This is a genomic window from Mesorhizobium delmotii (assembly GCF_900149755.1).
In the GTDB taxonomy this organism is placed as follows: domain Bacteria; phylum Pseudomonadota; class Alphaproteobacteria; order Rhizobiales; family Rhizobiaceae; genus Mesorhizobium; species Mesorhizobium delmotii.
In genome coordinates, this window is the sequence record NZ_FUIG01000013.1 from 140,130 (window position 1) to 197,654 (window position 57,525).

Genomic DNA, 57,525 nt, shown 5'->3' on the forward strand with positions numbered 1-57,525 from the left:
GTCACGACGGGTGCAGAGACTATGAGGGCGGCAGGACAGAGGGGGGCGCGAAGGATCACTACAGATCAGCATTTATCCTGGGCCGTAGCATTCTTCGGCTGGCGTAACGGCATGGATCCCAGGGTCTGCGCCGCGTCGCTTCGCTCCTTGCTTCGCCCTAGGATGACGAAGTGGAGGGATGGTTCGGCTAAATTTCCATGGTCGCCTCAGCCGACAAACGCGCGCTCGACGACGAAGCTCGCCGGATGATGCAGCGAGCCTTCCTGGAAGCCGAGGCTTTCGGCCAGTTCCTTGACATCCCGCAGCATATGCATCGAGCCGCAGATCATAATGCGGTCGGTCTCCGGGTCGAGCTTGTCGATGCCGAGATCGCTGTAGAATTTTCCCGAGCCGATCAGCGCGGTGATGCGGCCCATGCGCTCGGAGCCTTCGCGCGTCGTCGAATTGTAGAGGGTGACGCGGCCGCCGGTCAGCTCGCCGATCAGCGGGTCGTTCTCCAGCTCTGCAACCAGCTCCTGGCCGTAGGTGAGTTCGGCATTGTCGCGGCAGGTATGGGTCAGCACGACCTGGTCGAACTTCTCATAGGTGTCGGGGTCGCGCAGCAGGCTGGCGAAAGGCGCGATGCCGGTGCCGGTCGAGATCATGAACAGGCGCTTGGCCGGGGTCAGCGCGTCGACAACCAGCGTGCCGGTCGACTTCTGCCGCATGATGACGGTGTCGCCGATCTCGATTTTCTGCAGCTGCGAGGTCAACGGGCCGTCCGGCACCTTGATCGAGAAGAATTCCAGCTCGTCGTCCCAGGCAGGGCTGGCGATCGAATAAGCGCGGAACACCGGCTTCTCGGCGTTGGGCAGGCCGATCATGACGAATTCGCCGGAGCGGAAGCGCAGCGACTGCGGCCGGGTGATGCGGAACGAAAACAGCCGGTCGGTATAGTGCTTCACCGAGACCACGGTTTCGGCATAGACATTGGCCGGTATCGGGAACTGCAGCGGCCGGGCGCCGGCGGTGTTGAGCGTTGATATGGTGTTCATCAAACCTAACCTTCTGGCCAACCCGAGGGCGCTGACGCCAAACCTTCTCCTGCGCGCCCCAACCGATCAGGTTCCGGCGTGCCGTTTGCACACTGCCAAGCGGTAAGCTCTTGTGTCCGGAATTTATTAGTATACAAATGATATTTGCGTCAAGACGCCAGCGTGAAACACCTTTCCAAACTGAGACATATCTGTAGTCCTGACATTTCGGGTTTCGACAATGGAAGAGAATTTTTCGGCGCAGGCGCTGGATTCCCTGGGCAGCGTCGTCGCCGGCATCGATGTCGGCGGAACCTTTACCGACCTGCTTCTGATCGACGGCCGGGACGGTGGCAAGGTGCATATCGCCAAGACCCCGACCACTATCGACAACCAGGCCTTCGGCGTCGTTTCGGCGCTTGGCGCCACCGGCTTCCCGGTCGACGGCATCGACCTCATCGTGCACGGCACGACCACCACCACCAACGCAGTGCTTGAACGCCGGCTGGCCAAGACCGGCATGATCACCACCCGCGGCTTTCGCGACGTCATCGAGCTTGGCCGGCGGACACGGCCGCAGCCCTATGGCATGACCGGCAGCTTCGTCCCGATCATTCCGCGCAACCTTCGGCTCGAAGTGTCGGAGCGCGTTGAAGCCTCGGGCGCGGTGCGCATCCCGCTCGACGAGGCGGGGATGCGCGCGGCGGTTTCAGAATTGATCGAGGCCGGCTGCGAATCCCTCGTCATCCATTTCCTGCATTCCTATGCCAATCCGGCGCATGAGCGGCGCGCCGCCGAGATCGCCGCCGAGCTTTGGCCGAACGGCCACATCACGACAGGCCATGCATTGCTGTCGGAAGCGCGCGAATTCGAGCGCGGCGTCACCGCTTCGGTCAACGCCTCGGTGCAGCCGATCCTCGAGCGCTATGTCGAACGGCTGCGCAAGGAATTGGGGTCAAAAGGCTACGCCCGCGATTTCCTGATCATGAACGGCAATGGCGGCATGATCTCGGCCCGCTTTGTCACACGTGAATCGGCCAAGACCGTCATGTCCGGCCCGGCCTCCGGCGTCATCGCCGCCGCCTATACGGGAAAACGCGCCGGCTTCGAAAACCTGGTCACCTACGACATGGGCGGCACCTCGACCGACGTGGCGCTGATCCGCAATGCCGAACCGGCGGTGTCGAACGAGATCGAGATCGAATATGCGATGCCGATCCACGTGCCGATGGTGGCGGTGCATACGGTCGGCGCCGGCGGCGGCTCGATCGCCCGCGTCGATGCGGCCGGCCTGATCCAGATCGGCCCGGAAAGTGCCGGCGCCAATCCCGGCCCGATCTGCTACGGGCGCGGCGGCGTTGAACCGACCATCACCGATGCCAATCTGGTGCTCGGCCGGCTGGCGCCGAAGAAGCTGCTCGCGGTCGAGAATCCCGTCACCGTCGAACACGTCACCGGCATATTCGAGGACAGGATCGGCCGCCCCACCGGCCTGTCCGGCGTCGAGGCGGCTGGCGCGGTGCTGCGGCTCGGCAACATCAAGATGGCTGGCGCCATCCGCATGGTCTCGGTGTCGCGCGGCCACGATCCTCGCGATTTCGCGCTGTTCGCCTTCGGCGGCGCCGGGCCGCTGCATGCGACCGCACTGGCGCGCGAGCTCGGCCTGCCAAAAGTGCTGGTGCCGGCGCGGCCAGGCATCACCAATGCGCTCGGCTGCGTCGTCGCCGATCTCAGGCACGATTTCGTTAACACGGTCAACCAGCCGGTGGCGCGGCTCGATGAAGCCAAGCTCCACGCCGTATTGGAACGGCACCGAAACAAAGGCGAAGAGCTGATCGGCAAGGAAGCGGTGAAGCCGGAGACGATCCGCGTCACGCATTCCGCCGACATGCAGTTCGTCGGCCAGACCCACATCATCAACGTGCCGCTGCCGTCGTCTTCGGTGACGCGCGCGGTGCTGCAGCAGCTGTTCGAAAAGGCCTATTTCGCCCGCTTCAAGGTCGAGCTGCCGGAGATCCGCGCCAATCTGGTCAACCTCAACACCTCGGTGACCGGCGTGCGGCCGGCGATCGATCTGTCCCGGCTGATCGACCCGGCTGGCCGCGCCAGAACGCTTGATGAGGCGCGCCGCGAAATCCGGCCGGTCTGGTATGGCGGACGCTGGCATGACACGCCGGTCTACGTCAGGGAAAAGCTGCCGCTCGACGCCGTCATCGAAGGGCCGGCGATCCTCGAGCAGATGGACGCGACCACCGTGCTCGAGCCCGGCGACCGGGCGCGCTCGGATGGCGACGGCAACATCATCATCGACATTGGTGAGGCCTGAGATGGAAAAGCTCGACACTATTACGCTTTCGGTCATCCAGGCGGCGCTGCAGCAGGTCTGCGACGAGATGGACCTGACCTTTTCGCGCGCCGCCTTCTCGCCTGTCATCGCCGAGGCCAATGACCGCTCCGACGGCATCTATTCGGCCGTCGACGGCTCACTGATCGCACAGGGCAGCCAGGGCCTGCCGGTGTTCGTCGGCGTCATGCAGTACTCGACCAAAACGGTGATCGAAATGATCGCCGACGGCCGCTGCCTGCCGCCCGAACCTGGCGACATCTACATCGTCAACGACCCCTATCTCGGCGGCACCCATCTGATGGACGTGCGCTTCGCCATGCCGGTCTACAGGGATGGCAAGATCTTCTGCTGGCTGTCGAACACCGGCCACTGGCCGGATATCGGCGGCTCGGTGCCGGGCGGTTTTTCTGCCTCGGCAACGGCGGTCGAGCAGGAAGGCTTGCGGCTGCCGCCGGTGAAACTGTTCAAGAAGGGCGTGCTCGATCCGGAGATCTACGCCATCATCTGCTCCAACATCAGGGTTGCCGACCAGCGCATCGGCGACATCCGCGCGCAAGCGGCCGCACTGCTGATCGGCCAGGATCGGCTCTTTGGGATCCTCGATCGTTACGGTGACGAAACCGTTGTCGAGGCGATCGCCGAACTGCGCCGCCGCGCTGCCGAACAGATGCGCGCCAACATATCAGCCATTCCTGACGGCATCTATCGCTCGCAGGCCTTCGTTGATTCCGACGGGGTGGTGAACGAGCCGCTGACCATCGCGCTGACGGTGGAGAAACAGGGCGACACGCTCAGCTTCGATTTTTCAGGCTCGTCAAAACCCTGTGCCGGGCCGATGAACAGCGTGCTGGCGACGACCTTGTCCTCGGTCTACCTCGCTATGCGCCATATTTTCCCTGACGTGCCGATCAGCGCCGGCGCGTTCGAGCCGCTGATCGTCAAGCGGCCGGAAGGCACTTTTCTCGACGCCAAATATCCGCGCCCGGTGTCGGGCTGCGCGGCCGAGGTTTCGCAGCGCATCGCCGAAGCGGTGTTCGCGGCCATGGTGCAGGCGCTGCCGGACAAGGTGACGGCGGCTCCTGCCGGCTCCAGCGGCAATTTCGCGCTCGGCGGCAACGATCCGGCGCGCGGCCGCGACTACGTCATGTACCAGATTTCGGGCGGCGGCTATGGCGGCAATGCCGGTCATGACGGCCTGACCAATGGCTGCTCGACCATCGGCATTTCAAAATCGCCGCCGGTCGAGATCATGGAGCAGGCTTTTCCGGTGCTCTACCGCCACTATGCCTTGCGTGAAGGCTCGGGCGGCGCCGGCAAGCATCGCGGCGGCTTCGGCCTCGCCTACGAAGTCGAGATCCTGCGCGGCGACGCCCGCGCCTCCTTCGTCATGGACCACGGCCGTTTCGGCCCGCAAGGCGCGCTCGGCGGCAAGGACGGCGCGGTCAACACGGTGACCGTGTTCCGCGACGGCAAGGAACATGTGCCGCCACACCTCTCCAAGGAGCAGGACATCGCGCTGAAAGCCGGCGACCGCGTGCGCGTCGGCACGCCGGGCGGCGGCGGCTATGGCGATCCCCTGGCGCGCGATCCGGAACTGGTGCTGAGGGATGTCAGGCTGGGGTACTATACGCCCGAACAGGCCGGCGAGAAATTTGGCGTCTCCCTGTCGAAGGATGGGCTGGCGATCGACCGGGCGGCGACGGACGAGAAACGCGCCCACCGCTGAGATAGGACGAATTCTCGGCGAGGCCCCTTCGCGCAACCAGACGCAACGCGGTCGCTTTCCCCGCTCTCACTTTCCCGCTTGACTGACCCGCCGTACCGAATACGCTAATGGGGAAAATACCGGCTCTGACCGCCGGGCGGCAAAAATGCCTCGTATGCCTCGCCTTCCGCGGCGGCGGCTGCGGGGCATTGTTATTTGGGGATTTGCTTTGGGACGGCGTATCGAAATCGGCATCCTTTACTCGCGGTCGGGCAACTACCGCCTGCTGTCCGAATCCTGCCGTTCCGGTGCGATGACGGCCATCGCCGACATCAACGCCGATCCCGCCATCCCGGTCGAATTCGTTCCGGTGGAGCGCGACCCGCAAGGCAACATCGATGGCTACGCGACGGGCTGCGCCGACATTCTCGCCAACAGCGGTGCGCGCCACATCATTGGCTGCATCACGTCATGGAGCCGCAAGGAGGTCATCCCGATCCTCGAGCGCGCCGGCGGCACGCTCTGGTATGCCTGTCCCTATGAGGGCTTCGAAGCGAACGAGCATGTCGTCTACATGCACGCTTGCCCGAACCAGCACCTCGTCCCGCTGCTGGCCCATGTCGTGCCGCGCTTCGGTGCCAACGGCTTCCTGCTCGGTTCGAACTATATCTGGGGCTGGGAGACCAACCGTGTCGCCCGCGACCTGATCGCCGACGCCGGCGGCAAGGTTTTGGGCGAGCGCTACCTGCCGCTCGGCGAGGTCGATGTCTCCAGGCTGATCGCCGAGATCCAGGCGACCCGGCCGGAGTTCATCTTGAACAACCTGATCGGCTCCTCGTCCTATGCCTTCATCGCGGCCTATGCCGAACTTGCCGAACGCGACCCGCATTTTAGGCCGGAGCGCTGCCCGATCCTGTCCTGCAATCTGACCGAATGCGAGTTGCCGGCGCTCAACGAGGCGGGCAATGGCCACCTTTCCGTCGGGCCGTACTTTCACGATATCTCGGCAGCGGATCGCCAGGGCGATTCGGCGCCCTCCATCATGCCTGCCTCGTCCTTCGAGGCGGCGGCCTATGCCTCGGTGCGGACGCTTGCCGAGATTCTCGCCCGCAATCCCGGCGCACAATGGCCGGACCTTCCCCAGGCCTTTGCCGGAACCTCGTTTCGAACCCCGCTCGGCGACATCTCCATCGATCCGCAAACCCAGCACGCCACCTTGCCGGTGCAGATCGGGCGCATTGAGGGGACCGCGTTCAGGACCGTCACGCTGACCAAGGGTGTCGCGCCCGACCCCTATCTGTCCCGCTATGACCGGACCGAGACGTTCGGCCGCCCACGCCTGAGGGTGGTGTCGTGAGCAAGGTCCCGCGCATCCCGAACCTCGGCGGCGCCAGGGCCTTTGTCTTGCATCGTCCGCATCCGACGGTGCAGGCGATAACGCGGCAATTGTCGGCCATCGGCCTCGAGACGGTCGGCTGCTGGCCGGAACTGCCGGCCGAGGCGCTCGTGGCGGACTTCGTCTTCTTCGATGCCGATCTCGGCTTCGACGAACAATTCCCATGGGCGCCGGGCGAGGCGCCGATGCCGCTGGTGGCGCTGATCGGCTCCGAAGCGCCAGGCCGCATCGAGTGGGCGCTGTCGCACAAGGCCGACGCCCAGTTGCTGAAGCCGGTCGGCAATGCCGGCGTCTACAGCGCCCTGTTGATCGCGCGGCAGAGTTTCGAGGCGCGCAAGCTTTTGGCAAGCGAGATATCGTCGCTTCGCCTGCGCGTCGCGGAGCGCCAGACCATCGTGCGCGCAGTGGAGGCCTTGTCGAAAGGCGCCGAGGACGGCCGCGCCTATGCGCAGCTCCGGTCGCTGGCGATGAGCTGGCAGATCAGTGTCGAGGAGGCCGCGCGCCGGATCGTGGCGATGACGGAAGAAGGCGGCGATGACCAGTCCCATCGCGCCTGATCTCCCGGCAACCGGGCGTGTGCCGGCCAGGCCACGGGCCGGTGTCTGGCGGCGCCTGGTCAAGCGTCCCCTGGCACTGATCGGCCTGGGGATCGTTGCCGTCGTCGTGGCTGGCGCCATCCTGGCGCCGTGGCTAACGGGCTACGATCCGAACGAGCAGATGTTTGACGGGCTGACGCTTGAAGGTGCGCCCTTGCCGCCGAATGCCAGCTTCTGGCTGGGCACGGATCTGCTCGGCCGCGATCTGCTGACCCGCATCCTTTTCGGCGCACGCACCTCGCTGATCATCGGCATCGTCGCCAACGGCGTGGCGCTTCTGATCGGCACGCTGGTCGGCGTCACCGCGGGCTATTTCCGCGGCTGGATCGGCGGCGCGCTGATGCGCTTCACCGATCTGATGATGGCCTTCCCGGCGCTGCTGCTCGCCATCTGCCTGGCGGCGGTGCTCCAGCCGAGCCTGTGGATCGTTGCCATGGTGATCGCACTGGTGAACTGGGTGCAGACCGCGCGGGTCATCTACACCGAGACCAGCTCGCTCGCCGAGCGCGAGTTCATCGACGCCGAGCGTACGATCGGGGCCAGCGCATCACGCATCCTGTTTCGCCATATCCTGCCGCATCTGCTGCCGACGATCATCGTCTGGGGCACGCTCGGCATCTCGACCACGGTGCTGCTCGAAGCAACGCTCAGTTATCTCGGCATCGGCGTGCAGCCGCCGACCGCATCCTGGGGCAACATCATTTTCGAGAACCAGACCTATTTCCAGGCAGCACCCTGGCTGGTCTTCTTTCCGGGTGCGGCGATCCTGGCGCTGGCGCTGGCCTTCAACCTCATCGGCGATGCGCTGCGCGACATCCTCGATCCGACGCAAAGGGGCCGGGCATGATCGCCTATCTCGGCCGCCGCGTCATTCAATCGCTGCTCATCCTGCTCGGCGTCTCGCTGATCACCTTTGCGTTGCTCTACCTGCTGCCCGCCGATCCCGTCCAACAGATCGCCGGCCGTAGCGCCACGCCCGAGACGGTCGAGAACATCCGCCGGCAACTCGGCCTCGATCAGCCCTTCTTCATCCAGTACTGGCACTATCTGACCAGCCTGCTCAGCGGCGATCTCGGCCGCTCCTACATCCAGCGTTCCGAGGTCACGGAGCTCATCATCTCGCGGCTGCCGGCAAGCCTGCTGCTGATGGTCGGCGCCATCCTTTGCGAGCTGGCGATCGGCCTGACGATGGGCCTGCTTGCCGCCGTCAGGCGCGGCACCGCCACCGACCAGACGCTGATGGTCGCGTCCTTTGTCGGCGTCTCGGCGCCGCAATTCGTCGTCGGCCTGCTGCTCCTTTATGTATTCGCCGTGCGGCTCGGCTGGTTTCCGATCGGCGGCTACGGCACCTGGCGCCATTTGGTGCTGCCCTCGCTGACCATGGGGATCCTCGGCGCCGGCTGGTACGCCCGCATGATGCGCTCGTCGATGATCGACGTGCTGCGCCAGGACTATATGCGGACCGCCCGCGCCAAGGGCCTTGCGCGCGGCGCCATCATCTTCCGCCATGCGCTGCCCAACGCCATCCTGCCGGTCATCGCCATGATCGGCATCGACATCGGCATCTTCATGGGCGGCATCGTGGTGGTCGAAAGCGTGTTCGGCTGGCCCGGCATCGGCCAGCTTGCCTGGCAGGCCATCCAGCGCGTCGACATTCCGATCATCATGGGTGTCACCCTGGTTTCGGCCTTCGCCATCGTGCTCGGCAATCTCCTGGCCGACACCGTCGCTCCGTTTATCGATCCGCGCATCAAGCTCAGATGAAAACCAAAAAAAGACCGGTAACAACCAGAGAAAGGGAACATGAGATGAAGAAATTCTTGACCTCCACCGTGGCCGTGTCGGCGCTCGCGCTGATGCTCGGCATGGCAAGCGTACGGGCCGAAGACGCCGTCGATCCGAACGCCAAGCCGGGCGGCGCGATCACCATCACCTACAAGGACGACGTCGCCACGCTCGATCCGGCCATCGGCTACGACTGGCAGAACTGGTCGATGATCAAGAGCCTGTTCGACGGGCTGATGGACTACGAGCCGGGCACCACCAACCTGCGGCCCGACCTCGCCGAGAGCTACGAGATCGCGCCCGACGGCAAGACCTTCACCTTCAAGCTGCGCCAAGGGGTGAAGTTCCACAATGGCCGCGAGATGACTGCCGACGACGTGAAATATTCGCTCGATCGCGTCACCAATCCGAAGACGCAGAGCCCGGGCGCCGGCTTCTTCGGGTCGATCAAGGGCCATGAGGATGTCGCTGCAGGCAAGGCGGAAAGCCTGGCGGGCGTCACCGTCGTCGACCCCTACACGATCAAGTTCGAGCTGACCCGGCCCGACGCCACCTTCCTGCATGTCATGGCCATCAACTTCTCGCATGTCGTGCCGAAGGAGGAGGTCGAGAAATACGGCGCGGACTTCGGCAAGCATCCGGTCGGCACCGGGGCTTTCAAGTTCGCCGAATGGACGCTCGGCCAGCGCGTCGTCTTCGAGCGCAACCCGGATTACTGGCACAAGGGCCTGCCGTATCTCGACAAGGTCAGCTTCGAGATCGGGCAGGAGCCGATCGTGGCGCTGCTGCGGCTGCAGAAGGGCGAGATCGACATTCCCGGCGATGGCATTCCGCCGGCCAAGTTCCAGGAGGTAATGGCCGATCCCGAGCAGAAGGCCCGTGTCGTCGAGGGCGGCCAGTTGCACACCGGCTACATCACCATGAACACCACCATGGCGCCCTTCGATAATGTGAAGGTGCGGCAAGCGGTCAACATGGCGATCAACAAGGACCGTGTCGTCCAGCTGATCAACAACCGTGCGGTGCCGGCCAACCAGCCGCTGCCGCCATCGATGCCCGGCTATGACAAGGAATTCAAGGGCTATCCCTATGACGTGGCCAAGGCCAAGGCTTTGCTTGCCGAGGCCGGTCATCCCGATGGTTTCGACACCCAGCTGTTCTCCATGAACACCGATCCCAACCCGCGCATCGCCCAGGCGATCCAGCAGGATCTGGCGGCGATCGGCATCAAGGCCAGCGTCCAGTCGCTCGCGCAGGCCAATGTCATCGCCGCCGGCGGCGACAAGGCCGGCGCGCCGATGATCTGGTCCGGCGGCATGGCCTGGATCGCCGATTTCCCCGATCCGTCGAATTTTTACGGACCGATCCTCGGCTGTGCCGGCGCGGTTCCGGGCGGCTGGAACTGGTCGTGGTACTGCAACAAGGATCTCGACGCCAAGGCGGCGGAGGCCGACTCGATCGTCGATCCGGCCAAATCAGGCGAACGTGCCAAGATGTGGAGCGCGATCTACCGCAAGATCATGGAAGACGCGCCCTGGGCGCCGGTCTTCAACGAGCAGCGCTTCACGATGAAATCCCCCCGGATGGGCGGCGCCGACAATCTCTATGTCGACCCCGTCCATATCCCGATCAACTACGACAATGTGTATGTGACCGATGTGCAATAACTGCGACTACACCATCCACGGGCGCCATCACCATTTCGGCTGGGACAATTCCTTTGTCCCGACTGAGCGGGTGGCGCCCGGTTCGACGATCGAGTTCCAGTGCCTCGATGCGTCGGGTGGCCAGCTTCAGGCCGACAGCACCGTTGCCGACGTCGCTTTGCTCGACTTCGCCAAGGTGAACCCCGTCACCGGGCCCATCTATGTTGACGGGGCTGAGCCGGGCGACGCGCTGAAGATCACAATTGAGGCGTTCAAGCCGTCCGGCTTCGGCTGGACGGCGAACATTCCGGGGTTCGGCCTGCTCGCCGACGACTTCCCGCAACCGGCACTGAACATCTGGACATACGACGCCACCTCGTTGGAACCAGCGCTGTTCGGCAGACAAGCCCGCGTGCCGCTGAAACCCTTTGCCGGCACCATCGGCAACGCGCTGGCTGAAATGGGCCTTCACTCGGTGGTGCCGCCAAGGCGCGTCGGCGGCAATCTCGACATCCGCGATCTCGCGGCCGGCACCACGCTCTATCTGCCGGTGGAGGTGGCGGGTGCGCTGTTTTCGGTCGGCGACACGCATGCCGCGCAGGGCGACGGCGAAGTGTGCGGCACGGCGATCGAAAGCCCGATGGATGTCGTGCTCAAGCTCGACCTGGTCAAGGATATCAGGCTGAAGACGCCACGCTTCACCACGCCGGGACCGGTGACGCGCCATCTCGATGCCAAGGGCTACGAGGTGACGACCGGCATCGGACCGGACCTGATGACGGGCGCCAGGGAAGCGGTCTCCCAGATGATCGACCTGCTTGCCGGCCGCTACGGAATGGACCCGGTCGAGGCCTACATGCTGGTTTCGGTCTGCGGCGATCTCCGGATCAGCGAGATCGTCGACATGCCGAACTGGGTGGTGTCGTTCTACTTCCCGCGCTGCGTTTTCGAATGAGCAAAGGCGCAGGCAATAAGCGGACCGGGGTTTTTGCCCCGGCCGTTTCGGTCACGGCCGGACCGGTGCTGGAAGTCTCCGGCCTGACCGTCAGTGTGCGTGGCGAGGATGGTGAGCGGGAAGTTGTCTCCAATTTGTCGCTGACGCTCGCGCGCGGCGAGACGCTTTGCATTGCCGGCGAATCCGGCTCCGGCAAATCGATGACCGCGCTGGCGATCATGCAATTGCTGCCACAGCCCGCCGCCCGGATAGAATCCGGCACGATCCGGCTTCGTGCCAGAGATCAGGATGACACAGATCGAGGTCACATCGATCTGGCGGGGCTCGATGAGCGCCGGATGCGCCGCATTCGCGGCGACCGCATCGCGATGATCTTCCAGGAGCCGATGACATCGCTCAATCCGGTGCTGTCGATCGGCCGGCAGCTGGTCGAGTCCATCGAGGCCCATACCGGCCTGTCCCGCGCCGAGGCGCGCCGGCGCGCCATCGAGGCGCTGAAGGCTGTCCGCATCCCGGAAGCCGAAAGCCGGCTAAAACAGTTTCCGCACGAACTGTCCGGCGGCATGCGCCAGCGCGTGATGATCGCCATGGCGCTGGCGCTGAAACCGGATGTGCTGATCGCCGACGAGCCGACGACGGCGCTCGACGTCACCGTTCAAGGCGAGGTGCTGGAACTGCTGCGCGATCTGCAGCGCGAACACGGCACCAGCGTCATCCTCATCACCCACGACATGGGCGTGGTTGCCGAAATGGCCGATCGCGTCGTCATCATGCGGCACGGCCGCATGGTCGAGGAGGGAACAGCCGCCGATATCTTTGCCCGCCCGCAAGCCGACTATACGCGTGAACTGCTCGCCGCCGTGCCGCGCATTGGTACTGGCGTCGGCCGCCAAAAATCCGCCGAACAAAAATCCGTCGAAGCGGAAATGCCCGGAAGCGTGGCGGTGGTCAACGATCTGCATGTCCATTTCGACCTGCGCGGTGGCTTCTTCGGCCAAGTGAACCGCCGTGTCCACGCCGTCGAAGGCATCAGCTTTTCGATCGCGCCGCACGAGACGCTGGCGCTGGTCGGCGAATCCGGCTGCGGCAAGTCGACCACAGCCAAGGCGCTGGCCGGGCTTGTGCCCTACCACGGCGATATCGTGATCGGCGGGCGCAATCTGGCAGGCCTTGGCCGTGACCAGCGCAAGGCGGTTCGCCGCGACGTGCAGATGATTTTCCAGGATCCCTATGCCTCGCTTGACCCGCGCATGCGCGTCGGCGACCTCGTTGCCGAGCCGCTGTTGATCCATGGCATCGCCTCGAAGGAAGAGCGCAGCCAGCTTGTGGCGGGATTGTTCGAGCGCGTCGGCCTGTCGGCCGACCAGATGGAGCTCTATCCACACGAATTCTCGGGCGGCCAGCGCCAGCGCATCTGCATCGCCCGCGCTCTGGCGCTCAGGCCCAAACTCATCATCGCCGACGAGAGCGTTTCGGCGCTCGACGTGTCGGTGCAGGCCCGCGTGCTCGACCTGCTGAAGGAACTGCAGCGCGAATTCGGCATCGCCTATCTGTTCATCTCGCACGACATGGCGGTGGTCGAGAACATTTCCGATCGTGTCGCCGTCATGTATCTCGGCCAGATCGTCGAAATGGGCACCCGCGACCAAGTCTTTTCGAACCCGCGCCATCCCTACACGAAGCGCTTGATCGAGGCCGTGCCGGTGCCCGATCCGGCAAAGCGCCGGCCGCGTTTCGCGCGTCTCGATCAGGAGATCCCGAGCCCGACTCGAAAAATCGGCGAACAGCCGCCGAAACTGGCCCTGAAGGATCTTGGCAACGGTCATCTCGTTGCTGTTTCCTAGAGCATTTTGCAGCCAAACGTCTTCGTTTGGCGTCCGACAAAATGCGTTAAAACAAAAAGTTAGGGCGCCGTTTTGGTTCCACCAAAACGCAAAGCGCTCTGACGCCAGCGAGGACTGTCACCTCAAACCTGATCCGCGATCAGCCGGTATTGGTCGGGCCGGCGATATCTGGCGAAGTCGAAATTCACCTTGCGGCAGACGGCGATCAGGTCGAGATCGGCGCGATGGACGATCACCTCATCGTCGAGCGACATCGCCTGCGCTGCGATTTCGCCGGTCGGGGCGATGATGCAGGAGCCGCCGATCAGGGCCTGGCCGTCCTCGACGCCGGCCTTGGCCGCTGCCGCGACCCAGACCGTGTTCTGATAGGCGCCGGCCTGCATCGGCAGGTGATTGTGGAACATGCGCAGATGCGCCAGCGCCGGCGCCTCATCGAGCAGCAGCGGCGTGTTGTAGCCGATCAGGACAATTTCGGCGCCGTTGAGACAGAGCATGCGGTAGGTCTCCGGCCAGCGCCGGTCGTTGCAGATCGCCATGCCGACGCGCACGCCGCGATAGACGAAGACCGGAAAACCGAGATTGCCCGGCTCGAAATAACGCCGCTCGAGATGGACGGTCGTGCCCGGTTCCGCCTCACTCGATCCCGGCACATGGATTTTGCGATAGCGCCCGACAAGCTTGCCGTCCTGCCCGACCAGATCCATCGTGTTGAAGCGGCCCCCGTCGACGCGCGCCAGCTCGGCATAGCCGAGCGCGAAGCCTATCTTGAGCCGCGCCGCGGCGTCGTAAAGGCGCTGCGTCTGCGGGCCCGGCATATCAGGCTCGAAGAACGCCTCGATCTCGGCCTGGTCGTCGATCCGCCAGCGCGGAAAGAAGGTCGTCAGCGCCAGTTCGGGAAACACCGCGATTTCGGCGCCGGCGGCAGCCGCCCTTTCCAGAAGCGCGATGAGCCGGTCCACCGTTTCGGCGCGTTGCGCGCTTTTCTGTATCGGGCCGGTCTGGCAGACCGCGATGGTCAGGTCTCGAGCCATGGCGTCGTCTCTCCAATAGATCGCAGTTCATGCTGCCGCGGTCACCATGATCTCGACGCGGTAGCCGTCGCCGGCGAGCCAGCCTCGACCGTTGCGCACCGGCATGGCGCCGATGCCGTTCTTCGATCCTGACGGGGTCAGGCTGAGGGCCTAGTTTAGCGGCCAAGCTTCATCATTCGTTTTGGTCACAGACATTCGCGATTGACCGAAGCCTTCCTCAACTTCGTCATCCCTGGGCGAAGCAGGAGCGAAGCGACGTCGCGGAGACCCTGGGATCCATGCCGTAACCTTAGCCGAAGTGTGCAGCGGAGCAGAATTCTGCACCGCATCAGCGCTCTGAGGTCACGGCATGGATCCTGGGGTCTGCGCCGCGTCGCTTCGCTCCTTGCTCCGCCCCAGGATGACGAAGCGATAGGCGTTTCCGCCAATCGCCAAGGTATACAACGCACGCACACATGTAACCTGCGCCGGCCGTCGCCGAGGCGCCTTGATCGACAAAAGCGTCCCAGGCGGCGTTCAATATCGCGCAGCCATACCGTGGCGCTCAGGATCCTGGACTTGTTGCTGCCGGCCTTCGCCAGATAGGTGTCGATCTTGGCGAGCACGTCGCGCGTCTGCTGCGTGGTGTCGCCCGACAGATCATCGGCCGTCATCCCGGCCAGATAGACAATGTCATTGTGGCTGAGCACGCGGCAGAAGCGTGGGCCATTCTCGAAGCGTTCGATTGTCATGCGGTCATCCTTCCTCACGATGCTTTTTCCTCCGGCGCGGATGTCGCCCTGATCCGGCCAGGCGCAAGATCGCCCGGCTCGATGCCTTGGCGCAACAGTTCATCCGGCAAGCGTCCGGTGCCGATCAGATCGCGACATGCCTTGGCCAGCGCCGGCGATGTCTTGATGCCGTAGCCGCCCTGGCCCGCCAGCCAGAAAAAACCCTCGGCCTTGTCGTCGAAGCCGACCACCGGCGAGGCGTCGCGCACAAAGCTGCGCAGGCCCGCCCATTGGTATTCTATCCGGCGCACGTCGATCGTCGTCGCCAGCTGCAGGCGATCGACCCCTACGGCGACGTCGAAATCGTCGGGATAGACGTCCATCGGTTCGCTCGGGGTCGCATCCGCCGGCGAGACGAAAATCCGGCCGGCGTCCGGCTTGAAATAGAATTCCTCGCCGACATCGTTGACCAGCGGCCACCCGGCAATGGAGACGCCATCCGGTGCCGCGACATGGAATGCGGTGCGTCGCTTCGGCACCAGGCCGATCGGGGCAACGCCAGCCAACGCAGCGATCCTGTCGGCCCAGGCGCCGGCCGCATTGACGACGATCGGCGCGGCGAACAGTCCCTGGCTCGTCTGCAGGATCCAGCGACCCTTGTGCCGCTCGATCGCGTCGACGCCTGCATTGATGACGATCCGGCCGCCACGCTTGCGCGCATTGCGCAGGAAACCCTGATGAAGCTCGTTGACGTCGATCTCGCGACAGCCCGGTTCGACGATCGCACCGGCGACATAATCGGCTCGCAGCACCGGCACGCGCGCCAACGCCTCTTCGCGACTGACCCGGTGGATCGACGGCACGAATTGCCTGGCCTTTTCGAGTTCCTCTTCAAGCCGGCCCAGCTGATCCTGGCGCGCGATGGTCAGCATGCCACGTGGAAGCATCAAGGGATGATCGCAAAAGCCCTCGGGCGGCGCTTCGAGAAAAGACCGGCTGGCGATCGCCAGCCGTCGGATGATGGCGTTGCCGTAATTCTCGGTAAAACTCGCGGCCGACCGGCCGGTGGAATGGTAACCGCAATGGCGTTCGCGCTCGAGCAGGATGACCGACGAGCCTGCCGCCAGCTCATAGGCCGCACTCGCTCCGGCAATGCCGCCGCCGATGATCGCGACATCGGCTTCCTGTATCGAGGCGCCGTTGGGAGACTTCATCGCTAGTTCCTCTGCACAGTGATTTTGACAAGGTTGGGCCGATCGGCAGCGACCGTCGACAATTCCTCTCAGCCAATTTCAGTGGCAAATCGCAAACGTTGGAGATTGGCCGAAACACCCCTCCACTTCGTCATCCTAGGGCGAAGCAAGGAGCGAAGCGACGCGGCGCAGACCCTAGGATCCATGCCGTTACGCCAGCCGAAGAATGCAGCGGACCAGAACCGAACGCTACCACCCGGTCCCGCGAAAAAGCTCGAACCATTCAGGGTTGGTCTTCTCAATCAGCTCGATCTTCCATTGGCGTGGCCAGCGCTTCAGCGACTTTCTCGCGCTGGATGGCATCGCGAATGTCGAAATATTCTTCGTACCAGACCAGACGCTGCACACCGTAGCGGCTGGTGAAGCGCGAGCCCTGGCCGGATTTGTGCTCCGGCATGCGGCGGCCAAGATCGTTGGTGACACCGATGTAGATCGTGCCGCGCTTCTGGCTCGCGGTCATATAGGCATAGCCGGTCATGGTGGAAGGGTAGCTGCCACCGTTGCGGATGCAAGCACCGTTCTGGTCCGCTGCATTCCCCGGCTGATGTCACGGAATGGATCCCAGGGTCTGCGCCGCGTCGCTGCGCTCCTTGCTCCGCCCTGGGATGACGAAGGTGTGGTGGCTTATGGCTAATCGCAAACCCTCGAGATTGGCAGTAGGAGATCGATCGGCGGCAACCATCACAGCCTCCTTCAGGCTCAGTCAAAGAACCAAATCCTCTGTGCAGAGGAACTAGTAACCGCGCATTGGATCGACAACGCCGAGCAGCTTTTCGCCGCGCCGATAGCGGCTGAGATTGTCTGCAAACATATCGAGGGCTTTCTCCTCCCAGCCTTCATAGACCGACGAGCAATGCGGGGTGACGATCACGTTCTCATACCGCCAAAGTGGATGATCCGCCGGCAGCGGCTCGGTCGAAAAGACATCGAGCGCGGCGCCTTTGATACGGCCGCCGTCGAGTGCCGACAGCAGCGCTGCCTCATCGACGACGCCGCCACGCGAAACGTCGATGAGCACCGCTGACCGCTTCATGGCGGCAAACGCCGCAGCGCCGATCAGCCCGCGCGTCGCCTCCAGCAGCGGCACGCAACAGGCAATGAAGTTGGCCCGGCCCCAAAGCCCCGGCAATGCCTCGATGCCGTGAACCTCGTCGACATCGGCGGTTGGCCTCGGATGCGCACGCACGCCGAGCGTCGTCAGCCCCATGGCCTTGGCGCGCCGGGCCAATGCTTGCCCGGTCCTGCCGAGGCCGAGCAGCAGCAAGGTCTTGCCCTGGATTGGCTCGACCGCCCCAGTGATCCATGTCCGCGCGCGCTGATGCCTGGCGAAATTTCGAAGACCCAGCGAGAAGGACAGCATCGCCCCCATCGCATATTCGGCCATCATATCGGCCGCGACACCGGCGGCGTTCGTCACCGTGACCTTTTCGGGATCCCAGGGACCCAGATGATCCGTCCCCGACCCGCCGACCGACACCCATTTCACCGTCGGGCTCTCCAGGAGAGCGGAGCGCGGAAAGCGCGCGGTACCGTCGAAGCGCATGGAGTAGACGACCTCGGCTTTTGTCTGTTCTATCAGGGCGGCCAGACCGGCGTAGCTGTCACAGGGGTAGACTGGCAGCCCCGGATGCTTTTCCCGCAACAGCTTCATCGCCACGGCCGGCGAGCTGGTGTGGAGGATTACGGCAGGGTCGACTGTCATCGTCACGATGAAGGACCAATGCGCGGCGCTGCTCCTGCCGCGATGCGCCGATGCACGCCATCCAGGCTTTCTGCGAAGGCATCGAAGACATTCCGGGCCGTGAGCTCGCGCAAAACCTGTTCGTTGAGCCCGCCGCGCGTTGCATAATCTTCCGCCAGATCCATGAAGCCGGTATCCGGCGCTGTTTCCGGTGCGTTGGCCAGCGCTTTGAAAATGGTGGCGATATAGTCGTGCGCCTGCGCGTCCGCGACGCCATGCTCCATCAGCCAGCCATGGATCGTATCGAGATATTTGAAATAGCTGGCAAATGTCGCGGTAACGACGCTCAGCGCGTCGAACTCGCTCGGATCATCGACCTCGATCACCTTTCCCAGCCGGCCGAAAAACGCCGACATGCGCCGATCGGGCGGACAGATGATTGTCGCTCCCTGCCTGTGAGCGATCATCGGCATGGGAAGTGCTTTCGTCACCTGCTCCACGGGAGCGATCAACGCGGCTATTTCCTCGCGCGACAGGGTGGCGATCAGGCTGACGACGTGATGGTCCCGACGAAACTGCAATTCTGCAAGCACCTCATGCGCAATCTGCGGCCGAACCGCCAGCATGATCGTATCGCAACTGTCGAGGACGGCCTGATTATCCGGTGCAACGCGTACATCGCGGTAGCGAAGCGCCAGGCCGGCAGCGATTTCTTGATTACGAGGCGACAGGAGCACCGATACGGAATTGTCCGCGGCGGATTTAAGTCCGGTGACAATCGCGGCTGTGAGCGCGCCTGTGCCGATGAAGCCGAGTTTCATTTGAAATCCCTAAGCGTTGGTTCTGGATCGTCGTCAGCCGACAAAATAGTACCAGCTCGGCAGGACTTTGGGATCAGAGCACGCGATCGGCTTTCCTGCGACGTCAGAGCCACCGCCGCACGCTTTGCTTGTAGTCGCGATAGGCATCGCCGAAACGCCGCTCGAGATAGGCCTCCTCGCGGGCGACGACGCCGTAGCGGATCAGGATTGCGAGAGGCAGCGTGAGGACAAGGATCCAAATATTCTGCGCGGCCACTCCGATGCCGCCATAGATGAGGAACATGCCGAGGTAGATCGGATTGCGCGTCCATCCGTGGATGCCGGTCGTCACCAGCACGCGCGTCGGCTCATTCGTCGGCACGGGCGTCTCCGCGCGCATGAAGTTGCGAATGCCCGCGGCGAAAAGCGCAAAACCGATCACGATCAGCGAGCCGCCGGTGATCCAGGTGACCAGGTCATTCCTGGGGAACGGCAAGCGCAGCAGGCGATCCAGCACGAAGCCAATCAGGAAAGCAGCGAGAAACAGCAGCGGCGGTCTCGCGATGACACCTGCGGTTCCACTGTCGGTTTGCCCAGCCATTTCCATGTCTGCTCCCGCAGATGCCTAGGGCGACGATGCCCATAGCGACTTAGAGATGACAACTAAGGTGTCATTCTAGAAGTTGACAACGGCGGTGTCAATCGCAGAAATTGGCCCGGAAAAAGGGAAATAAAAAAATGGCGTCGGCACGACACGGGACTGACCGAACGACGGGAGCCCCCATCGTTGACAGCAAGGCCGAGGCGATCACCGAGCTGATGCTCGAAGTGGCCCAGTGCTTCTTCAGGATACGGGCTCTCGGCCAGAAGACAGGGCTCATCACCAGTTGGGGCGGCGGTGCGTTCGGCTTCATGCGAAGCCTGGCGCTGCTTGGTCCGCTCACCGTGCCGCAGATCGCCCAGATGCGGCCCACCAGCCGTCAGCGCATGCAGCGGCTGGCGGATGAGCTTGCGGCTGAGGGGCTGGTCGAATTCATCGACAATCCAAAACACCGGCGCTCGAAGCTTGTGCAGCTGACGCGCAAAGGCGCCGTGCGCTACGGCGAGCTCAACGCCCAGCTGATAGCGATCGCCTCGACCATGGGCGTCGCTCTCGACGAAGCGGATATCCGCAAGACCGCCGGGATCGTGCGGCAGCTGAGCGACGATGTGAAAGTGCGCTCGGAGCGGCTGCCGTAGCGCTGACGCAAAGGCGGCGCGGCGCCATCGATGGGATTTCCCGTCCTGCTTGGGCGACGCCCCGAACTCGTGCCGTTTCAGCCTGGATGCGCTTGGCTGTTGCCACTTCCGTCCGGGCCAGCCGGCGAACGATTGCCAACCGGAACCTCTGCGGAGCTGAGGCGTTCGAACCGCAGGAGCTGAGAGCTGCGCCACCGCAAAAGAGTACTGCAATGGCTCAGAAGATAACGACAGGCACAAACGACCGGCCGCGCAACGAAACCATCGGCCAATCCGGCGAACCGGACGACAGCAGCACGCCGCTTGAAGTCGACGAGACCGCCGCCCGGTTGCGAGGCAAGCTGCAAGGCAAACCTGCGCAACTTGCGGAAGATCAAGCCAATGTCGACCCGGCAGGCATTGCCGGCGAGCATATGTGTCACCGCTGCGCGGGGACAGGCATGATCGACGGCCGCACCTGCCCCGAATGCGGCGGAACCGGAAAGGTGACGACGCCGGTAGGCTAAGGCGACCAGGAGAGCGATCACGCTTGGCGGCAAAGCGCCAAGGGGCCCATGGCAATTGCGCGGATCAGATTTCGCCGGCACCCACTTCCAGAACACGCCCTCCATCCGTTCGGGATAGTGCTTGAACTCGCATTCGAAGCGCCATCCGTAAGTCTTGGCGGCCGCCAGCGCTTCCTTGCTGACCGGGTTCATGCCCGTTCCCGGCGCGAACCAGTCCTCCAGCAAGTCGTCGGGTATGTAGGCGCCGATCCTCAAAGGCAGCTTTTCGAGGACGACATCCATTTCGTCAGGTGCGGACAATGGTTTCTCCCTTCGAGATCTATCCACGAACAAGTCATCTGAAACCGATTGGGTTCCAGACAATGGCAGAGTGGAAGGGAAACGTGATGGGCGACTGTCTCTCGATCTGCACATTTCAGGCCGCCCGCCGCCGCCGGTTGGTCGAACGCCGGCTAGCGTGTTCTCACAAGGTTGCAGATGGAGCTATGGGGCATACTTGACGACCGCTTGTGGGCGCCTTGCCGTCCGGCAGGACCGGGGCCGGAAGCAGGCCGGCAACTTCTGGTGTCCGAAAAACGATAGCGGACATTCGGACGGCCGCGATGCGTGCGAACGGCGACCTTGTCGCTTATTGTCGTGAACGTCACGAAATGGTGCGTTCCGCTGGTTCAAACACCTGAGCCGCAGAACGCCCGATATGAGCTTCGAAGGACTGGCTGTACTAGTTTCGCGACCATAGCTCTTCCGCCGCAAACGCTTGTTGGTGATATGGAATGCACACGCGGCTCATCAATTCAAGATTGCCGGCGGCACATTCCGGCGCGACGGTGACGGTTCTTCTAAGCTTCAAAAGGCGGACGCGTGTTGCGACTCGGCGATTGGTCGGACGCTCGGTCCCAATAAGGCGGATCGCCGAAGCTTCGCCGCAGACTTTCGATGAGCGCGAGCACCTTGGCTGACGCACTGCGCTCACGCGGATAAGCGATGAACAGCTCCGCGCCTTCGGCCTCTACACCAATGTCGATTCGGGTGAGGGCCCCGTCTACAAGCTGGTAGTGGACGAAGAAGGTAGGCAGCAGCGAAATGCCGAGGCCGGCGACAGCGGTGTCGCGCATGACCACGCCGTTATTGACACGAAGCGCCGCGCGAGGGCGGATCACGGTCCAGTTCCCCGGACTGCCGAAGCGCCAGTCGGCATTGCGGTTGGCATAGAGGATTCCACAATGGCTCTCGATCTCCGCCAACGATCCCGGTGTGCCATGCGCAGCGAGATACTCGGGGGATGCCACTGGTATCCGGCGGCTTGTTATGAGGCGTTTCGCCACCAGGCGATGGGCGAACTGACCGGCAACATCCGTGCTTGCAGCGGTTCGGCGCTCGCGCGGCCATGCATTGAGCGTTGAGAGTCTTCAATCTGTTGATCCGTTCCTCGGTTTGAGCGCCAATGTCGACAACGGTCCAGCCGATCAATCATTCACCACACAATTTGAGGAAGAACCTGGTTAAGTGCAAAGCGACAGCGGCTTTCGAGTGTCTTTCCCGTCATTCATGCCAGTGCCCTCCCGCCGTGGGGCATCGGCAAGCTTCCCCGCGCCGCCTCGCCCCGATCGGCTCCGTGTGGAGGTCTGCACAGCATGGCATGGGCTGACCGGCTTCGGGGGCGGCGTTGCAGCTCACTTCGGGAGAGGCTAAAGTCGAGACAGGCTGCATAATATGCCGAGGAGCACCTGATATGGCGGAGGGCGCGACGGTCCGCTGGCTGGTTCGTCTCACTCCAGTTGCGGGTCGCAAAGTCGACGATCTCCTGAAGGTTCCACTGAGCCTTGATGTCTGGGAACGGGAAGCTGACGCCGTCGTGGCGGTTGCCACAGAGCAGACGATTGCCGAGCTCGAGCGCCGACGAATAGCTGGCGTCGAGCGCCTCCGCACGATCGCCGACCTGGAAAGTGGAGCACCCAGCTCCGATCACCTCGACGGGCAATCCGAGGGTCCTTGATCAGGCTCGCTTTATCGAAGGAAGGAGATGGTCGCATGAACCTGATCGCCAAGGTCACGTCTTCGGGACTGCAGAAGCCGCTTGGGGACGTTCTTCTAGTGCCGCTGGGCATCGACGTTTGGGAGGTCAAGCCGGATCACCTGATCCTTCGTGCAACCGAGGCTCAGCTGGACCGCCTGTCCAGCATGGGCTACCTCGTCGAGCAACTCGAGGATGTGGCGCGGCACCTGTCCACCTTCGCCAGCGCCGAGGCGGCGGAGCAGTATCATTCGGCAGCCAGCCTGGAGGAGGAGCTGCGGCAGCTTGCGGAAGCGAAGCCGGACATCGCCCAATTGATCGAGATCGGCCGAAGTATCGAGGGCCGGCCCATCCTTGCCTTGCGGATCGGGGACCGTCGCGGCGGTGTTCCCAAGGTTCTCTTCATGGGCTGCCACCACGCGCGCGAGTGGATCGCCGTGGAAGTGCCCTTCCTGCTCGCCAAGGAACTCGTCGAGCGGGCTGACGAGGCGCCGATCGCAGGTTGGCTTACGAGCGGAGAAGTCTGGGTCGCCCCGCTGGTCAACCCGGACGGCCATGAACACAGCCGGGCACAAGAGCGGCTTTGGCGCAAGAACCGCCGCAGGAACGACGACGGCTCGTTCGGCGTGGACCCGAACCGCAACTATGGCTACATGTGGGGCATTCTTGACGTGCCCACTTCCAGCCACGTGCCGAGCGACGAGACCTATGTCGGCCCGCGCGCTTTCTCCGAGCCGGAGACCCAGGCGGTCCGCGATCTCATAGGCTGCGAACGCTTCGCCGGCGTGATCACCTATCACAGCTACTCTCAGCTCATACTCTACCCCTGGGGCTACACGGAGAAGCCCATACCGGACGTTCAGCATCGGGAGCAGATGGTGGGGATGGCCCAGGAGATGCAAACCCTGATTAAGGGGGTGCATGGCAAGACCTATGTCCCGCAGCAGTCTTCCGAGCTCTACCCAACCGCGGGCGATACAACGGATTGGACCTACGGGACCTACGGCATACCGTCGTTCACGGTCGAACTCAGGCCGCGCACCTTCGAAGAAGGCGGGTTCATCCTGCCGCCAGACCAGATCCTGGCGACCTGGGAGGAGAACCGTCCGGCTGCATTCCGGTTCGTCGAACAGCTCCTGGCGGCGCCTGTGGCAGCATAGGAGGCGGAGGACGACCGGTCCCGGAATTCCGGAACGAGTTCGGAGGAACCGGTTGCGATCATCGAGCTAACCGAAGGAGAAACGCCGGTCTCCGAAGCCACGCGCGTTCCGCGTAAAACGCGCGCGATCAAGATGCTTGGGGTTCGGCCGGTGAGCCCATCTGGGCCGCATTTTCGGTTGCTGGCGAGAGACCGTCTGCCGCCCCTTGCACTGTTCGGCGGCGGCTTGATCGTCCCCGGGTGCTCGCCAGCGAGTTAAGCTTCAGGCCAAAGAAAGGCTCGGGGCACGACTCGCGCAAGGGAGCAAGGGTGGCCATCGCTATAAGCGATGGCTCGTTTGTCCGCACCCCGGTCATTCAGCGCTTTGCTCACGACCCTCTGCTTGCCACCCCTTCTACGACGTTCGCCACTGCTGAAGGCTAAGGCTGTTCAGGGTCAAGGGTTGCCTATCAGGGCCGGAGCGTCAGGGTCCTGATCGGGGTCGTAAGCTGAAATTCAAGCTGACACGATTTCGGACCAGCGTACAAAATGATGTGTACCGATCATGATACGTCACGTCGGCAAAGACCCTCACAAATCTGTCGACCTCGGCGCGCATCCGCTGCCTCGAGAGCCTTGCGGCGAAGCCTGACGATTGGTTGGCCGCCGACAAGGATGCCACGATCGCGCATCGGCGTCGGCTTATCCTGGCGGTACGGCCGTCACCTCGTCAGTGATCTTTGAATCAGATTTCGTCGCCCCGATAGCGCGGTCGCCGGTGAGAAGCGAAACGTGCTCGAAGACGACCGGTTTTGTCGGATAATCGCGGGAAACGGCAGCGAACAGGAGCTTGTCACGGGTTCGTTGCGTCTCCTTTTTGGCGAGGCGCCCGGCCTTGAGCCGCTGCACCACGATCTGGCTTTCGCCCACCCGAATATTGTCAGCCTGGAGCAGAACCCTCCGTGTGCCCACCAGGGCCTCGCGACTTAGATCAAGGTTTTCCCCCATCAACTCGCGCTGAGCCATGCGCAACATCTGCCGAGCCGTCGAACGGTAAACTGTGTTGTGCGGATGATCGACAGGGCCCTGCTCGGCCCACCTCAACTCGAATTGCTCGTCGAACTCGCTGGTGCGTGCCGCCGGCGCCGCCGCGTTCATCCATTTGAGCGTCGACCGGATGACCGAAAGGAAGCGCAGATAAGGCGCCCGGTCGGACCGTGATCGCAACCGCAACACATCCTCATAATAGAAGCGTCTCGGACATTTCTCGTAGCGTTCGATGGCCTCGACTGCGATGCCTTGGGATGAGTCGAACTCGCCAGAGAGTGGCGGATAGGCGGGCTAGTCTTCCGGATGAGTTCGTCCAGAGCGCTGATTGCCGCCTTGTCGACCAGGCTATCGAGAGGGTCCAAGTCGTTCATGGTCGTTGAGGCGCTAGCGACCATGCGCGGCTTGGGTTTGTCTTTGAGCTTTGCACGCTGCTTGGTGGTCTGGCTGGCGACCGAACCACTGAAGTCGATCTCGAGGTATTCCGACATCCGGGTCGGCGTCTCGGTGAGTATCAGCTTCACCAGGTGAGTCCTGACCTCGCCGGCGATTTCGTCGACGTCGGTTGGACTGAACCCGCGGCAGTTCAACGCCACGATCTTGCCGGCGCGGGTCATGACCTCGCGCACCAGGCGACCAGTCAGCTCGCGCCGCTTGCCGCCGTTGCGGGCGAAGTAGACGAGCGTCTGGGTTTTCCATCTCGAGGGCGCCTCAAGCAGCATGGCGCCCGACCTGTCAGACTGGAGGACCTCGGCGATTTCCTCTTCGACGTCGGCAAATCGCGTGTACGGACGGCCGTCTCTCTCCCGTACCGAGGTTAGTGGCACGGGGCGAAGCATGAGTGGATCTGGTGTCGACGAGTCGCTCATATCCCCCTCAAGCCGGCATTATGCTGAGTCGGAAAAAGCGCAGGAAGGATTTTTTTGAAGAATTCGCGAAAATCTTTCGGCTAGCAATCAAACAGCGCCCGGCCCGGCTTGGACGGTCACTCAGCCTAGGATTGTCGCGACGAGGCTATCGCGGACGGCGGATGAGCGGGATATGAGCAAAGCCGTTATGGCGCTGTTCGTTGTTTGTTCGCTGAAGGTCGCATAAGATTGCAGAGAGGAATGCGTTCGGAACGGATCTAGCCGTAACGGACCTTTCCATTCGGCCAACCTCAATGACTGAAAACGGGCGAGTTGCAGACGTTCGGCATCAGCCGCCCGAACCCAGATAGCGGAGTGATATTGAGCAACACCCCATCTCGGCCTGTGATCGTCGCAATGCCGGCTGGGAGTAAGGGCGGCGCGCTAACGGTTCTAGGGATCTATCTCGCGGGATTGCCACGTATGTTTTGATCGGCCGCCGTGGGTCTCAGTGGTGCCGGATCGATAGCAATGTTCGGCCGACTACCCTTCAGGTCGCCCTCACGCCAATTCGACATGCCACCGAAAGAAACTATTGGTACGTGTTGGCTCGTGGTTCGATGTTGGCAATCACCTTGAAAGGGTGGGCTTCCTGCCGCGCTTCATCGAGCAGCTTCCCGAGCAACTCCCGCTCCACTTCCGTCACCCGCTCATCGACTTCGAACCGGACGGCTTGCTGGTCGCGCACTATTCCAACACCATGGACGCCGCACTTGCCGAGGTACTTGGCACTCAGCTTTGATTTGGCATCTTCAAGCGATTGCGGCAACATCCGCTCCGTCGACTAACTCGATCTCAAGTTCAGACAGCACATCACTTATTTGGTTTGCGACCCCATAATTTCCAGATGGAGGACCGGCAAAATACAATCCAACACCCCGCTTCTGGCCCAATTCGACCACTAATGAGCCACTGTCGCCGCCAAGCCCGAATGCCGGCGCGCCAGAGACGGATTCAATACGAATTTGATTCTGGAACAATCCTACGATGCTTGCATCACTGTGATCCATCCCAATCAAGGCGTCGTAGGCGATGTCGGTAACGATGCCTTCAGTATAGCCCGTCGTCCGCCCATGCTTGCAAACGCTCATCCCAACAGCTGTAACCGCTGTTCCATTGATGCTTCCGATTGTACATATCTCGGGCCGCCATTGGATATCGGGCGCAAACTTCGCGATCGCCCCGTCCACTCTGTTCGGCGCGCCTGACAGGTCGATGGGAGTAAATCGCACTAAGTCAGCCACATAGGCCTGGCTATCGCCCCCATCCGCTGGGCCAGGCTGATAAATATCGTCGCCCGGATAGCCTTTGTTCACGTTGGCTAAGACGTGATTGTTGCTAAGAATATAAACTTGCTGTGCACTATCGCCTTGTCGACGCGAGCGACAAAAGTAACCGAGTGTCCCTGCAGTGATATCACGGTGGGCCACGCTTATGCCTGCAACGAGAGGCCTCTGTTTCCCTTTCCGTGAGTCAGAACACGTCGGAGCAGCCGACGCTGAAGCAGCCTGTCCCGCTGCCGTTTTGGGTCTGCGCGCCAATGCAAATGCAGGAGCGGATTCAATAATGTCGGTGGGGATACCATCAATTGTTTCGGGAATCCGATCCCTGGGGGACAACAGGCTCGGCGCGATTTTCTGAACAACGTGAACACGCACAACCATATCGTCTGTCGTAGCCTGCCCGTTCACAAACTTGTGCCCTATACCGACTGCGTGGACATTGAGGCGCGCTCCGGCCACCGCCTCATCCACACTCATCGTTTGAACACGTGCAACAACCTTGCTCCGAAAACCCAGCGGAAGATAACGTGCGCTTAAAGACTGTTTAGCCTCGAGTACGTCCATCTAAGCTATCCTTATTCGGGCACGGCTTTGTTTAGAACTGACAACGCGCCGGCGGCGCGGCGGTTTCAGGCTTCGCCCTAAATGGTATCGACCATAGGAAATCTGTCTGAACGTAGAAGGGCTTGCTGTCTTTCTCGAATTTCTTCCCGCGCCAGAGGATGCGTACGCTTCGACAGCCCGGCAACGCGGCGTCGAGGCTACGCAATTCTTCCTCCATTTCCGCCTTGAGCGCGGCGGTGAAGGCGCGGGCATCCATCGACAGACCCAGATCGGCGTAATATTCGGCCCGGCGACGATCGAAATCCTTCGGCAAGTCATCGTCCGGATTGCGGTGACGATCGGCGCCAACCACCCAGATCTCCTTGGCTCGGATGCGCTCGCGCAACGCCTGCAGGACGCAAAGCTCGTAATCGATCAGGTTGATCCGTCTGCCGCCCGCAATCATGAAACCCCGCCATTTAGCCGGAACCACGCCGTCAACTGGAACGCCGTCCCCGATGCTGAGCAACCGGCGGCCCTCGCGTCGCGCCCGACGAATCCATGCCAACGCATTCAAAACGGGCCGGTGCGCCGCATTGTTCGAACGGACCCACCTCGGCGAGAGAAGCGACGGAGGACATCTGAGCCATCCCGGGGACGCATTCGCTCCAGTAATTGTATCCCGTACCGCTCGTGTTTGCAGCGTCGCGCGCGGTTGGCAAAGCAACGCGCGATCCGAGCCGAATTACCGCAATGTTGCTGGCTGGAGCCGTCTATGGATCAAAATTCTGATGTGCCGACCTTTGTTTCCCTGTGGCGTCTGCGAGGCGCTCGATCCGCGGCAACTGGTGGGATTCCCCAGGACATCCTCGAAGGCGCGCCGTCGCTGCGGACGTTCAAGCGAAGGGCGAGACTCCGAACAGCCAGCCGTGCAGCCAGAGCCCGAACAATGCGAAAGCCACCAAGCCGATGCCCACAGCAATCAGGTCGCTACGCGGTCGCACGACCGCGGGTGCCGGATCGCCGCGTGGAATGACGGCAATGAGATCGACAATCGCGTAAACCAGAAATGCTCCGAAGACTAGGAGCGAGGCAAGGTCGCCATTGGCCAGGAGGTGGCCGATGGCCCAAAGGATGATGCCCACCAGCATCGGGTGCTTCAGCCGATGCTTGATTGAACCCGTGGGCAAGTAAGCGGCTGCCAGAAAGACGAATGCGGCGAGCACCAACACCGACGCGACATGGCGGCCCCAAGAGGGCGGCTCGTAGATCTCAGGCGCATTGGGCCGATAAAGACTCCAGCCCCAGACGATCAGCACGAAGCCGATGATCGATAGGAGCGAATAAAGTCCCTTCCAGCGCCGCTCGTTTGTGGCGATTTGCTCATCACGAAAGCTGCCGGCGGCGATCCGAACAGAATGGATTCCGAAGAAGATCACGAGGCCGGAAACCAGTACTAGCATAACACCTCCGAGGTTCGGCGCGTCGGCGGGAAGGAAGGCTTGCTTACGCTCTCGCTCGAGTTGCCGGCTGCATATGCGCAAAACGGATCCTGCGAACGAGATGGTCAGAGTAATATATCAGGGACCCGCAATCTTGGAATGGGCAAAGCTGCCGATTGGCACGGCACCGCACGTTTGACACCTGCCAGTCGCCGCCTTCGCGCGGCACCACTCGGCCGTCGGTCTTCAAAGTCTCGCTGTTGGCGTTGATTCGGCTGTGCGCCACCTTTCGGGTCCTTCGCCCAATACGGGATCAGACCCCACCGCGCCGACACAAACATGGTCGTACCGCGCACCAACTCATCGACAACGATCATCGGATTATGTCAGCCGGAGTGCGCCGTTCTAGACCGGAAACTGGTTCGACAGCCGGTCGACCTTGTCCGGACCAGCGAAGGAAAACTTCGCCACCATCTCTGCGATAGAGCGCTTTACATGAACCCGTCCACACATCGGGCGAAGATTGTTGCCCGAAAATCGAGACTCGAGCTTCTGGACTCAGGACAGCGATAGACACCGCTATGACAATCGTTCTGGCTGGTGGCGAAAGCGTGCTGTAAGTCTTGTCCTCCAAGTGGCCGTCGATCTCAGCTACAGTCCCTCGACGGTCTTCCTACACTTGGGCCGGCTGCGAGGAGTTGGACGACGTCGCAGGGATGGCTTCGCCGAACTGCTGGACCACGGCTCGATCGAGATCACATTCGCATCACAATGGCGACGAGGCCATCCTCCAGGCCAAACGTGATCCTTCTTCAACGGCCTGCTAGGGCCTTCCGCCCACTGTTCCCGAGCCAAGGCGTCATAAGGGAGCCATTCTTGCAATCGGCCTTAGCAATGGGACGCAGTTCGCGTGACGTGCTATGCTTTGAGGCGGGAGATACGGCGGTCGCCGAAGCGCCCGCACGCCTCCCTGTCTATGGGAGGATAATATGGCTTACTATGTGCTGCTCACCAACTTCACGGATCAGGGGGCTAAGACAGTCAAGGACACCGTAAAGCGCGCTGAAGCATTCAAGGAGATGGCGGCCAAAAGCGGGGTCAAAGTGCATTCGCTTTACTGGACGCTCGGTCAGCACGACGTGGTCGCGATTACCGAAGCCGACGATGATATAGCCGCGACCGCGCTCAGCTTATCAATAGCTTCGCTCGGCAACGTCCGAACGCAGACCCTAAGGGCGTTCGACGCCAACGATATGGCAAAGGTCATTGCCAAGATGGGCTGAAAAAAGAAGCGACAATAAAGATCGCGCCGACCGTTGGCGCAGGCAAACGGCCGACGCGACCGCGCCGATCCACAGTTCCGGGTTTCAGGCACGTGACCTGTGGGCGCAGGCTTCGGAAGAGATGGTTTACGTGGTTTGTGACTCAGTGCTTCCGGGAGGCTTCCCTGGAATGTCTTCGAGGCGAAAGGTGTGCGTTTCGAGAACGTCACCTGGACTCCGGGCCATGGTTCCGGCTGCTGCCACATCTGCCTGGTGGACCGGAATATCTGATCAGATCGCGATGCCGGCGTTGCGCAGCCCCTCCACCAGCCGACCGAGCTGACTGGGATTCCGATAGGGGAGTATCTGACCGAGGCGTTCAACGGAAAAGTTCGGATTGACCTGCTGCGTCTCCTGCCAGTAGGCGCGCGCTTCGTCATGACGTCCGGTGAGGCCATAGAGGCAGGCGAGATAGAAGCGCGTCATGTCCGTCCGCGGCGCCAGCGCCAGCCGCCGCTTGAACGCGATCTCGGCTTCGTCGAAGCGGCCAAGCGCCAGGAGGGCCCTTCCCATTAGGTGCAGGGACATGTCGAACTGGGGATCGAGCCGATGGGCCCGGGTAAAAAGCGCAACCGCATCTTCATGCTGCCCCTGGAAATCCCTCACGCTGCCAAGTACGCTGAAGGCCTGTGCGGAATTGGGGTCGAGAGCGATGGCGCGCTCCGCTTCAAGCTCCGCCTCGTCCAGGCGCCGCATCCAGGAAAGGCAGATCGCAAGCGCGATATGGCCTTGCGGCTCGGTGTCGTCGGTTTCGATCGCCTGATGCGCCAGTTCCCGCGCCTTGGTCAGATTGTCCTCGGTGGCGCCGTTCCACTGGTTGGCGTAGTCGGCGAAGGTGACCATGGCGAGCCCCGAATAGCCGAGAGCCAGCCCCGGATCTATCGCCAGTGCGCGCTCTAGCATCTTGCGCGCTTCAACCGATGCCTCGGGACGAAATTGCAAGGCGGTCTGACGGGCGCGGACAATCAGATCGTAGACCTCCGGATCGACCTTGCCGTGCTTGCCGCGCCGCGCCTCCTCGCCGGCGGTCAGCTTCACCTCGAGTGCGCTGACGATGGTGCGGGTCACCTCGTCCTGAACCGCGAAGATGTCTTCGAGATCGCGATCATAGCGCTCCGCCCAGAGATGGCCGCCCGTCGTCCCGTCGATCATCTGGGCGTTGATGCGGATACGGTTGGCGGCCCGGCGCACGCTTCCCTCCAGCACGTAGCGGACGCCGAGCTCGCGGCTCACCTTGCGCACATCCGGTGCCTGGCCCTTGTAGGCGAAGGAGGAATTCCTGGCGATGACGAACAGGCCCGAGACCCTCGAAAGGTCGGTGATGATGTCCTCGGCGATCCCGTCGGCAAAATAGCCCTGCTCGGGATCGCCCGACATGTTGTCGAACGGCAGCACCGCAATCGACGGCTTGCCGAGCGGCGGCTGCAATCCACCGACTGCATCGGCGGGCGCGGCTGTCTTCGGCGACCAGGTCCAGATGTGCAGCGCGCGCTCGATGTTCTTGACCTCGCGATTGCCGCCGTCGACGAAATCGATGCCCAGGCGGCCGCGCATATGCTCGTGGATACCATCTGAAATCACCACGCCCCCCGGATCGGCGAGCCCCTCGATGCGGGTGGCCACGTTGACGCCGTCGCCATAAAGATCGCTGCCCTCGACCATTACATCGCCGAGATGGACACCAATGCGCAGCACGATGCGCCGTTCCGCGGGAACGTCGGCATTCGCCGCGGCCATGGCCTGCTGCACTTCGATCGCACATTCGACGGCGCCAATCGCACTGCCGAACTCGGCCAGTATCGCATCGCCGATCGTCTTAAAGACACGGCCCTGATGGCGGGCGACGAGCGGCTCCACCATATCGCTCCACCGGAGCTTCAGCTCCGTCAGCGTGCTTGCTTCATCCCACTCCATGAGCCGACTGTAGCCGACGACGTCAGCCGCCAGAATGGCGGCAAGCCGACGTTGAATGCGTTCGTTACTCATATGCCTAACATTCGCTGAGAACGTATTAGCAGATAGGTACGCATGGCCTTCAAGTCCACTCGGTTTGACAGATCCGAGACCAGAAACGGCAGCGTCGCCTTACTTAGTGTGAAGGCTGGCGTCGTAGGTCACGCCATGGCCTAAACATCGTGCCGACCCTGCCAATCACGGTCAAGGCGCACAGCCCCCGAGGAGGCCTATCGGCCCGAAGCTGCGATTGGCCAAGTTGGCCAACATTTGACGAACATCACAGCTCTGCCCGGGCGAGAACAAGTACTGTTCCCGTAGACACGCTAAGTCGAACAGAACACTCTTATCGGGAGCACAATCCTGGCAGTCGCGAGCGCGTCCCGGGAGGCTTCGCCCCTCCGACCACGTCACAGGTCGCCGATGCCATCATCGAAGCCGTCGAACGAAACAAGAGGCTCAAGGTCCGGCCGGCGCTGTTTCGGATCTTGTTTGCTTTAGAGGCGATGGTGCCAGAAATAATGGCGCGCCAGTCGCGCTGGGCGACCGCGTCGGGTCAACTCGCATCAGAATGACCGATAAGCCGGCGACGGCACAGAAGGGTGAAAGCACGTCATTCGGCACGACTATTCGCCGGCGCCTCAGTTTTATAGTATTCGTCTTCGATTTGCTCGTACGCGTCCGGCCGCCCTCCGGGAGTGAGGTCCAGGAGGGTCCACATCGGCTCGACCGTGCCGACATGTCGTGGATCCTGTCCAGGCTCCGTCGGCGAGAACAACAGTTCGGAGGCCCAGCTCAGCCTAACCACCCCGTCGGCGCCCTTGTGGAATACGGTGAGCATCGGCGCCTGCTGTCCCTCCTCATCCTCACCATGATAGTCACGTTTGAAAGTGTTGTTGGCAGCTGAAAGCAGCTTCAAATTGCGCCAGCCGCGAAGCGCTGCGAAGGCCGCGACCCGCTCGATCGGTGCCTTGGCGACGGCCGCGACATTCGCGCCCAGCCCCACCACGTGCGGCACCGCTCCCTCCCAGTTGTCAAGCAAAGCGGTGCAAGAGGGGCACGGCCCCTCCTCAATCGGAAGCTCTGCCGCCGGCCCGCTGCTCGGACCTCGTTGCCGGTCGCTTCGGTGTCGGGGGAACATGTAATGGTAGAGGATCAAAGCGTCGGTGCCGGGCCGGAACAGTTCGGACAGCCGCACCTTGCCTGGTGCCCCGTTTGTGTCAATGTGGTCAAATTCGTAATCTTCGGGAACGGCCCCGCCCGGCGGGAGTGCTCGGATCTCCGCGGCCACCGCCTCCATTTCGCGCCTGAGTGCCACCTCGCGCTGCAATAGCTTGTTGCGAGCGGCGCGATACTCCGGACTTTCATTCGGAAAGGAAATGCCCATGGATGACTCCAGCGAAAGCGAAAGGTGACGACGCCGATAGGCGGCGCCTAAGGCGATCAGGGGAGCGATCTCGCGGCAACCTTGATCACTGAAGCGCCAAGGGGCCGATGGAAATTGTGCGGATCAGATCGCCGGCACCCACTTCCAGAACACGCCCTCCATCCGTTCGGGATAGTGCTTGAACTCGCATTCGAAGCGCCATCCGTAAGTCTTGGCGGCCGCCAGCGCTGCCGGGCTGACCGGGTTCATGCCCGTTCCCGGTGCGAACCAGTCTTCCAGCAAATCATCGGGTACGTAGGCGCCGATCCTCAAAGGCAGCTTTTCGAGGACGACATCCATTTCCTCAGGTGCGGACAATGGGGTCTCCTTTCGAGATCTAGCTACGAACAAGTCATTCGAGGCGGTTTGGGTTCCAGACCGTAGGTGAGATTGAAGGTGAGCGTGTCGGGTGGCCAGAACTGAATCGACGTGCGGCTTTAGGCGATACGGCTGGAAAAATAGGAGGGGCGGATCGTGCCTTCCCGAGAGATGGGTTACCCCATGTGTCCGGAACAGACCCTTGCAAATTGGCGCACCCGACAGGATTCGAAAGCTGTGACCTCAGCCTTCGGAGCAATTTACACTGCCCATCCGAATTCTGCGATTGGGCAGGGCATGGTACGCTATCCATCTGAAATTGCTGGATTTTTCAACAATCCAGGGTTACGTTCCTATCCGAAACCACGATGCGATTTCCGCCCGCGTGCTTACGTGGTGCTTACGCGAGAGATCGGAGCCAGTCGGAGCGAACGTCATGGCTAAGATCACCAAACGGGTCGTCGACGCCGCAGGGACCCAGGAAAGGGACTACGTCATCTGGGATGACGATCTACCCAGGTTTGGTCTCCGCGTTTTGTCCAGGGCTGCTTCAATCATTGGGACGGAGGAAATCATCGACCGACCAAAGTACGGTACGCCTGTCTTGGTCAAGCCTCGGTTGGGCCAAGGCGCCTTCCGGGTCCTCGTAACTGACTCGTATGAGCGTCGTTGTGGAGTAAGTGGCGAGCAAACACTTCCGATCCTCGACGCTGCGCACATTCGGTCCTACTCGGAGGGCGGCGCGCACGATCCATCTAACGGCTTCCTCCTACGAACTGACATTCACAAGCTCTTCGACCTTGGATATGTGACGATCGATGAGGACAAGCGCTTCGTGGTCAGCGGTCGCCTCAAAGCAGATTTTGACAACGGCAAGCACTACTACGATCTACAGGGCACCTATCTGCGTGCGTCGACGACGACCGCGCGAGGTCCGTCCGAGGACCCGCTAAGATGGCATCGTGACCATCGCTTTGTAGGTTAGTATTGTGCTTGAGCCCTAGGCCGCAGGGCGCGCCAGAATGGGCCAAACGTGCTCGCTTTCCTAGGGCAGGATGATGAAGACACGGACGAACTTCAGCAGAGAACGAGTTGGGGTCAATCACGTCAGGACCATCGTCGAAAATGCAGGTTGCTTCTTCAAGGAGGTCGATCTCCTTTACGACGTGGGGCACGACGCAAGTGTGGTGTTAGTCGTGGACAATCACGTCCATGCCAAAGAGATCGCTCTGCAGATCAAATCTGGCTCCAGCTACGTGAAATCGAACCAGTGTCGATTCCCTGCATCTTCAGCGCATCTCGACTATTGGGCCAAACACGATCTCCTGACGCTGGGAGTGGTCTACGACCCCGAGGAACAAGTGGCATACTGGGTTGACCTACGCGAGGAATCGAAGGCCCGACTTCGAGCGCCGTCGGGCAGCGGAACGAGCATTTCCTTCGAGAAATCGGCCTGGAACCGGTTCGACCGAGACCAGTTCTCGTCGATCCTGGTCCCGCTGCTTCTCGGCGAGGCACCGCTGCTCTCATTGGATACTGCGTGCGAGTGGCTGAATAGCGCCGAGATGAGCACGCATCATCTTGGCCTCAGGATTCTCTGTGCACGGCATAGACAATCTATATGGACCTGGCAGTCGATCATCGGCGCGTTCAGAGCCAGACCATTGGACGCCCTAACCGCCGCTACTCCGATCGCAATTGCTCGGATGCTGGGACATGACGACGTCGGCTTCCACGATATCCCGCAAAGTGTTCGGGGTGACGCGGTCGCTCTCGCACTTGACTTCGGACCGGACGAAATAGCCAAGGCTCTTGCCCTGGTTGAAGACTCAGATTTCGAGAGGCCGAGCCTCGGCTACAGTATGATGCCCCTATGGGGCATGACTGTGAGATCGCCGCAAATACTCGCGTCGATCATGGGTAGCGTTCGGTTTGACGGGGAGGTCCGAAGAAGAGCAGCCGGTTTGCTCGGATGGTACCGCAATGAGCCGGAGTGGTGGCGTTTCTGGCTGCGCGATGGCAGCGACAAGACGGATCGCCCTTCGCTATAGACAAACATCCTGGGGCAAGCACGACAATTGGGCTTGCCAAGCTACTGCTCGCCCGCGGACGTCGGGCTGTCGTCGCACCGTCCTGGCCGCTGGATACTTCAGTGCCACCTGCGTGGTCACCACCTTTCTTGATCGATGGATGGCCGGGGCCTCGGTGCTCGACGCGTGCTTTGACGCTAATGCGGCTGTACGTTCGGTGCGTGGGACGGTTCCCTTTGCCGATCTTGCGATGAACGGTCTATGGCGATCCATTATTCACCCGATCGTCGCGATGAAGGGCAAGAAGGCACTCTGAGGGGTGGCCTTGTGTCTTCGATGTTGCCGCATAGTATCGCGCGATTGGTTGCCAGCCTGGCCCTCGACCAGAACTCGCGGCAGGCAACGCTACCCTGCGTTCTCGGGCTGATCGGCAAGGCCCAGATGAAGCGGGATAAAGTAAGCGCCTTTCGGCGCGACGCTTCGATGCCTGCAGACAGCGCTCTCCGACGGCGCTAAGGTGCAAGAGAGGTGCGGTAGTGCGATGAAAAAGTTTCTTGGTTTTCTTCGACAGAGGAGGGCAGCGATACTTGAGGCTTACGAGTCGCCTCTCGCCTTCTGCCAAAGCCTTTCCTCAGCGACGCTCCCAGACGGCCTCGCCGCAGAGGCGGCGGCCTACCTTCTAGAGCTCACACCGGATGTTAGGGACTATGCGGTCGCGAGTGCCTACGCGGTGCTGATAGGTTCCGAACGTCGCAAAGTTCTTTCTGCTTATTTCACGCCGCCGGCCCTGGCGAAAGCGGCGATCACCGCCGCCGAGACGTTCCTAGCAGAGCGCCCCGAGGGGCAAATTCTGGATCCTGCGTGTGGCGGAGGATCGTTTCTCGTACCCATTGCGGAACACCTCATCCGCCGTGAACAAGGAGATGGTAGGCCGCTGAAGGAACTCTGCGCGCGTGTTGTTCGCCGCTTGCGCGGCCTGGAAATCGACCCAGGCCTGGCCACACTCTCAGAGCACTTGCTCACAGGCATGCTATCCCGAGAGTTTGGCTACAAGCGCCCGAAATCCAGCCCCGCTGTCAGAGCCGCTGATTCACTTTCTGTCGCCCTTGACGAGCGCTTCGACCTCATCGTCGGCAATCCACCATACGGAAAGGTTGGGAAGGGTGCCGACGCCGCGATCCTGTCGCGGGCTGGCTCTGCGAACATCGGCGGCCACACAAACCTATATGGGCTGTTCATCCTTCGATCGCTGGACTGGCTCAAGCCAGGTGGCGGCCTCGTGTTTATCGTACCGACGAGCTTCGTCGCGGGACCGTACTTCTCTGGGTTGCGCCAAGAGATCCTGACCCGTGCCCAGGTGACTCGCATAGACCATCACGAACAGCGTGAGGATCTCTTCATCGATGCGGTCCAAGACGTGTGTCTAATCGTACTCCGACGACGAACGCTGGCTCGTGAGCAACGTGACAAACCTTATCTGCTTGGATGGATCGATGCCGCGGGCACTCGCCATGAGCTCGGTGGGGCCGTGGCTGCTGCTGACGGCGAACCATGGACCCTCCCAGTCCGGGTCGGTGCCGTTGCAACCAGCGACGTTGACCCGGATAACAAGTCGGATCGCAGCTTTGTGCTCGCTGACTATGGCTATCGAGTCAGGGTGGGGAAAGTCGTTCCGACTCGTGAGCGCGATCGCCTAATAGCGGATCGCTCGGAAACGAGTTTGCCGCTTGTCTGGGCCTCCGACGTGAGGCCTGACGGGAGTTTCTCCTTCGCTGCCACGCGCCGTACCACCGTTTGCGCTTGGTATGAGCCCCTGGTGCCAGCGCCATCGTATGCAACGCGCGTAAGTTCGGTCCTCGTCCAACGAACGAGCAATCGCGACCAGGCCAGACGGCTGAACGCCGCGGCGGTAGATTCTGCTTTCCTCGCGGAACATGCGGAACGTGGCTTTGTGGCCGAGAACCACGTCATCGTTCTCGAGGTCGCGTCCGAAACACCGGCGGTCTCGCCCCAGATTCTCGCAGCGCTGTTGAATTCGGCGGTCCTCAACGAGCGATTCTCAGCGGTGTCCGGCAGCTTCAGTGTTTCGGCGAAGCTCCTCTCACGGCTGGCTCTCCCGGATCCGGGGTTATTGCGTGTCCATGATGCCAATGGCCACGCATTCGACGTACGCCTTCGTGAGGCCTTCCAGGAGGTGCCCCACATTCTCGCCCCCTCAAAGCGTCCGGGCAATGCGCAGGACAGCGTCGACGAGGCGGGCAACCTGCTGAGCAGCGGCACCGGCAACTAGAACACCAGTCTCGAGCGACGTTCCGTTCCCTGAGCCCAACACATTCGCCGACCCCACGTAAGCGAGCGTGTCATCGGCGAGCAGGATCTTGGCATGAAACGTCTCGACTGGTAGTGCGCGCCCAGAGCCGTACGAATGGGGTAAGTGATAGTCGCAGACAGCGATGCTCGTCCCGACGATCCAATCGTTTTGGTGCACGCCGAGCTCGACCGCATATTTGTCGGCGTCGCGAAGCACCAGCACCTTTCGCGTTGCCGGCGACGCTGTTTGCATTACTGCCTTTAGCCAGCCAAAACCTCGAGCGTCCAGGAAGGGCGTCATCACCACCAATCGCTGGTGGGCGGCGCGTGCTACCCTCAAGAAGGCATCGTGCGTGGGCAGATACCCGCCCGGACGGCCAGGCGTGCTCCCTAGCTCTGGTTCCAGCCGACTTGGGGCCATTGGCATCGTCACCGCCAACTCTACTGAAACGGCTTCGAGGCGGAGCCGGCGATAGTGATCGGCGCCCCGGAGAATGACCGCTAGGCGAATGAGCTCTGCGGGAGCCTGGAGGCTGATCCAGTGATCAGAGCTCTGTGCCCTTGCGCAAACCCCCGCCGTCGCCAACCCTACGAGCACGGGGACGGCGTCGCCGGGATCGATGCCTGCCGACGCCACGACGCATATGTCCTCAGGTCGCCAAGGCTCCAATCCAAGGGTTGCCATGGCGCCGACGAGTTGTGCAGCCAGGCCAGGCCACGGCGCCGCGCATCGAACCACGTCAGCATCTAGTCCCATCAGGTGGTATCTGAGGTCGTCCGCGAGGCCCTGAGATCTCTCACGATCTCAAAGTAACCATGCAGCGGAGTCTGATCCATATCCCATAAGGGCGCGCGACCACCGACAAGCGCAGCGCGCGAGAGCAATTGGTTGCCGGCAATGCAAGAAGTCTCGGGGATCATCACACAAGCGGGGCAAGCACCACCGCGATGATCGCATAGCGTTCCCGAACCACAGCGCAATTCGCGGCGCGCGACGAGGTAGCGAAGGAATGCACCGTTGTGATCGCGCCACATGGAGGAGATGTTGCCGAGGTCTTCGGTCATTCCTCGCCGATGAACGACAAAGGCGAGATCGGCCGGAAAGATTGCCTCGCTCATTGATCCCAGGTCGAGCCCTGAGAACCGAGCCACACCATGCATAACGTGATGGGCCATGGTGTGAAGCAGGAGGTAGGTCGTGGATGCCGCGTCGCGCGAGCGGACCCTCGACGCCTCGTCCCTAACGCCGAAATCCCGAAGGAAAAGCCCGAAATCGCGGTAGCTTTCGATCACCACCGAGCCCAGCGTGCGGGGCGCGGTAGGTACGACAGGCAGTACGCCGTTCCGTTGTAGAAATTCAGAGACAGCAGTCGGGTCTAAGCGAACATAGATCGCTTCGTTCTGCTGTTCGATGACATAGATCGGACGCTTGTGGTTCGGAAGCGGCGGGAAACCCATCAAGCGGACCGGCATGCGCTTGTCCTTTTGGACAGTCTCCGGTGTCGCGGAGACCCGAGTAAAGCCAAACGAGAACTCAACCATATCCAGGTTGCGTACAAGCCGGGCGTCGGCAATACCAGCGCGGTCAAGATCCTCTGCGACCCTCGTCTCGTACGCGCGCTCGAACTCCGCCACTCCGTGCTCGGCGGACAAGTCTGGATGAGAACGTCGCAAATCAGCTGACGCGGCAGTGGCGTCTATGCGTTCGCGGCGGAGCGCATCGTGCTCGATCGTTGACCGGATTGGATCATAACGGCGGGCGTAGTCGAGCCTCTCGTGTACCCGATCAATGAGTGCGGCGCTTGCTTGCGCCGTCCGGCGCACGAAGTCCGACTGCAACCATCCCTCGCGCATCAGCCGAGCCGATTCACCGAAGACGTCGGCGAGTGACACGTTGTCGGCGGATCGCGCGGCGTCCTCCTGGTCACGCATCGCTTTGTATCCGGGCCAGAGCGCCGCATGACCGCCTTGCTCTAATTGCTCCAGCATCTCCTCGTCGCTGGGCTCAGCCCCGCCGAAGCCGTGCAGTCCGGCAACCTTCGAGATAAGCTCGTCACGCCGGCCCGGTTTCATCAGGGCGACGACGTTCTGATCATTGTAGACGATAAACCGCGCTGACTGGACGTAGAAGACCGGCGAAGCCCGATAGGAAATCGGGATCATGTTGATCTCGCTCCATTCGTGCGGGACCTGCTGGTCAATCTTGGGCTTGAGCAGGTTCAGGCTGAAGGGGTCGGTTTGATAAACTTCACGCTCAGCGCGGCACCCAGAACAGCGGTAGCGCCAGCGTGAGAATTGATTGCCCTGCTTGATCAGTTGGAACTCTTCGGATCCGCACTGACACCGCGGAATCTTTCGGACCTCGCCAGCTTGGTCTGCGGTGTACCTGAAAGGTGAGAGGCCCTCGATGCTGCCCGACCAGTGCACATAGACGACGTCCAGTTGGCGCCATCTAGATTCGTGGCTGCTCGCCCCATCCTGTCCACATCTCTGGCTGAGCGGTTCTGCGACCTGGTGAGCCGTAGAGACGTATTCCTTCACCCTCTCACAGGTATCGCATCGGTAGACGAGCGGCCCCGGAAGGTAGCCCATGCGTTCGGGCCGCATGAATTCGAAGCGGTCAAGGGCGATCTCAACGGAGCGACGCACTGGATTGTAGAAGCAGGAGTCTAGAAGCTGCACCTCGTAGACAGGCGCGTTCCGGTTGATACCCATTCCGCGAGCCAGCCAGTTCTGACAGTATTCTTCGAGGTTTTCGACGATTTGATCCCGCCGGGTCGGCCGTGCTGAAAAGTCTATCGCAGGCCCGTCGATCGGGACCGACAAGCACGCTCCCTTGCCGCCCTCCCAAGTGAACATCGCACCCGGCGCATATGCCGTCGCGAGCTGAGGTTGCGACCGCGTCATCGTCGGCGGGTATGTACGGACAGCGCCCGCGCTGCTCCGGAATCCGCCGTTCGTAGCCGACCTATCGTCCGACATCCTCAATCCTCCACATCGTTCATCGGGGGATCGGCATCGACCTCGGAGCGCACTGCCATGCGTTGCCCGCGAATGATCCGCATCACCTGCCTTACGGTTTCTAGGTTCACATTCCTGCCGCGATACGGGTCCCGCCACGCGCCCTGAATAACGCCGCCCGCATCGACGTCGCGCAGCGACGTCATGGGTTTCCGGATTTCACGTGTCTGAACACTCTCCCAGAAATTCGCCAACCGGCTGCTGTCCGACCTAGACGTGAAGACGTTGAGGAGATCGAGCACTCTGTCCTCGACGAAGCGTCCATAGTGTTCTGTATGGGTTGCGGATCCGGTTCGAGCTTCCCCTCGGCCGTCGATCCCAATGGCGTTCAGCGTGAAGGTGGTGACGGCTCGAACCGCCGCCGGGTAGCCGCCAGGGAAACGCTCCGCCCACGCTTTGACGGCCGCCGCGGTTGTAAAATGTCGGGCGTTGCCCTTGGCGGCGTCGGGGGCGGCCACGAAATCCTCTTGCTCAACGACGGCACAGAGATAGGCTTGAATCGCGCTCGGGATCATCCTGCGAATCGCCCGATCTGCCCATCTCTGCACGGCAGGGGGCGGGATCATCCTCTCCAAGAACCGATGAAACTGGTCGTGCGTTTCGACCACATATCGATCTCGACGGCTGTGCGGGGTTGGAACGAGGAGACTGAAGCCGACATGGCTGCGTCCGATTCGACTCGATGCCTGGATGTACTCGGCAACATCAGTCGGAAGACCAGCAAAGAACATGGCGTTGAACTTGTCCACGTCCACACCGTGACTTATCGCTGACGTCGCCACGATGTTGCGAAGTCCTGCGCCTAACGGCGGAAAAGGCTGTCCGTTCGGAACGGTCCCCTCGGCCCTTTGCATCACGTCCTGAATTTCAGCGATGGTTACACCGCCTGAGATCAGATCGGTTTCAAAGGGTTGATCACTGATCCCGTCGGCGCGGTGGTCTCGATCCACCTGCGACTGCAAGGTCTCGATGATCTGGTCGCCGCCCTTTTTGTTGGTGACGTAGGTGAGCGAGATCCGGTGCAAGTCGAGAAGGGTGGCCAGAACATCCGCCGTGCGATCGCCCGTCGGCAGCAGCGCGCGCAACGCCTCGGCCCTGAGCGGTGTCAGGGGATCATCTAAGGGTAATGCCAAGATCATTGTCTCGACCGCGTCACCGGGACGGCCAGCCTCGACCAGCAGGTTCCAGAGGCGAGTGATCGCAAGATGGTAAGATGAGACCACTGCGGAAGTGGTCATCGTGTGCGACCGACCGTTGGTCATGATGGACATGTACACCCGCATCCGTGGTGCCGAGAGCTCAGGCTGCAGTCGGGGCGGTAGAGTTGCGGCGTAGTCTAGACGCGACACGGGACGCGGTCGCCGCGGCGCCGAGTAGAAGGACTCGTAAAGGTCGGGGCCGGGGCACGGGAATCGCAGCGACTCGCGCTGGTACAACACCCGGAGCTGGCGGTCGGGATCCGAGATTGTCGCGGTGGCCGCAATCACTTTCGCCAGCCGCGGTCGACGATCCTGAGAAGTCGGGTCCGGCCTCCAGGTAGCCACCGAGCCTCGAAGAACGCCGGAACCAAGTTGGCAAAATATTCGCTCGAGCGTGGTCTCGAAAAGCCCTGAGAACGTCCCGAGGCTCTCGTCGAGCAGGTGGCCTTCATCCTGGATGATCAGACTCGGGAATGGATCGTAAAAGACCTCCGCGCCTGTTGTGTAAGCCGGGCGGACCCGCGTCAGGTCGTCATTGTCGGCAACAGCAAGCGCCCTTTCGCCCCGCGGAACGAAGAGATGGCGGCTCTCAGGGTCCATCCGTCGGGCGCAGCCGAACATCCCGACGATTGCGTTGATCGTACGATCATGCTGTCCGATCAGCGCAAGCTTATCGACGGTTCCCAGCACCACCGAAGGTGCACGTTGATAGATCGTGTCGTCCGTCAGCAGAAAGGGCAGCGGCACCCGGCTCGGCGCAGTTGGGTTAGCGCGATTCCAGTCGCAATCGTCGTTGAAACAGACGATCCCAATTCGGCCCGACTGAGCAGCGTATTTCCGCATTCCGGTTGCCTGGCCGCAACATGGGCAGGTCCTGAGTTTGTCGAACGACTCCAGCGCTTCGCGGTACCGTGCCGACCGGCGCCGCGCCGCGGCGGCCGCTTCCGACGAACCGGTCGGTGGCCTAAGCAGTGCGGCGTCGGTCTGATGCGCGGCTGCGGTCACCGGCGGCACGCCGCCGAACCCTTGTGCGACCCGGTTGGGTGTGTTGCCAGATCCTACCCAGAATCCGAGCTCGAACGGCCAACCCGGGATGCGGCGCCGCAGCCGCACGAGTTCGGCCTGCACCAACACCCGCATGAGACGACGCGCTTGCTGAAGCGTCAGCAGCCGCAACGGATAGCGGACAAGCGCCGTTACCCCGCGTGCCTTGCCTCGCAGTCGGTCCAAGAAAAGATTATAGATCAGCAGGCCGAAGAACGCCTCCGACTTACCGCCTCCAGTTGGAAAGTAGAGGAGGCTCGCAGACAACTCGTCTCGAAAGGCGTCGAAGCGGTGCTCGAACTCCGGCATCCGCGACGCCAGTGTCGGGATATGAGCCAAGATGAAGGCGAGCTGGAAAAGCCGCCAATCCGTGAACTTCGTTCCGCCGTACTGGGCGAAGGTTTCGTTAGTCCGCAGCCACGCGGTCCACGGCGCGGTACGGCGCTCTAGCTCTGGGGCATTTGAGCCGACGCCGCCCGACTTGACGAGAGCGTCTGCCGCCGCCCGCGACTCCTTGAGGAGTTCAATCCCCGCTCGGATATAGCCGCTCTCACGCCGGTAGGCCTGCAGATCGCCCGCGCGCGAGCGCTCATCTTCTGTATTATCGGTTGCCAGTGCCGACTGCTCCCTGATCCAGCCGTCGTAGGTATCCGGTAGAGCCAGGAGCTGGTCGAGGTCCATTCCTGGGTCGGCCAGTTCAGCGTAGCGCGTCGGCACGCCCGTGATCGCCCGCGGATCGATGCGTGGCTGAATGTACCGTGGGGCCCAAGTCGTTCGCACTGTCACCGTGCCTGCAGGCCCGCTAACTTGCCGAACACCGCAGTTCAGCCCCATCGCCGGATACTCGAGCCACTCCCTAAACCGATAGGACGGCTCAATCCGGTCGAGCCGGAGCGGACGATGTGCCGTCTCCGGAAGGCTCACGGTCAACTCGACTTGGAACAGGCCGTGCTCGAATGCCGTCGCGTCGGCACCGGCCGGGCGAGACGCGCCATTCTCGATCGCAATGCGCAGGTTCAACCGGGAGGGCTCGACGAAATCCGCATCGGCATCAATCACCAGCGCCACGCCGGTGAGGTCGGGACGGACATCCGACAAAGTCGCCGTTCGGCGGGCTCGTAGCGCAGCGAGGTAACCGTCCCAACTTTCCCGATCAGCGAATTGGCTCGGCAGGACGCGCTCGCCGGGCCGGTAAGCGTCTCGTTGCCCCTCCTCAGTAGCAAGCCACTCGGTGACGGCGGTGTCGATGGCCGAAATCAGGTTGGCGGAGAAACCGCTGGACGCTGCCTCAATGGACGTCGAGTCTTCGATAGCGAAGCTAATTGCGGCCAGGTCCAATTGCACCTTTCGCCACTTCTGAGGAATGGACTGGGGCTGAGCGTGGCGATCGTCGATCCGACCTACGCCGGGACGCAGCGCGCCCGCTGCACCGGACCCAGGCGCGGGCCCCCCACTCTCTGCTTCGGCGGCGGTTTCACGCACCTCATCGACAATGGCATCATCTCCGTCCGGGGCTGCGACGTCGTCAACGTCGACCGCGAGATCGGCGGATCCGACCGGACGGAGAGGTTGGTCGCCACCTTCAGCAGGAAGAAGATTGATGCCGAGTTCAGCGAAAGCCCGGTCAAACGCCGCACGTCGGATGGCTGCGACCGCCGCAATCCGCTGCCTCCTAGCCGTGGAGCGGTGGTCTAGCGCGGCGTGTCGCGCTTGGGCGACTTCCTCCGCGCGACTAGCCGCTTGTGCGGTCGCCCGAACCACCCCTCGTGCCTCTGCGTCGTCGGGGCGCTCCGAGGCCGCCTCCTCCGCGGCGTCCGCCGCATCGCGCGCCTGTTCGGCGACCGCCACCGCGTCGCCAGGCCGCTCATCAGGCTCCTCATCGCTGACCGGAGCCAGGGCCGCGATGCCGGCGTTAATGTAATCCCTCGCACGTCGCTCGACTTCCTGTCGAGACTGACGCGATAGCTGAACTTGGGGCATCATGTCGTGCCGCGGATCCGCTACATCGTCCCAGGTCGGCAAGATGCGGATATAGACAGACGCTCGCGGCCGAATGACAATCTCGCCCCCGCAACCTGTGGCAAGCTGGAGGTCGATGCCCATCGTTGCGAGATGGATATCGCTCGTCTCGTCTTCGAGACCGGTTTCATCGAAGCGCGGCAGCAGAAAGCCGCTGACCAAACGGGCCGAAGGCCTTGTACCGTAGATTGTGTCGCCTTCCGCGTTTTCGCCGGTGCATCGAGCCAACGTCAGCCCTAGCAGGGCGTCCACGATCGCCTCCTTGGCTTCCGTGAGATCGACACCGTTCCGCGCCAGCATCTGGCGTTCGACAGCTTCGAGATCAACCGCGTTGGCAGTTGTGGGCTGCGGCGTTGTCCCGGCCGCCGGCGTCATCGAACCGCTCATGCGACCTGACCTTCCCTATTGTCCAATATTTCTCGGCTTACCACCGCATCGAGGTGATCCAGTGCCTGCCTGCTAAGCGCGGCGATCTTACTCTTGGTCTCCTGATCGAGCCCCCCCGCAGCACCGTGGGGGTCGACCAGAACCGACACGAAGGCTCGGGCCATCAGAAATCCCGCTTGCCGACGATCATTTCGGAGTTGCTCGACTCCCTCGACCCAGACCTTATCTGCCAACGCGCTCAGGCCAAGCACGCTCATGAAGGCGTCAAACTCCCGCTTCCGTTGGGGCGCGTGTGGCCGCAGCCGCTCCGGCGGCTGTAATTTGTGCTCGGCGACCCTGATCCAATCCACAACGGCGGCTTGGCTCATGTCGCGCGCGCCAATTGGTCGCATTGCCGCCATCAGCGTTCGGGCCTTAGCGGCTAGCGTGTCGCCTTCCACTTGTGGAAGCGCGGTCTCGACCGCGTTGTGGTAGACCGTCACCCAGCTTCGGGCGAGAACTTCGACCGGCAGCACACGCCGAGCCGCCTCCACGAATGACTGGTCGGGTACGAGGATTGAAGCTCCTTCCGCAATGTCTCGGGCAACCGATCGCTCAAACGGATTGATCTCGGCGTCTCGACGATGACGGACGATCACGGAACCCGACCGCGTCCGAAGAGTCCGGCCGCTCTGCAGGCTGAAGACGACGATCTCGCGTGCGTCGTCGTCGTCACCACCGGTAAGATCGACAACCTCCTCACTCGGAAGCAGGACGGGGCGTGCCTCCAGCTCTAGGTCGACTGCGGCGACAGCTCGGCCATCAGCCTCAGCCTGGGCGGCCATAGCGAGGGCTAAGAGCCGCCCGCCAATTCGGTCTGGACCCGCTAGATCCGGATGTGTCCCCAGGCCCTTGTGCGTTGCCGCTGTGCGGACGGCGAACGTCCGATCACACAACAAGACGAGCTCGTTGGGGAGCCAGGTCCGCGCTACGATGCGCGCGAGCCTTTCGGAGGTCGGCGCGACAAGGACCAACCGCCTCCACCTCGCTCTGTCCTGCAAAATCTCAATCGCCGCAAGATCGGCTTCCAGTTCGGCCAAGGTGGTAAACGTGATGTGGCGGCTCCGAATCCGCTGTTTTACGGTTGGGCCGAGTTCTCCTTCGCCCGCAAGACGGTGCTCAGCGAGCATTCGATCTGTGTCCGAGCCGAAGACGACGATGCTCCGGCTCGTCTTGCGCACCACCGACTGCATGAAAGCGACGAGGAGGGAGCCGATAGGAGTGTCCTTATCGAGCGTGTCAAACGCGCGCCGCACGGCTTCATCGGCAGCCAGAAAGCGCGCACGCTCCGTCCCGCCGGCGCCGCCATTGATTGCCCGCTGGAGCGGGGCGAGCACCGTTCCAGCCGAGCGCCGCTCGAGAAAGGCGTTCGCCGCCTCCTGACCGTCTGCTGCGCACAAGATGTCATAGGCGACCCCGACACCGCACGGGAGCGACAGCGCGCGGCGCAGGTTGCCAATGCCACGCAGGAGGACACCGCCAATTGCGGGATCAGAAGCGCCCCGCGCCGCTTCTGACAGTGCTTTGATGGCCTCACTGGGTTCGCCTGCTGCCGCATGTACGCGTGCAGTGATGGGCGACACCGCTTCGATCGCGGGATCGTTGGCCAGCAGGTCGTCGCTGAGCCGGACTAGTACCGAACTGCTGACACGTTGCTGGGTGTTGCTGTTCCGGCTTTCCATGGCTGTGATCATCCGCTCGACCCGTCGGAGGACATAGTCATCTTGGGTCGCGGAAAGCACCGGCACCTCGGGAAACCGCGTAGAAACCTCCTTGAGGAAGGCGTCCACGATCTCGTCCCAGGCGTGGCCGAGCCGGGTCAACGCGGGAGGACCGAGGTCAAGCAAGACAATGTCGGGGCGGCGACCGCCGGAACCCTCAGCGCCAAGGACGGCGTTACCGAGCACACGCTTCAGATCAGAACGAGACGAGACGCCGAACATCGCGTACGGCGCTAGCGGGGGCTGACAGATTTCTGGCCGGTAATCCCGCAACTGATCTAGCGCCGCCCCGAACCGAACTCGGCCGAAGAGCTCGCCCGCGGGTCGCTGAAAGGGTCGTTCCGGACCCCCGTCGTCTGCGAATAAGGGATAGATTTCGGCAAGTGTAGGATGCGCCAAGTGCGGCTTTGCGGCGTCACGCAAGCTCAGGCGCGAAAGGTGACCGAAGGTCTCATGTAGCTTGCCCAGCTCAGCGGAGGCTTCCGGTTGCTGTACCATCCGTCGAGTTAGGTGGCGGCCGTTGCGTCGGATCACTTCGTGGCGATCAACAAGAGTCGAGCGCTGAGCAGCCCCTGTCCCACCACCGCGCCAAGGAAAATACAGTGTTCTGAAGTCGGGTACGGCTTCGCACCAGCTGTGAGCGCCGCTGGTCCGAGCCGCGGGGCTGAACAGCAAAGAGAGCATAGCGAGCGGATGGACGACCGAGATGTCGCGTTGCCCGAAGGGCCACTGGAGGACCGCATGGGATTGGCCAGTCACTAGTGTCGTCAGAAAGCTCCGCAGCAGAGCCTCGGTTGGCCTATTGAGCACCTGCGGGGGCCCGACCGCAACATCTAGGCTGGGGTTGAGGCTCAGGAAGCGGAGACGTCTTGCCGCGCCCATCGCAGCATCCACATCTAGGTGCTCGCATCGGCGAGGCAGCTTCGGTTCGGGAACAGGGAGTGCAACCGCCGTAGTGCGACCACGACTGCTCTTCAGCTGCTCAACCAAGCGCTGGCGATCGGCCGCAGCGCGGCCTCGACCTTCCCTTATCTTATCAAGCCTATCGCCCCCCCACTTCACACGTTACCTCATCGGACGGGCGTCCCGCCTTCGCACGAGATGAATGGATCAGGGATCGCGCCATCCCTGCGTGACATGCCGACGGTGAATTGTGCCGAAGAAGGCGAAGTGGCGCCTAAAAAGCCGGGCACATCCAGAGCGCTGAAAGTGTCTTTGTTCGTTCTCTTTTGCACCGCGCGCCCATATTGTTTCGACTCGGAGCAAGTAAGTCCAAGTCATCCCTCAATTACGATCCTACTTCTGCGGTGCCGGCGCAAGTGGCTTCGTTTCGCCCAGCGCCAACGCTAACACAAGCTCAATCCAGGCGGGTGCATCGTCGCTCGGCTCCTCCCCTCCTCGCAACTCAGCATCTACCCCGGCTCCGCGGCGCGGCATGTAGGAGTTTAGCGTGTCTACCGACTGTGGCTGCCACATGGACCGCTAGGCAGCATGTGCGCTCAGCAATAGTGTAGGTCAACAAGGCCGACTCAGCTTTTGCATTGGGTTCGCCTATTTTCATGCACCCGGCTAATTCCGCCGAGGCATCAAGAGGCGCAAATCTGCGTTCGGATGTGCCCGCTTTGACGCTGCTGCGCAACCTAGACGCTAGTTCCTCGGCATGGAGAACAGGAGCCGAATGGTGAACGCTGCTACGTCGGCTTGCGCCCAATCAGAAAGATGCACACAGCACAGGCAACGCTTACAACCAGCTCGGCTTCGTCATCGTCCGGCAATTCCCCTTCACGGATGTGGCGCCCGTACTGAGAAGCGAAACCCAAAGCTTGTCCACGGCTTGGTCACGTGGCTTCGGTCTATCGAGTCCATCGACGCGCGGTGTAGATCGAGCTTGAAAGAAAAAATATGCGTCGATGTCGAACCTGCCCGCAGCAAGTGGCGAACGACTGTATGTCGTCGTCGTCGGAGCAATTCAGGGAGACTCGGCCTGACTGATCTCAACCAGCACGCGGAAGATTTCTTCAAGACAATTCTCAAGCCCCCGTGATCGATCGCAGAGCGCAGCTCTGCGCCGAGTTCGGCAAAAAGACGCGCTTGCCTGTCGATCGGTTCAACACGCATGAAGGCGGTACTAAACCATTGCCAATCAGACTTGTGCCGGCCAGCCCGAGTGGCTTACAGCGCCGCGCCGACTGACGTGTCTGGTCGGTTGGGATTCGTTCAGCATGGCCGTCCTATCTCGACCGTATTGGCGGTCTCACATGCGGATGATCCTCCCGTGAGCGCTGCGACCCAGACTACCTCGTGATAGTCGCTCCCGCTTGGCTAGTACCTTTGCTAACTATCCGAACATCATGCGAAGCGGCTCGAACTGCAGCGTCAATGCCTGGTTGATGGCTTCATTAGACGCCGTCGAAGGGAAGTGCGTGGTCATCGACATGTAAGGGAGAAAATCCTCTCCTTGAGCAATCAACGGCACTATCTGTCCGTTCGCGAACGTGGTTTCCACTGCGGCCCCCAACCACTCAGTTGGAAGCGGGTTGAGCGCATGAGGGTTGCGGATAAATTCGGTACCCTGTCTCCAACTTTCAGGCGGCACTTCGGGGTCGCCAATTTCGTATAGAAACGGAAATGGCTTAGTGGCATTTGGGTCCCAATTGTAATGCGTGCCGTAGCGGAATACGTGCACTTCATTCGAATGGTGTTTTCCCAATTGACCCATTCTGTTGAACTTGCCGATCGTGCCGCTGTTAGCGAAGAGTACGCCCGAGATGTGTTCGGCCCCTGGCTGGGAGAAGAATCCTGAATGAACCTCTTTCGAGCCGATATGTTTCTCGATCTTTGACGTGCTCACCGAAAGCGAGCCGGTCTCGTCCTTCGACCAGGTGGCCATCGCACCGAAGAGATACATGGAAAGCGCCGATGAACTGTTCGTCAAAGAACCCGGTGCATGGAAATCTTGGATAGCCAGGATGAGTGGTTCCCCTGCACATGCGGCAACTCCTAGTACTTTTTCTTGAGCTTTGAATAGAGTGGGCTACCTAGACGGATAGGCACCTCGTTCAGGTGATAGAGAGAAGCCTCCGCCAGTGTCTTCGGTTCGGGGAAAGCTTGGTACGGCTGACCACTCGCTTGGCCAGGGGGATTGGCGGTCACCGCTTCTACGAAAACTTCAACGCCATCTCTGCGCAACAGAAAGTCTGGGCGATCATAGTCGCGCACGACCTCATGTCCCTGCTCGGCAAACATGGTATTGAGGAATAGCTCAAAGGTGCGAGCGTCAAAGCCCGTTGATTGGAACTGCTCAACGAAGTTGCCGTCGACGTCGACCAGCTTCTCTGTGAGCTCGTCAATTATCCCTCGTGCCGGCGCATACGCAAACATGTCCCGCAAGCTCACATACTGCGGATGGAGCTTTTCGTTTGTGACGACCTGATCAAACAGTTTCATGGGTTAGCCCGAACTCCGTATCTGGAACTCAAGTAGCTACCGGTCATCAAATGCGGGTTCGTTCGAGTGCATTCCGCGTATATCCGCTAGGGCTCGAAACAGACGGACCACGTGCCCTGGTCGACCATGTCGTCGTCGTCGCTAGAAAATTTCACGCAGTGCGTCGCAGAGGCAACGGCGCCGTCAGGTAATTATCCGCCATCAAATCGATGGGCAAGCCTTACACCTGGGCCGCCGCCATTTTCTGGAATGAACTCGATGCCTGCCGCCTCAAGTGCGGTGCGAATCGCCTTTCGATTCGCCGAGGTGATCGATGGGATCCCAGCGTCGGATTCCGCGCAACAGTCGCCACCCCTAAGCTGGCGGCATCTGCGAGATCCTTTGCGCTCCAACGCACTAGCGCGCGTGCCGCTCGAATCTGCGCGCCAAGTTCTCCTGCACGTGACGAAAGGCAAAGGCGTGGTATTGTCGGAATCGCCCATGATCGAGCTCCCAACAGCTTGGTGTGGTTAGTTTGAAGGTCCGTATTTTACTGGCGCACCCGACAGGATTCGAACCTGTGACCTCTGCCTTCGGAGGGCAGCGCTCTATCCAGCTGAGCTACGGGTGCCTTCAGGATCGGCGATCCGGAAAACGAACCAGCCGGGTAAACCGGCCAGCCACGGCTTCTTATCTGATGCGGGCGCGCGCTTCAACGGTCAAGTGGGAGGTTGCGCGAATTCCGAGCGGCAGAGGTCGCAGGCCCGTTTTCTGCTACGCGCATCGGCCATGCCGAGGCGGGATGTAGCGACCGATTTTGTTCGAGAGTGAGCGAGCTATCCGAAGTATCGGTTATTATTGTGCCAAGCCAAGGCATTTGCGTCGGGCTGCTGGCTGATCATCGAAGGAACGGTAATTGCCGATCCATGCAGCTCGTAGTAATGCCGACCATTCTCAAACTCCTCGCGGATGCGTCTGCTCACTTCAAAACGATGATCTGGTGTGACCGTTACATACCCTTGATCGAACAGGCTATGGATGTCTCGCCGCATCAGAATCCCGTTGCTTGGCGAATGTTCTCCGCCTTCGGCATAGGGACGAATATGGGCGGCTTCCAAAGCCGGTAGGGTGCGTTCTTTCGTGATGGCGCAGCGCCTGTCATAAAGATCGGTCACCAATAGCCTGAAAGCTCCCTGGCCGAGGCGCGGTCGTATCAGCGCAGGCTCGCCAAATCGCGACTTTTCTTCAGAAAACCCCGTGCTGGAAACAGCCGGAACCATTGCATCTTGGACTGTATTCCACAGTGCCGCTCCTTCGGGGCCGTCAGTCCCGTAAGTGGTGAACGAAACAATGTTCTTTGACCAAGACGACGGTGGCGAAAACCAGCGGCTTTCATCAAGAAAGAAGGGCTGCGTGAGAACGCGACAGCCGATTTCGACAGGTCCAGCCGTGTGCGGATCGAGCTTGCGATATCGGAGGATACGGGATCGCATTTCCGGTAAGCTTGTAACGCCATTACTCGTTCCGAACGCCTCCCACGCCAACGATAGCGGCATGATTGTAGAGGAGGCAAAGACCCCGCCCCCCACAATCATGTTGATCGGTGCATGCAGCTTGAACAGAAAGAGCTCACCAGGCCGCAAAGCGCGAAACGCCTTTGGCGATGGCGACCAGAAATTAACCTCGGTCAAATCAGGCTGGCGGCGGAGCTGTTTAAACCAATCTCCATCCGTCACCGCGACCACAATCTTGACAGCCAAGCTGGTTTTGCCTCCGTGCGGCTATCCCAATATGAAGAACACCGCTGCCCTAATAGACAAAACTAAACTACGAACACTTGCCTACCAACGGTTATTATTCGCTCACTCATGGAGTTTCCGGAACCGAGCCCTCACTGCTCCCCGGCATACAGCAGCCTTGTCGTCGTGTTCGATGCCGGCGACAGGTTGCGCTGGATCAGCGCTTCGACGTGGTCGTTGCGCTGGCGCGCGCTGTCGGCGCCCATCACCACGAGGATCAGCCGGCGGCCGTCGGCATCGTAGGAGGTGACGATGTTGAAGCCTGAGGCCCTGATATAACCTGTCTTGATGCCGTTGACGCCGCGGACGCGGCCGAGCATGTCGTTGTGGCCGCGCACCAGCCTGCCCCGGAACATGAAGTCGCTATCCGAAAAATAGTGGAAATGCTGCGGGAAGCGGGCGCGCAGCGCTGTGCCGAGCACCGCCATGTCGCGCGCCGTCGTCTGCTGGGCGACGTCCGGCAGGCCCGAGGCGTTGCGGAAGACGGTGCTGCGCATGCCGATCTGGCGCGCTTTGGCCGTCATCATTGCGGCGAACGCCTGTTCGCTGCCGCCGAGATATTCGGCGACGGCGACCGCCACGTCATTGGCCGATTTGACGGTGATCGCGCGGATCGCCGATTCGACGTCGATCGTCTCGCCGCGCCTGAAGCGCAGCTTGGTCGGCGGCTGCCTGGCGGCGTTACCCGAGACCGGGATCAGCGTCGTCTTGCTGACACGGCCGGAATCCAGCGCCTCGAACAGCAGGTAGAGCGTCATCATCTTAGTCAGCGACGCCGGATAGCGCGGCGCCGTCGAACTGGCCTCGAACAGCGTCTTGCCGCTGCTGCCGTCGATGACGATAGCCGCATATTTCTGCGCCGGCGCCGGCACCGCCAGCATGGTCTCCGTCGGCGTCGTCGCACAGCCGGCAACGAGCCCCAGCAGCGCCAGCGCCGCGGCAAATCTTTTGATGAACGGAAAGAGGTGCGGGTGGGACACTGTTTTGAAGGTAAGCCGTTGCTGAAACGAGTGGGAAACTAGCGTAACCCAACGGCGCCGTCTATTTCGTTAACACCGGTCATTCACCACGCTCCTGGCGTTGGCGCCGCCCCTCACCTGCCTGCCGGCATCCTCTCCCCGTAGAACGGGGAGAGGGGCGCTGTCATAGACGGTTTCGCCAATCACCAGCGTTCGCAAGAAGAGCGCCGGCATTGCGGCCAGCCTCTTTCTCCCCGTTTACGGGGAGAAATGCCCGGCAGGGCAATGAGGGGCAGCGCCGCCAGCCGGCAATGATCGCTCCTACAGGGTGCTCCGCTGTCTCTGACGTGAAATGCCCATCACCCAGCTTGCGTAACCGGCACCGAGCGGGTTTGCTGGCGCCGGCAGAATCAGCAGGTGCGCCATGGATACGCTCACGATCAAGGCCAAGGGCATTTCGGTAACGGTCGATCTCACCGTCGGCCATCTCGCCGACATGGCCGTCGATATCGACGGGCGCCGGCTAAAGCCGCTGCATCGCGCGCCGTGGATCGACGAGCCGCGCGAGACGCTGCCGCAAGATCTGCCCGCCGGCACCGTTCGCCTGTCCGGCGATTTTCTCTGTGCGCCGTTTTCGCGCAGCGATGTCGAGGAAGCACCCTTGCATGGCTGGCCGGCCAACAGCCGCTGGGATGTCGTCGCCTCCGAGGCGACGGTCGATGGCTGGCGCGCCGTTTTCAGGCTGCAGCACCTGGTCATGGGCGCGACGGTCGACAAGATCCTGACCCTGCGCGACGATCATCCCTTTCTCTACCAGGAGCATGTCTTTTCCGGTGGTTCGGGCGCGATTTCCGTCGCCCATCATCCGATGACGGCGATGAAGGACGGCGGCAAGCTGGCCTTTTCGCCGAAGCGGTTTGCGGCAACGCCGGACGACCCGCTCGAGCCCGATCCGGCCCGCGGCCGTTTCCGCTTCGCCTATCCCGCGCGTTCCGCCGACCTGACGCGTTTTCCCGCCGCCGCTGGCGGCACGCTCGACCTGACCGACTATCGCATGGACCAGAGCCGAGAGGATTTCGTCACGCTGGTCGAGGCCGACCATGGCGGGCCGGGCTGGACCGCGCTGGCGCGAAAGGCGGAAGCCGATCTCGTGCTGGTGTTGAAGAACCCGGCCGAACTGCCGGTCACCATGCTGTGGATCAGCAATGGCGGGCGCGACTACGCGCCGTGGAGCGGCCGCCATCGCGGCGTGCTCGGCATCGAGGACGGCCGCACGGCGCTCGGCCATGCCGCCTCGCTGGGCGACAACTGGCTGAAGCGGGAAGGGGTGGCCACCGCCTTTGCCCTTGGCCAAGGCCGCAATGTCTCGTTCCGCCACGTCATCGGGGCACTGCCCTTATCTGGCGGCGAGCCGCCGCGCGACATCGTCACCGCGCAGGGGCATATGCGCATTGCGGCTGCTGACGGTTCGACGCGGGAAGTACCGTTCGACGGCGATTTCCTGCGGATTGGCCAAGCCGTTCCTGTCTGATTGGGCTGTGTCGTGGGCGGCGCTTCCGGTTGGAGTTAGCCCTCCTATTGCGAGCGTTGGCGCTGCCCCCTCACCCGGATTGCCAACCGAATTGCGAAGGGCAATTCGGGGCAATCCGACCTCTCCCCGAGGGGAGAGGAGATCGCCAGCGCCGACGCTTCTCTCTTCTCCCCAACGGGGAGAAGGTGGCCGCGAAGCGGCCGGATGAGGGGGCAGCGGCGCCGACCTCGACAATTGGTCGGCCTTCATACCAGTGCCGGTTTGAAATTTCCACAAACTGTCGCCAGAATGCTGCCGGAACTCACCTGCGGAATCACTCATGTCCGAGACTGCTCATCTCGCCGCCACCATCTTCAAGCGCGCCGGCAAGGCGCCGCGCTTTGTCGTTGCCATCGCCGGTCCTCCCGGCGCCGGCAAGTCGACGCTGTCAGCCCGCCTGCATGAACTGCTGCCGGAAGGCGCGGCCGAAATCGTCCCCATGGATGGCTTCCATTACGACGATGCCGTGCTCGAGCAGCGCGGCCTGCGCGCGCGAAAGGGCGCTCCGGAGACCTTTGACTTTGCCGGTTTCGAAACCTTGCTGAAGCGCATCCGCGCGGCCGAGCCCGATATCGCCATTCCGGTGTTCGACCGCAGCATGGAGCTCTCTCGCGCGGCCGCTTCGATCATCGCCGCCGACACCAAGTTCATCCTGGTCGAAGGCAATTATCTCTTGCTTGACGAGGAACCTTGGTCGCGGCTGGCGCCGCTGTTCGATTTCTCGATCTTCGTCGATGTGCCGCGCGCCGAGCTCGAGCGCCGGCTGTTGGAGCGATGGCATGAGCATGGCCGCTCCGACGAGGACGCCCGCGCCTGGATCGCCTACAACGACATGCCCAACATCGACCGCGTGCTTGCCCGCCGCCGCCCCGCCGATCTGGTGATCGGCGATCACGCCTGATTTGCGGGACAACCCGCGCCGGAACCTTAGGACTTTCCGGCCGTTATGTCAGATACGGCAATGATGCTGACATGAGGAAAACTGTCCAATGGCAACTCCGATGGCAACCAACGCAAGAAAGCCTGCGCCCGGCAAGGGCAGGGCAACTCGCTCAAAGGCAACTGAATCAAAGACAGGCGCTGGCCCGGCGGTCGCCGCCCGCTCCAAGGATGCGGCAAAGCCCACCTTTGGCAAGGCAGCACCGAAGAAAGTGACACCGACCGCAGCCAAGGCCACGGCAAAACCCGCCAAGCCGAGGAAATCGGCAAGCGGTGGCAGCTCCATGGCAGACAGTGCAATGCGCACGGTCAAGACGACGGCCAATGTGGCAGCCGGTGCGGTTGTCGCCACCGCCAGGAGCGCTGCATCCCTTGCCGCTTCCGTCATGGGCAAGGGCGGCTCAAAACCCAAAACCAAGGCAAAATAGGCCCAGCCTCTTCTCGGCGCCTGCGGCCTGTTGAGCTAGCCCCGGGCGGGGATACTAAGACCCTTTTGCACCGCCGGCCGGGCAAGGCCGCGTTCCAGCCATGCCGCGACATTGCGAAAGTCGTCGAAGCCGACAAGTTCCCTTGCCTCATAAAAGCCGATCAGATTGCGCACCCAGCCCAGCATCGAGACATCGGCGATGGTGTAATCGTCGTCCATGATCCAGCTGCGGCCCTTCAGCCTCGTCTCGAGCACACCGATCAGCCGCCGCGATTCGTCGCGATAGCGCGCCAGCGGCCGCTTGTCGGCGATCTCGCGTCCGGCGAATTTGTGGAAGAAGCCGACCTGCCCGAACATCGGCCCGATCGAGGCCATCTGGAAGAACACCCACTGGATCGTTTCGTAACGCCGCACCGGGTCGGCCGGGACCAGCCTGCCGGTCTTGTCGGTGAGATAAAGCAGGATGGCGCCGGATTCGAACAGCCCGATCGGCTTGCCGCCCGGGCCGTCCGGATCGATCATCGCCGGGATCTTGCCGTTGGGGTTCAGCGACAGGAATTCCGGCGTCCAGCTTTCGTTCTTGCCGATGTTCACCGCATGCGCCTCGTAGGGCAGGCCGATCTCCTCCAGCGCGATCGACACCTTCACCCCGTTCGGGGTCGGGAACGAATAGAGCTGGATGCGGTCGGGATGGCTGGCCGGCCAGCGCGTGGCGATCGGAAAGGCGGACAGGT

The 57,525-nt window shown here is 62.0% G+C and carries 47 protein-coding genes, 1 tRNA gene and 3 pseudogenes (1 of these 51 cut by a window edge); 20 read left to right on the forward strand and 31 right to left on the reverse strand.

Annotated elements, in window-relative coordinates:
* Window positions 1-206 precede the first annotated feature (206 nt).
* A complete protein-coding gene (locus BQ8482_RS02090; protein WP_123146064.1) occupies window positions 207-1,034 on the reverse strand; it encodes a ferredoxin--NADP reductase in 828 nt (275 codons plus the stop codon).
* Between the two features lie 220 nt (window positions 1,035-1,254).
* Here BQ8482_RS02090 and BQ8482_RS02095 point away from each other — a divergent pair, with 220 nt between their 5' ends.
* From BQ8482_RS02095 to BQ8482_RS02135, 9 genes are all read left to right on the forward strand, one after another.
* Window positions 1,255-3,339 (forward strand): hydantoinase/oxoprolinase family protein, encoded by a 2,085-nt coding sequence (locus BQ8482_RS02095; RefSeq protein ID WP_123146065.1) that lies wholly within the window; start codon window positions 1,255-1,257, stop codon window positions 3,337-3,339.
* A gap of 1 nt (window position 3,340) precedes the next feature.
* Complete coding sequence (locus BQ8482_RS02100; protein ID WP_123146066.1) at window positions 3,341-5,086, forward strand: hydantoinase B/oxoprolinase family protein; 1,746 nt, start codon at window positions 3,341-3,343, stop codon at window positions 5,084-5,086.
* 208 nt (window positions 5,087-5,294) lie between these two features.
* Window positions 5,295-6,422, forward strand: coding sequence for a transporter substrate-binding protein (locus BQ8482_RS02105; protein WP_123146067.1), 1,128 nt, complete (start codon window positions 5,295-5,297; stop codon window positions 6,420-6,422).
* A complete protein-coding gene (locus tag BQ8482_RS02110; RefSeq protein WP_123146068.1) occupies window positions 6,419-7,018 on the forward strand; it encodes an ANTAR domain-containing response regulator in 600 nt (199 codons plus the stop codon). The genes BQ8482_RS02105 and BQ8482_RS02110 overlap by 4 nt, the downstream gene beginning before the upstream one ends.
* Entirely contained in the window at window positions 6,996-7,904 is a 909-nt protein-coding gene (locus BQ8482_RS02115; RefSeq protein WP_123146069.1) for an ABC transporter permease, read from the forward strand. Before BQ8482_RS02110 ends, BQ8482_RS02115 begins: the two co-directional genes overlap by 23 nt.
* Window positions 7,901-8,821: an ABC transporter permease gene (locus tag BQ8482_RS02120; RefSeq protein ID WP_123146070.1), complete on the forward strand. Its 921-nt coding sequence runs from the start codon at window positions 7,901-7,903 to the stop codon at window positions 8,819-8,821. Before BQ8482_RS02115 ends, BQ8482_RS02120 begins: the two co-directional genes overlap by 4 nt.
* A gap of 101 nt (window positions 8,822-8,922) precedes the next feature.
* A complete protein-coding gene (locus BQ8482_RS02125) occupies window positions 8,923-10,509 on the forward strand; it encodes an ABC transporter substrate-binding protein (protein WP_425294078.1) in 1,587 nt (528 codons plus the stop codon).
* A complete protein-coding gene (locus BQ8482_RS02130) occupies window positions 10,499-11,443 on the forward strand; it encodes an acetamidase/formamidase family protein (RefSeq protein ID WP_123146072.1) in 945 nt (314 codons plus the stop codon). Before BQ8482_RS02125 ends, BQ8482_RS02130 begins: the two co-directional genes overlap by 11 nt.
* Window positions 11,440-13,287, forward strand: coding sequence for an ABC transporter ATP-binding protein (locus BQ8482_RS02135; protein ID WP_123146073.1), 1,848 nt, complete (start codon window positions 11,440-11,442; stop codon window positions 13,285-13,287). Before BQ8482_RS02130 ends, BQ8482_RS02135 begins: the two co-directional genes overlap by 4 nt.
* 122 nt (window positions 13,288-13,409) lie before the next feature.
* Here BQ8482_RS02135 and BQ8482_RS02140 read toward each other — a convergent pair whose 3' ends face one another.
* The 7 genes and pseudogenes from BQ8482_RS02140 to BQ8482_RS02170 all read right to left on the reverse strand — a co-directional run bounded on the left by BQ8482_RS02140 (window position 13,410) and on the right by BQ8482_RS02170 (window position 19,363).
* A complete protein-coding gene (locus tag BQ8482_RS02140; protein ID WP_123146074.1) occupies window positions 13,410-14,318 on the reverse strand; it encodes a nitrilase-related carbon-nitrogen hydrolase in 909 nt (302 codons plus the stop codon).
* Between the two features lie 185 nt (window positions 14,319-14,503).
* Window positions 14,504-15,049 carry a Rid family hydrolase gene (locus tag BQ8482_RS02145; RefSeq protein WP_342210920.1) on the reverse strand — a complete coding sequence of 182 codons (546 nt, stop codon included), beginning with the start codon at window positions 15,047-15,049 and terminating at the stop codon, window positions 14,504-14,506.
* Window positions 15,050-15,063: 14 nt separating this feature from the next.
* Window positions 15,064-16,242, reverse strand: a complete 1,179-nt coding sequence (locus tag BQ8482_RS02150) for an NAD(P)/FAD-dependent oxidoreductase (protein ID WP_123146075.1) — start codon at window positions 16,240-16,242, stop codon at window positions 15,064-15,066.
* Window positions 16,243-16,470: 228 nt separating this feature from the next.
* Window positions 16,471-16,759: pseudogene (locus BQ8482_RS02155) on the reverse strand (GIY-YIG nuclease family protein).
* A gap of 255 nt (window positions 16,760-17,014) precedes the next feature.
* A complete protein-coding gene (locus BQ8482_RS02160; RefSeq protein ID WP_123146076.1) occupies window positions 17,015-17,983 on the reverse strand; it encodes a D-2-hydroxyacid dehydrogenase in 969 nt (322 codons plus the stop codon).
* A gap of 2 nt (window positions 17,984-17,985) precedes the next feature.
* Complete coding sequence (locus BQ8482_RS02165) at window positions 17,986-18,783, reverse strand: pyrroline-5-carboxylate reductase (protein ID WP_123146077.1); 798 nt, start codon at window positions 18,781-18,783, stop codon at window positions 17,986-17,988.
* Between the two features lie 103 nt (window positions 18,784-18,886).
* A complete protein-coding gene (locus BQ8482_RS02170; protein ID WP_165848397.1) occupies window positions 18,887-19,363 on the reverse strand; it encodes a methyltransferase family protein in 477 nt (158 codons plus the stop codon).
* Window positions 19,364-19,500: 137 nt separating this feature from the next.
* Between BQ8482_RS02170 and BQ8482_RS02175 the strand changes: the two genes are divergently transcribed.
* A complete protein-coding gene (locus BQ8482_RS02175) occupies window positions 19,501-20,001 on the forward strand; it encodes a MarR family winged helix-turn-helix transcriptional regulator (RefSeq protein ID WP_123146079.1) in 501 nt (166 codons plus the stop codon).
* Between the two features lie 578 nt (window positions 20,002-20,579).
* Here BQ8482_RS02175 and BQ8482_RS40255 read toward each other — a convergent pair.
* Both BQ8482_RS40255 and BQ8482_RS02185 read right to left on the reverse strand, forming a co-directional pair.
* A pseudogene (locus BQ8482_RS40255) lies at window positions 20,580-20,807 on the reverse strand (hypothetical protein); the annotation flags it as partial.
* A gap of 539 nt (window positions 20,808-21,346) precedes the next feature.
* Entirely contained in the window at window positions 21,347-21,832 is a 486-nt protein-coding gene (locus BQ8482_RS02185; RefSeq protein WP_280178795.1) for a LysR substrate-binding domain-containing protein, read from the reverse strand.
* 407 nt (window positions 21,833-22,239) lie between these two features.
* On the opposite strand from BQ8482_RS02185, the gene BQ8482_RS02190 reads away from it, so the two are divergent.
* Together BQ8482_RS02190 and BQ8482_RS02195 are read left to right on the forward strand one after the other, a co-directional pair.
* Window positions 22,240-22,503, forward strand: coding sequence for a hypothetical protein (locus BQ8482_RS02190; protein ID WP_123146081.1), 264 nt, complete (start codon window positions 22,240-22,242; stop codon window positions 22,501-22,503).
* A gap of 35 nt (window positions 22,504-22,538) precedes the next feature.
* A complete protein-coding gene (locus BQ8482_RS02195; protein ID WP_123146082.1) occupies window positions 22,539-23,681 on the forward strand; it encodes a M14 family metallopeptidase in 1,143 nt (380 codons plus the stop codon).
* A 680-nt stretch (window positions 23,682-24,361) separates the two neighbouring features.
* Here BQ8482_RS02195 and BQ8482_RS02200 read toward each other — a convergent pair.
* The 6 genes from BQ8482_RS02200 to BQ8482_RS02220 form a co-directional block, all read right to left on the reverse strand.
* Entirely contained in the window at window positions 24,362-24,817 is a 456-nt protein-coding gene (locus tag BQ8482_RS02200; protein WP_342210921.1) for a hypothetical protein, read from the reverse strand.
* A complete protein-coding gene (locus tag BQ8482_RS38935; RefSeq protein WP_244602598.1) occupies window positions 24,814-25,428 on the reverse strand; it encodes a hypothetical protein in 615 nt (204 codons plus the stop codon). Before BQ8482_RS38935 ends, BQ8482_RS02200 begins: the two co-directional genes overlap by 4 nt.
* Window positions 25,429-26,146: 718 nt before the next feature.
* Complete coding sequence (locus tag BQ8482_RS37605) at window positions 26,147-26,386, reverse strand: hypothetical protein (protein ID WP_133254688.1); 240 nt, start codon at window positions 26,384-26,386, stop codon at window positions 26,147-26,149.
* The gene (locus BQ8482_RS02210) at window positions 26,367-27,461 is read right to left on the reverse strand and encodes a chymotrypsin family serine protease (RefSeq protein WP_133254689.1); all 1,095 of its coding nucleotides are present in this window, start codon (window positions 27,459-27,461) and stop codon (window positions 26,367-26,369) included. Before BQ8482_RS02210 ends, BQ8482_RS37605 begins: the two co-directional genes overlap by 20 nt.
* Window positions 27,462-27,492: 31 nt before the next feature.
* Window positions 27,493-27,906, reverse strand: coding sequence for a hypothetical protein (locus tag BQ8482_RS02215; protein ID WP_123146086.1), 414 nt, complete (start codon window positions 27,904-27,906; stop codon window positions 27,493-27,495).
* 430 nt (window positions 27,907-28,336) lie between these two features.
* Window positions 28,337-28,903 (reverse strand): NnrU family protein, encoded by a 567-nt coding sequence (locus BQ8482_RS02220; protein ID WP_123146087.1) that lies wholly within the window; start codon window positions 28,901-28,903, stop codon window positions 28,337-28,339.
* Between the two features lie 968 nt (window positions 28,904-29,871).
* On the opposite strand from BQ8482_RS02220, the gene BQ8482_RS02225 reads away from it, so the two are divergent.
* Window positions 29,872-30,165 carry a GYD domain-containing protein gene (locus BQ8482_RS02225; RefSeq protein ID WP_123146088.1) on the forward strand — a complete coding sequence of 98 codons (294 nt, stop codon included), beginning with the start codon at window positions 29,872-29,874 and terminating at the stop codon, window positions 30,163-30,165.
* Between the two features lie 270 nt (window positions 30,166-30,435).
* On the opposite strand, the gene BQ8482_RS02230 is transcribed toward BQ8482_RS02225, so the two are convergent.
* From BQ8482_RS02230 to BQ8482_RS02240, 3 genes are all read right to left on the reverse strand, one after another.
* Entirely contained in the window at window positions 30,436-32,190 is a 1,755-nt protein-coding gene (locus BQ8482_RS02230; protein WP_123146089.1) for an adenylate/guanylate cyclase domain-containing protein, read from the reverse strand.
* A gap of 580 nt (window positions 32,191-32,770) precedes the next feature.
* Entirely contained in the window at window positions 32,771-33,544 is a 774-nt protein-coding gene (locus BQ8482_RS02235; RefSeq protein WP_123146090.1) for a DUF899 family protein, read from the reverse strand.
* Window positions 33,545-33,667: 123 nt separating this feature from the next.
* A complete protein-coding gene (locus BQ8482_RS02240; protein WP_123146091.1) occupies window positions 33,668-33,901 on the reverse strand; it encodes a hypothetical protein in 234 nt (77 codons plus the stop codon).
* Between the two features lie 436 nt (window positions 33,902-34,337).
* On the opposite strand from BQ8482_RS02240, the gene BQ8482_RS02245 reads away from it, so the two are divergent.
* The 4 genes from BQ8482_RS02245 to BQ8482_RS02260 all read left to right on the forward strand — a co-directional run bounded on the left by BQ8482_RS02245 (window position 34,338) and on the right by BQ8482_RS02260 (window position 38,221).
* Window positions 34,338-34,886 (forward strand): HNH endonuclease, encoded by a 549-nt coding sequence (locus tag BQ8482_RS02245; protein WP_123147319.1) that lies wholly within the window; start codon window positions 34,338-34,340, stop codon window positions 34,884-34,886.
* Window positions 34,887-34,956: 70 nt separating this feature from the next.
* Entirely contained in the window at window positions 34,957-35,952 is a 996-nt protein-coding gene (locus BQ8482_RS02250) for a DUF4365 domain-containing protein (RefSeq protein ID WP_123146092.1), read from the forward strand.
* Between the two features lie 139 nt (window positions 35,953-36,091).
* Entirely contained in the window at window positions 36,092-36,247 is a 156-nt protein-coding gene (locus BQ8482_RS37955; protein WP_165848398.1) for a hypothetical protein, read from the forward strand.
* Window positions 36,248-36,472: 225 nt separating this feature from the next.
* Complete coding sequence (locus tag BQ8482_RS02260) at window positions 36,473-38,221, forward strand: HsdM family class I SAM-dependent methyltransferase (protein ID WP_133254690.1); 1,749 nt, start codon at window positions 36,473-36,475, stop codon at window positions 38,219-38,221.
* Here the strand turns inward: BQ8482_RS02260 and BQ8482_RS02265 are convergent.
* From BQ8482_RS02265 to BQ8482_RS02315, 10 genes and pseudogenes are all read right to left on the reverse strand, one after another.
* A complete protein-coding gene (locus BQ8482_RS02265) occupies window positions 38,147-38,878 on the reverse strand; it encodes a phospholipase D-like domain-containing protein (RefSeq protein WP_165848399.1) in 732 nt (243 codons plus the stop codon). The two genes, BQ8482_RS02260 and BQ8482_RS02265, sit on opposite strands and share 75 nt — an antisense overlap.
* Window positions 38,879-38,997: 119 nt before the next feature.
* The gene (locus BQ8482_RS02270; RefSeq protein ID WP_133254691.1) at window positions 38,998-41,067 is read right to left on the reverse strand and encodes a hypothetical protein; all 2,070 of its coding nucleotides are present in this window, start codon (window positions 41,065-41,067) and stop codon (window positions 38,998-39,000) included.
* 158 nt (window positions 41,068-41,225) lie between these two features.
* A complete protein-coding gene (locus BQ8482_RS02275; RefSeq protein ID WP_123146097.1) occupies window positions 41,226-45,911 on the reverse strand; it encodes a helicase-related protein in 4,686 nt (1,561 codons plus the stop codon).
* Window positions 45,908-47,893, reverse strand: a complete 1,986-nt coding sequence (locus BQ8482_RS02280) for a hypothetical protein (protein WP_133254692.1) — start codon at window positions 47,891-47,893, stop codon at window positions 45,908-45,910. Before BQ8482_RS02280 ends, BQ8482_RS02275 begins: the two co-directional genes overlap by 4 nt.
* A gap of 2,116 nt (window positions 47,894-50,009) precedes the next feature.
* Entirely contained in the window at window positions 50,010-50,579 is a 570-nt protein-coding gene (locus BQ8482_RS02290) for a hypothetical protein (protein WP_123146100.1), read from the reverse strand.
* 92 nt (window positions 50,580-50,671) lie between these two features.
* Window positions 50,672-51,118: a hypothetical protein gene (locus BQ8482_RS02295; protein WP_123146101.1), complete on the reverse strand. Its 447-nt coding sequence runs from the start codon at window positions 51,116-51,118 to the stop codon at window positions 50,672-50,674.
* A 191-nt stretch (window positions 51,119-51,309) separates the two neighbouring features.
* Window positions 51,310-51,584 (reverse strand): annotated as a pseudogene (locus BQ8482_RS38940) (helix-turn-helix domain-containing protein).
* Window positions 51,585-51,651: 67 nt separating this feature from the next.
* Window positions 51,652-51,728, reverse strand: a tRNA-Arg gene (locus tag BQ8482_RS02305).
* 205 nt (window positions 51,729-51,933) lie between these two features.
* Complete coding sequence (locus BQ8482_RS02310; RefSeq protein ID WP_123146102.1) at window positions 51,934-52,857, reverse strand: HNH endonuclease; 924 nt, start codon at window positions 52,855-52,857, stop codon at window positions 51,934-51,936.
* Window positions 52,858-52,988: 131 nt separating this feature from the next.
* Entirely contained in the window at window positions 52,989-53,876 is an 888-nt protein-coding gene (locus BQ8482_RS02315) for a D-alanyl-D-alanine carboxypeptidase family protein (RefSeq protein WP_123146103.1), read from the reverse strand.
* Between the two features lie 403 nt (window positions 53,877-54,279).
* Between BQ8482_RS02315 and BQ8482_RS02325 the strand changes: the two genes are divergently transcribed.
* Both BQ8482_RS02325 and BQ8482_RS02335 read left to right on the forward strand, forming a co-directional pair.
* Window positions 54,280-55,386: a hypothetical protein gene (locus tag BQ8482_RS02325; protein WP_123146104.1), complete on the forward strand. Its 1,107-nt coding sequence runs from the start codon at window positions 54,280-54,282 to the stop codon at window positions 55,384-55,386.
* A 319-nt stretch (window positions 55,387-55,705) separates the two neighbouring features.
* Window positions 55,706-56,326: a nucleoside triphosphate hydrolase gene (locus BQ8482_RS02335; protein ID WP_123146106.1), complete on the forward strand. Its 621-nt coding sequence runs from the start codon at window positions 55,706-55,708 to the stop codon at window positions 56,324-56,326.
* 48 nt (window positions 56,327-56,374) lie between these two features.
* Here the strand turns inward: BQ8482_RS02335 and BQ8482_RS38945 are convergent, their stop codons facing one another.
* Entirely contained in the window at window positions 56,375-56,650 is a 276-nt protein-coding gene (locus BQ8482_RS38945) for a hypothetical protein (protein ID WP_244602599.1), read from the reverse strand.
* Here BQ8482_RS38945 and BQ8482_RS38950 point away from each other — a divergent pair.
* Window positions 56,649-56,792 carry a hypothetical protein gene (locus BQ8482_RS38950; protein ID WP_244602600.1) on the forward strand — a complete coding sequence of 48 codons (144 nt, stop codon included), beginning with the start codon at window positions 56,649-56,651 and terminating at the stop codon, window positions 56,790-56,792. The two genes, BQ8482_RS38945 and BQ8482_RS38950, sit on opposite strands and share 2 nt — an antisense overlap.
* A gap of 35 nt (window positions 56,793-56,827) precedes the next feature.
* Here the strand turns inward: BQ8482_RS38950 and BQ8482_RS02345 are convergent, their stop codons facing one another.
* Window positions 56,828-57,525, reverse strand: partial view of a glutathione S-transferase family protein gene (locus tag BQ8482_RS02345; RefSeq protein ID WP_123146108.1) — the 3' portion only. Its footprint extends 7 nt past the window's final position; only the last 698 of its 705 coding nucleotides appear in the window; its start codon lies beyond the right edge, outside the window; it ends in the stop codon at window positions 56,828-56,830.

Bases quoted from the DNA above. Each gene is read 5' to 3' on its own strand.
- BQ8482_RS02175 (WP_123146079.1), top strand. From the start codon at position 19,501: ATGGCGTCGGCACGACACGGGACTGACCGAACGACGGGAGCCCCCATC.
- BQ8482_RS02165 (WP_123146077.1), bottom strand. From the start codon at position 18,783: ATGAAACTCGGCTTCATCGGCACAGGCGCGCTCACAGCCGCGATTGTC.
- BQ8482_RS02225 (WP_123146088.1), top strand. From the start codon at position 29,872: ATGGCTTACTATGTGCTGCTCACCAACTTCACGGATCAGGGGGCTAAG.
- BQ8482_RS02235 (WP_123146090.1), bottom strand. From the start codon at position 33,544: ATGGGCATTTCCTTTCCGAATGAAAGTCCGGAGTATCGCGCCGCTCGC.
- BQ8482_RS02210 (WP_133254689.1), bottom strand. From the start codon at position 27,461: ATGGACGTACTCGAGGCTAAACAGTCTTTAAGCGCACGTTATCTTCCG.
- BQ8482_RS02295 (WP_123146101.1), bottom strand. From the start codon at position 51,118: ATGAAACTGTTTGATCAGGTCGTCACAAACGAAAAGCTCCATCCGCAG.
- BQ8482_RS02130 (WP_123146072.1), top strand. From the start codon at position 10,499: ATGTGCAATAACTGCGACTACACCATCCACGGGCGCCATCACCATTTC.
- BQ8482_RS02335 (WP_123146106.1), top strand. From the start codon at position 55,706: ATGTCCGAGACTGCTCATCTCGCCGCCACCATCTTCAAGCGCGCCGGC.
- BQ8482_RS02145 (WP_342210920.1), bottom strand. From the start codon at position 15,049: ATGACAATCGAACGCTTCGAGAATGGCCCACGCTTCTGCCGCGTGCTC.
- BQ8482_RS02220 (WP_123146087.1), bottom strand. From the start codon at position 28,903: ATGCTAGTACTGGTTTCCGGCCTCGTGATCTTCTTCGGAATCCATTCT.
- BQ8482_RS02090 (WP_123146064.1), bottom strand. From the start codon at position 1,034: ATGAACACCATATCAACGCTCAACACCGCCGGCGCCCGGCCGCTGCAG.
- BQ8482_RS02140 (WP_123146074.1), bottom strand. From the start codon at position 14,318: ATGGCTCGAGACCTGACCATCGCGGTCTGCCAGACCGGCCCGATACAG.
- BQ8482_RS02245 (WP_123147319.1), top strand. From the start codon at position 34,338: ATGGCTAAGATCACCAAACGGGTCGTCGACGCCGCAGGGACCCAGGAA.
- BQ8482_RS02230 (WP_123146089.1), bottom strand. From the start codon at position 32,190: ATGAGTAACGAACGCATTCAACGTCGGCTTGCCGCCATTCTGGCGGCT.
- BQ8482_RS02170 (WP_165848397.1), bottom strand. From the start codon at position 19,363: ATGGCTGGGCAAACCGACAGTGGAACCGCAGGTGTCATCGCGAGACCG.
- BQ8482_RS02160 (WP_123146076.1), bottom strand. From the start codon at position 17,983: ATGACAGTCGACCCTGCCGTAATCCTCCACACCAGCTCGCCGGCCGTG.
- BQ8482_RS02135 (WP_123146073.1), top strand. From the start codon at position 11,440: ATGAGCAAAGGCGCAGGCAATAAGCGGACCGGGGTTTTTGCCCCGGCC.
- BQ8482_RS02325 (WP_123146104.1), top strand. From the start codon at position 54,280: ATGGATACGCTCACGATCAAGGCCAAGGGCATTTCGGTAACGGTCGAT.
- BQ8482_RS37955 (WP_165848398.1), top strand. From the start codon at position 36,092: ATGGCCGGGGCCTCGGTGCTCGACGCGTGCTTTGACGCTAATGCGGCT.
- BQ8482_RS37605 (WP_133254688.1), bottom strand. From the start codon at position 26,386: ATGTTGCCGCAATCGCTTGAAGATGCCAAATCAAAGCTGAGTGCCAAG.
- BQ8482_RS02095 (WP_123146065.1), top strand. From the start codon at position 1,255: ATGGAAGAGAATTTTTCGGCGCAGGCGCTGGATTCCCTGGGCAGCGTC.
- BQ8482_RS38935 (WP_244602598.1), bottom strand. From the start codon at position 25,428: ATGCTGCTTGAGGCGCCCTCGAGATGGAAAACCCAGACGCTCGTCTAC.
- BQ8482_RS02195 (WP_123146082.1), top strand. From the start codon at position 22,539: ATGAACCTGATCGCCAAGGTCACGTCTTCGGGACTGCAGAAGCCGCTT.
- BQ8482_RS02250 (WP_123146092.1), top strand. From the start codon at position 34,957: ATGATGAAGACACGGACGAACTTCAGCAGAGAACGAGTTGGGGTCAAT.
- BQ8482_RS02115 (WP_123146069.1), top strand. From the start codon at position 6,996: ATGACCAGTCCCATCGCGCCTGATCTCCCGGCAACCGGGCGTGTGCCG.
- BQ8482_RS02200 (WP_342210921.1), bottom strand. From the start codon at position 24,817: ATGAACGCGGCGGCGCCGGCGGCACGCACCAGCGAGTTCGACGAGCAA.
- BQ8482_RS38945 (WP_244602599.1), bottom strand. From the start codon at position 56,650: ATGGAGCTGCCACCGCTTGCCGATTTCCTCGGCTTGGCGGGTTTTGCC.
- BQ8482_RS02150 (WP_123146075.1), bottom strand. From the start codon at position 16,242: ATGAAGTCTCCCAACGGCGCCTCGATACAGGAAGCCGATGTCGCGATC.
- BQ8482_RS02190 (WP_123146081.1), top strand. From the start codon at position 22,240: ATGGCGGAGGGCGCGACGGTCCGCTGGCTGGTTCGTCTCACTCCAGTT.
- BQ8482_RS02100 (WP_123146066.1), top strand. From the start codon at position 3,341: ATGGAAAAGCTCGACACTATTACGCTTTCGGTCATCCAGGCGGCGCTG.
- BQ8482_RS38950 (WP_244602600.1), top strand. From the start codon at position 56,649: ATGGCAGACAGTGCAATGCGCACGGTCAAGACGACGGCCAATGTGGCA.
- BQ8482_RS02120 (WP_123146070.1), top strand. From the start codon at position 7,901: ATGATCGCCTATCTCGGCCGCCGCGTCATTCAATCGCTGCTCATCCTG.
- BQ8482_RS02275 (WP_123146097.1), bottom strand. From the start codon at position 45,911: ATGAGCGGTTCGATGACGCCGGCGGCCGGGACAACGCCGCAGCCCACA.
- BQ8482_RS02260 (WP_133254690.1), top strand. From the start codon at position 36,473: ATGAAAAAGTTTCTTGGTTTTCTTCGACAGAGGAGGGCAGCGATACTT.
- BQ8482_RS02125 (WP_425294078.1), top strand. From the start codon at position 8,923: ATGGCAAGCGTACGGGCCGAAGACGCCGTCGATCCGAACGCCAAGCCG.
- BQ8482_RS02215 (WP_123146086.1), bottom strand. From the start codon at position 27,906: ATGATTGCGGGCGGCAGACGGATCAACCTGATCGATTACGAGCTTTGC.
- BQ8482_RS02280 (WP_133254692.1), bottom strand. From the start codon at position 47,893: ATGTTCGGCGTCTCGTCTCGTTCTGATCTGAAGCGTGTGCTCGGTAAC.
- BQ8482_RS02290 (WP_123146100.1), bottom strand. From the start codon at position 50,579: ATGTATCTCTTCGGTGCGATGGCCACCTGGTCGAAGGACGAGACCGGC.